At 44.0% G+C, this 57,671-nt stretch carries 51 protein-coding genes and 3 tRNA genes (2 of these 54 running past the window's edge); 32 read left to right on the top strand and 22 right to left on the bottom strand.

Features of this window, described 5'->3' with window-relative positions; genetic code table 11:
• Positions 1–457 carry the end of a DinB family protein gene (locus tag G5B00_RS18000; RefSeq protein WP_205966329.1) on the top strand. Its footprint begins 602 nt before the window's first position, so only the last 457 of its 1,059 coding nucleotides appear in the window; the start codon falls outside the window, past its left edge; it ends in the stop codon at positions 455–457.
• Between the two features lie 20 nt (positions 458–477).
• On the opposite strand, the gene pyrF is transcribed toward G5B00_RS18000, so the two are convergent.
• From pyrF to G5B00_RS06535, 3 genes are read right to left on the bottom strand one after another with little or no spacing between them, the layout of a single operon-like run.
• Positions 478–1,311, bottom strand: coding sequence for an orotidine-5'-phosphate decarboxylase (pyrF, locus tag G5B00_RS06545; protein ID WP_163872463.1), 834 nt, complete (start codon positions 1,309–1,311; stop codon positions 478–480).
• An 8-nt stretch (positions 1,312–1,319) separates the two neighbouring features.
• The gene (locus G5B00_RS06540; RefSeq protein ID WP_163872462.1) at positions 1,320–1,889 is read right to left on the bottom strand and encodes a TlpA family protein disulfide reductase; all 570 of its coding nucleotides are present in this window, start codon (positions 1,887–1,889) and stop codon (positions 1,320–1,322) included.
• A 4-nt stretch (positions 1,890–1,893) separates the two neighbouring features.
• Positions 1,894–2,637 (bottom strand): RluA family pseudouridine synthase, encoded by a 744-nt coding sequence (locus G5B00_RS06535; protein WP_163872461.1) that lies wholly within the window; start codon positions 2,635–2,637, stop codon positions 1,894–1,896.
• Positions 2,638–2,811: 174 nt separating this feature from the next.
• Here G5B00_RS06535 and panB point away from each other — a divergent pair, with 174 nt between their 5' ends.
• The 6 genes from panB to G5B00_RS06505 all read left to right on the top strand — a co-directional run bounded on the left by panB (position 2,812) and on the right by G5B00_RS06505 (position 8,136).
• A complete protein-coding gene (gene panB / locus G5B00_RS06530) occupies positions 2,812–3,627 on the top strand; it encodes a 3-methyl-2-oxobutanoate hydroxymethyltransferase (protein ID WP_163872460.1) in 816 nt (271 codons plus the stop codon).
• Positions 3,628–3,636: 9 nt separating this feature from the next.
• Positions 3,637–4,236, top strand: a complete 600-nt coding sequence (locus G5B00_RS06525) for a hypothetical protein (protein ID WP_163872459.1) — start codon at positions 3,637–3,639, stop codon at positions 4,234–4,236.
• 152 nt (positions 4,237–4,388) lie between these two features.
• Positions 4,389–5,420 (top strand): L,D-transpeptidase, encoded by a 1,032-nt coding sequence (locus G5B00_RS06520; protein ID WP_163872458.1) that lies wholly within the window; start codon positions 4,389–4,391, stop codon positions 5,418–5,420.
• Positions 5,421–5,608: 188 nt separating this feature from the next.
• Entirely contained in the window at positions 5,609–6,385 is a 777-nt protein-coding gene (locus tag G5B00_RS06515) for a murein L,D-transpeptidase catalytic domain family protein (RefSeq protein ID WP_240894410.1), read from the top strand.
• Positions 6,386–6,556: 171 nt separating this feature from the next.
• Positions 6,557–7,036: an Lrp/AsnC family transcriptional regulator gene (locus G5B00_RS06510; protein ID WP_163872457.1), complete on the top strand. Its 480-nt coding sequence runs from the start codon at positions 6,557–6,559 to the stop codon at positions 7,034–7,036.
• A 2-nt stretch (positions 7,037–7,038) separates the two neighbouring features.
• On the top strand, positions 7,039–8,136 hold the full coding sequence (locus tag G5B00_RS06505; RefSeq protein ID WP_163872456.1) for an EamA family transporter: 1,098 nt from the start codon (positions 7,039–7,041) through the stop codon (positions 8,134–8,136).
• A 23-nt stretch (positions 8,137–8,159) separates the two neighbouring features.
• Here the strand turns inward: G5B00_RS06505 and G5B00_RS06500 are convergent, their stop codons facing one another.
• The 4 genes from G5B00_RS06500 to fbaA form a co-directional block, all read right to left on the bottom strand.
• On the bottom strand, positions 8,160–9,095 hold the full coding sequence (locus G5B00_RS06500) for a hypothetical protein (RefSeq protein ID WP_163872455.1): 936 nt from the start codon (positions 9,093–9,095) through the stop codon (positions 8,160–8,162).
• A gap of 81 nt (positions 9,096–9,176) precedes the next feature.
• Positions 9,177–10,331 carry a GDP-mannose 4,6-dehydratase gene (gmd, locus tag G5B00_RS06495; RefSeq protein WP_163872454.1) on the bottom strand — a complete coding sequence of 385 codons (1,155 nt, stop codon included), beginning with the start codon at positions 10,329–10,331 and terminating at the stop codon, positions 9,177–9,179.
• A gap of 132 nt (positions 10,332–10,463) precedes the next feature.
• On the bottom strand, positions 10,464–10,964 hold the full coding sequence (gene tpx / locus G5B00_RS06490; RefSeq protein ID WP_163872453.1) for a thiol peroxidase: 501 nt from the start codon (positions 10,962–10,964) through the stop codon (positions 10,464–10,466).
• 128 nt (positions 10,965–11,092) lie between these two features.
• Complete coding sequence (gene fbaA, locus G5B00_RS06485; RefSeq protein WP_163872452.1) at positions 11,093–12,172, bottom strand: class II fructose-bisphosphate aldolase; 1,080 nt, start codon at positions 12,170–12,172, stop codon at positions 11,093–11,095.
• Between the two features lie 204 nt (positions 12,173–12,376).
• Here fbaA and G5B00_RS06480 point away from each other — a divergent pair, with 204 nt between their 5' ends.
• The 4 genes from G5B00_RS06480 (at position 12,377) to G5B00_RS06465 (ending at position 15,834) form a co-directional block, all read left to right on the top strand.
• Positions 12,377–12,727 carry an ArsC family reductase gene (locus G5B00_RS06480; RefSeq protein WP_163872451.1) on the top strand — a complete coding sequence of 117 codons (351 nt, stop codon included), beginning with the start codon at positions 12,377–12,379 and terminating at the stop codon, positions 12,725–12,727.
• Positions 12,727–14,685: a M1 family metallopeptidase gene (locus G5B00_RS06475; RefSeq protein WP_163872450.1), complete on the top strand. Its 1,959-nt coding sequence runs from the start codon at positions 12,727–12,729 to the stop codon at positions 14,683–14,685. Before G5B00_RS06480 ends, G5B00_RS06475 begins: the two co-directional genes overlap by 1 nt.
• A gap of 1 nt (position 14,686) precedes the next feature.
• Positions 14,687–15,376 carry a hypothetical protein gene (locus tag G5B00_RS06470; RefSeq protein WP_163872449.1) on the top strand — a complete coding sequence of 230 codons (690 nt, stop codon included), beginning with the start codon at positions 14,687–14,689 and terminating at the stop codon, positions 15,374–15,376.
• A gap of 68 nt (positions 15,377–15,444) precedes the next feature.
• The gene (locus G5B00_RS06465) at positions 15,445–15,834 is read left to right on the top strand and encodes a hypothetical protein (RefSeq protein WP_163872448.1); all 390 of its coding nucleotides are present in this window, start codon (positions 15,445–15,447) and stop codon (positions 15,832–15,834) included.
• A 78-nt stretch (positions 15,835–15,912) separates the two neighbouring features.
• Here G5B00_RS06465 and G5B00_RS06460 read toward each other — a convergent pair whose 3' ends face one another.
• On the bottom strand, positions 15,913–17,142 hold the full coding sequence (locus tag G5B00_RS06460) for a M14 family metallopeptidase (protein WP_163872447.1): 1,230 nt from the start codon (positions 17,140–17,142) through the stop codon (positions 15,913–15,915).
• A gap of 397 nt (positions 17,143–17,539) precedes the next feature.
• Here G5B00_RS06460 and G5B00_RS06455 point away from each other — a divergent pair, with 397 nt between their 5' ends.
• From G5B00_RS06455 to G5B00_RS06415, 9 genes are all read left to right on the top strand, one after another.
• Positions 17,540–19,276 carry a GMC oxidoreductase gene (locus tag G5B00_RS06455; RefSeq protein WP_205966328.1) on the top strand — a complete coding sequence of 579 codons (1,737 nt, stop codon included), beginning with the start codon at positions 17,540–17,542 and terminating at the stop codon, positions 19,274–19,276.
• Positions 19,277–19,291: 15 nt separating this feature from the next.
• On the top strand, positions 19,292–19,930 hold the full coding sequence (locus G5B00_RS06450; RefSeq protein ID WP_163872446.1) for a gluconate 2-dehydrogenase subunit 3 family protein: 639 nt from the start codon (positions 19,292–19,294) through the stop codon (positions 19,928–19,930).
• A gap of 223 nt (positions 19,931–20,153) precedes the next feature.
• The gene (locus G5B00_RS06445; RefSeq protein ID WP_240894409.1) at positions 20,154–20,759 is read left to right on the top strand and encodes an RNA polymerase sigma factor; all 606 of its coding nucleotides are present in this window, start codon (positions 20,154–20,156) and stop codon (positions 20,757–20,759) included.
• A gap of 77 nt (positions 20,760–20,836) precedes the next feature.
• Positions 20,837–21,997, top strand: a complete 1,161-nt coding sequence (locus G5B00_RS06440) for a FecR family protein (protein ID WP_163872445.1) — start codon at positions 20,837–20,839, stop codon at positions 21,995–21,997.
• Between the two features lie 117 nt (positions 21,998–22,114).
• A complete protein-coding gene (locus G5B00_RS06435; protein WP_163872444.1) occupies positions 22,115–25,513 on the top strand; it encodes a SusC/RagA family TonB-linked outer membrane protein in 3,399 nt (1,132 codons plus the stop codon).
• A 7-nt stretch (positions 25,514–25,520) separates the two neighbouring features.
• Positions 25,521–27,095 carry a RagB/SusD family nutrient uptake outer membrane protein gene (locus G5B00_RS06430; protein WP_163872443.1) on the top strand — a complete coding sequence of 525 codons (1,575 nt, stop codon included), beginning with the start codon at positions 25,521–25,523 and terminating at the stop codon, positions 27,093–27,095.
• 22 nt (positions 27,096–27,117) lie between these two features.
• Positions 27,118–28,128, top strand: a complete 1,011-nt coding sequence (locus tag G5B00_RS06425) for a glycoside hydrolase family 18 (protein WP_163872442.1) — start codon at positions 27,118–27,120, stop codon at positions 28,126–28,128.
• A 5-nt stretch (positions 28,129–28,133) separates the two neighbouring features.
• On the top strand, positions 28,134–29,285 hold the full coding sequence (locus G5B00_RS06420) for a DUF1735 and LamG domain-containing protein (protein WP_163872441.1): 1,152 nt from the start codon (positions 28,134–28,136) through the stop codon (positions 29,283–29,285).
• Positions 29,286–29,318: 33 nt separating this feature from the next.
• The gene (locus G5B00_RS06415; RefSeq protein WP_205966327.1) at positions 29,319–30,746 is read left to right on the top strand and encodes a BT_3987 domain-containing protein; all 1,428 of its coding nucleotides are present in this window, start codon (positions 29,319–29,321) and stop codon (positions 30,744–30,746) included.
• Between the two features lie 118 nt (positions 30,747–30,864).
• Here the strand turns inward: G5B00_RS06415 and G5B00_RS18385 are convergent, their stop codons facing one another.
• A complete protein-coding gene (locus G5B00_RS18385) occupies positions 30,865–31,089 on the bottom strand; it encodes a PIN domain-containing protein (protein WP_163872440.1) in 225 nt (74 codons plus the stop codon).
• Between the two features lie 139 nt (positions 31,090–31,228).
• Positions 31,229–31,459: a hypothetical protein gene (locus G5B00_RS06405; protein ID WP_163872439.1), complete on the bottom strand. Its 231-nt coding sequence runs from the start codon at positions 31,457–31,459 to the stop codon at positions 31,229–31,231.
• 258 nt (positions 31,460–31,717) lie between these two features.
• On the opposite strand from G5B00_RS06405, the gene G5B00_RS06400 reads away from it, so the two are divergent.
• The 4 genes from G5B00_RS06400 to G5B00_RS06385 are packed head-to-tail and all read left to right on the top strand — an operon-like array spanning position 31,718 to position 36,892.
• Positions 31,718–33,244, top strand: coding sequence for an ankyrin repeat domain-containing protein (locus G5B00_RS06400; RefSeq protein WP_163872438.1), 1,527 nt, complete (start codon positions 31,718–31,720; stop codon positions 33,242–33,244).
• A 4-nt stretch (positions 33,245–33,248) separates the two neighbouring features.
• Positions 33,249–33,725 (top strand): DUF2271 domain-containing protein, encoded by a 477-nt coding sequence (locus G5B00_RS06395; protein WP_163872437.1) that lies wholly within the window; start codon positions 33,249–33,251, stop codon positions 33,723–33,725.
• Complete coding sequence (locus G5B00_RS06390; protein ID WP_163872436.1) at positions 33,722–35,902, top strand: PepSY domain-containing protein; 2,181 nt, start codon at positions 33,722–33,724, stop codon at positions 35,900–35,902. Before G5B00_RS06395 ends, G5B00_RS06390 begins: the two co-directional genes overlap by 4 nt.
• A 48-nt stretch (positions 35,903–35,950) precedes the next feature.
• Positions 35,951–36,892, top strand: a complete 942-nt coding sequence (locus G5B00_RS06385) for an FAD:protein FMN transferase (RefSeq protein WP_163872435.1) — start codon at positions 35,951–35,953, stop codon at positions 36,890–36,892.
• A gap of 21 nt (positions 36,893–36,913) precedes the next feature.
• Here G5B00_RS06385 and G5B00_RS06380 read toward each other — a convergent pair whose 3' ends face one another.
• From G5B00_RS06380 to ribD, 8 genes are all read right to left on the bottom strand, one after another.
• Entirely contained in the window at positions 36,914–37,402 is a 489-nt protein-coding gene (locus tag G5B00_RS06380) for a hypothetical protein (protein ID WP_163872434.1), read from the bottom strand.
• 31 nt (positions 37,403–37,433) lie between these two features.
• Complete coding sequence (locus tag G5B00_RS06375) at positions 37,434–38,390, bottom strand: D-2-hydroxyacid dehydrogenase (protein WP_163872433.1); 957 nt, start codon at positions 38,388–38,390, stop codon at positions 37,434–37,436.
• Between the two features lie 151 nt (positions 38,391–38,541).
• Positions 38,542–41,583: an efflux RND transporter permease subunit gene (locus tag G5B00_RS06370; RefSeq protein WP_163872432.1), complete on the bottom strand. Its 3,042-nt coding sequence runs from the start codon at positions 41,581–41,583 to the stop codon at positions 38,542–38,544.
• Between the two features lie 110 nt (positions 41,584–41,693).
• Positions 41,694–42,752, bottom strand: a complete 1,059-nt coding sequence (locus G5B00_RS06365) for an efflux RND transporter periplasmic adaptor subunit (RefSeq protein WP_163872431.1) — start codon at positions 42,750–42,752, stop codon at positions 41,694–41,696.
• 382 nt (positions 42,753–43,134) lie between these two features.
• Complete coding sequence (locus tag G5B00_RS06360) at positions 43,135–44,490, bottom strand: TolC family protein (RefSeq protein ID WP_163872430.1); 1,356 nt, start codon at positions 44,488–44,490, stop codon at positions 43,135–43,137.
• A gap of 31 nt (positions 44,491–44,521) precedes the next feature.
• On the bottom strand, positions 44,522–45,160 hold the full coding sequence (locus G5B00_RS06355) for a TetR/AcrR family transcriptional regulator (RefSeq protein ID WP_163872429.1): 639 nt from the start codon (positions 45,158–45,160) through the stop codon (positions 44,522–44,524).
• A gap of 66 nt (positions 45,161–45,226) precedes the next feature.
• Positions 45,227–46,738, bottom strand: a complete 1,512-nt coding sequence (locus G5B00_RS06350; protein WP_163872428.1) for a carbon-nitrogen hydrolase family protein — start codon at positions 46,736–46,738, stop codon at positions 45,227–45,229.
• A gap of 33 nt (positions 46,739–46,771) precedes the next feature.
• Entirely contained in the window at positions 46,772–47,830 is a 1,059-nt protein-coding gene (ribD, locus tag G5B00_RS06345; protein WP_163872427.1) for a bifunctional diaminohydroxyphosphoribosylaminopyrimidine deaminase/5-amino-6-(5-phosphoribosylamino)uracil reductase RibD, read from the bottom strand.
• 57 nt (positions 47,831–47,887) lie between these two features.
• Here ribD and prmC point away from each other — a divergent pair, with 57 nt between their 5' ends.
• The 3 genes from prmC to G5B00_RS06330 all read left to right on the top strand — a co-directional run bounded on the left by prmC (position 47,888) and on the right by G5B00_RS06330 (position 50,523).
• The gene (gene prmC / locus G5B00_RS06340) at positions 47,888–48,751 is read left to right on the top strand and encodes a peptide chain release factor N(5)-glutamine methyltransferase (protein ID WP_163872426.1); all 864 of its coding nucleotides are present in this window, start codon (positions 47,888–47,890) and stop codon (positions 48,749–48,751) included.
• Between the two features lie 137 nt (positions 48,752–48,888).
• Positions 48,889–48,961, top strand: a tRNA-Lys gene (locus tag G5B00_RS06335).
• Between the two features lie 275 nt (positions 48,962–49,236).
• On the top strand, positions 49,237–50,523 hold the full coding sequence (locus tag G5B00_RS06330; RefSeq protein WP_163872425.1) for a DUF2851 family protein: 1,287 nt from the start codon (positions 49,237–49,239) through the stop codon (positions 50,521–50,523).
• Positions 50,524–50,563: 40 nt separating this feature from the next.
• Here G5B00_RS06330 and G5B00_RS06325 read toward each other — a convergent pair whose 3' ends face one another.
• Entirely contained in the window at positions 50,564–51,214 is a 651-nt protein-coding gene (locus G5B00_RS06325) for an ankyrin repeat domain-containing protein (RefSeq protein ID WP_163872424.1), read from the bottom strand.
• A gap of 538 nt (positions 51,215–51,752) precedes the next feature.
• Between G5B00_RS06325 and G5B00_RS06320 the strand changes: the two genes are divergently transcribed.
• A complete protein-coding gene (locus G5B00_RS06320) occupies positions 51,753–52,151 on the top strand; it encodes a VOC family protein (RefSeq protein WP_163872423.1) in 399 nt (132 codons plus the stop codon).
• A gap of 153 nt (positions 52,152–52,304) precedes the next feature.
• Here the strand turns inward: G5B00_RS06320 and G5B00_RS06315 are convergent.
• Positions 52,305–52,389, bottom strand: a tRNA-Ser gene (locus tag G5B00_RS06315).
• A gap of 325 nt (positions 52,390–52,714) precedes the next feature.
• Here G5B00_RS06315 and G5B00_RS06310 point away from each other — a divergent pair.
• From G5B00_RS06310 to G5B00_RS06295, 4 genes are all read left to right on the top strand, one after another.
• Positions 52,715–52,788, top strand: a tRNA-Arg gene (locus G5B00_RS06310).
• Between the two features lie 339 nt (positions 52,789–53,127).
• Positions 53,128–53,667, top strand: coding sequence for an RNA polymerase sigma-70 factor (locus tag G5B00_RS06305; protein ID WP_163872422.1), 540 nt, complete (start codon positions 53,128–53,130; stop codon positions 53,665–53,667).
• Between the two features lie 51 nt (positions 53,668–53,718).
• Positions 53,719–54,684 carry a FecR family protein gene (locus G5B00_RS06300; protein ID WP_163872421.1) on the top strand — a complete coding sequence of 322 codons (966 nt, stop codon included), beginning with the start codon at positions 53,719–53,721 and terminating at the stop codon, positions 54,682–54,684.
• A 34-nt stretch (positions 54,685–54,718) separates the two neighbouring features.
• Entirely contained in the window at positions 54,719–56,422 is a 1,704-nt protein-coding gene (locus tag G5B00_RS06295) for a carboxypeptidase-like regulatory domain-containing protein (protein ID WP_163872420.1), read from the top strand.
• An 11-nt stretch (positions 56,423–56,433) separates the two neighbouring features.
• On the opposite strand, the gene G5B00_RS06290 is transcribed toward G5B00_RS06295, so the two are convergent.
• Together G5B00_RS06290 and G5B00_RS06285 are read right to left on the bottom strand one after the other, a co-directional pair.
• Positions 56,434–57,354, bottom strand: a complete 921-nt coding sequence (locus G5B00_RS06290; protein ID WP_163872419.1) for a hypothetical protein — start codon at positions 57,352–57,354, stop codon at positions 56,434–56,436.
• 17 nt (positions 57,355–57,371) lie between these two features.
• Positions 57,372–57,671, bottom strand: the 3' end of a protein-coding gene (locus tag G5B00_RS06285; RefSeq protein WP_163872418.1) for a hypothetical protein. The gene runs 357 nt beyond the window's last position; 300 of the gene's 657 nt are visible here — the last part of the coding sequence; its start codon lies beyond the right edge, outside the window — the gene reads right to left on this strand; it ends in the stop codon at positions 57,372–57,374.

The raw sequence follows: 57,671 nt of genomic DNA, 5'->3' as shown, positions 1-57,671 counted from the left end.
TGGTCAGTTGCATTTCAGACCCTCTGATACTGCCTGGTCTATCAGTCAGTGCCTGGAACATATCATTCTTACCGAGGCTATGATTTTCGGAATGTTAAAAGAAAATATGAATAAACCTGTCAACCCGGAACGGAGAGCAGAAATTAAGCTTTCCGACAAAGATATCATAGCCATGGTGACGGACCGAAGCGAAAAATATAAAGCGCCGGAAATGTTGATCGGAAAAGGAAAGTATGACGATGCCAAACAAGCATTGCAGGATCTAGAAGCGCAGCGTACTGAAATTTTGTCTTTTATCAACAATACACCTTTGGAAGAGTTGCGAAATCGTGTTAGCGATTCGCCTGCAGGAGCTACGGACGCCTATCAATCACTTTTGTTTATTGCAGGCCATACGGCAAGGCATACCTTACAAATTGAAGAGATAAAAAACGCTCAAAACTTCCCTGCACAATAATATGTATGTGCAGGGAAAATTTAAATAATCCCTGCCTTCAGTAATTCTGCTTCCATTTCTTGCTGTAGTTTAAGCGCTTCTTCTCTCGCCTTTTCTGCAAAATCCTTGCCCTGCGAAGCATAGATGATGCCCCGTGTACTGTTGACCAAGAGGCCGCAATCCTTGTTCATACCGTACTGGCATACCTCCTGCAAAGAACCGCCCTGTGCGCCTACTCCCGGTACCAAAAGGAAGTGGTCGGGAGCATGTTCACGTATTTTAAGGAAAGCTTCGCCACGTGTGGCTCCGACGACATACATTAGATTTTCCGGTTTGCTCCAGGTATTAACCTTATCGATGACTTCTTCAAACAGTTGTTTATCTGCCTTATTGGCGAAGTTTTGAAAATCCTTGCTTCCTTCGTTGGAAGTCAACGCCAATACAATAGCCCATTTTCCCTCGAAATCCAAAAATGGCGTGACCGAATCCCGTCCCATATAAGGAGCTATCGTAATCGAGTCAAAGCTCATGCCCGACAAAGTCTGGTCAAAGAATGCCTGTGCATACATCTTGGACGTATTGCCGATATCGCCTCTCTTGGCATCAGCTATGCTGAAACATGATTTGGGCAAGGCCTGCCATGTTTTTTGCAGAGATTTCCAGCCACTGACGCCATAGCTCTCGTAAAATGCTATATTGGGTTTATAGGCCACGCATAGATCTTCGGTCGCGTCGATAATGGCTTTGTTGAACGTAAATATAGGATCCTCTTCGGCGAGTAGATGCTCCGGAATCTTGGTGATATCGGTATCCAATCCCACACACAAAAAGGATTTCTTCTCTTTTATCTGCTGTATCAGCTCTTGTCTAGTCATTATTGCTCTTACTGATTGATAAGGTTTTGTATAAAGTCTTCTACAGATTTTGTTGAGAAATCATACATGCCTTCTTGTTTGGCAGCCAATTTTCCCGTCTTGTCCAAAATCACCGTTGTAGGGATAGCTCCACCCAACCAATCCTGTGGGATATCACCTTCGGGATAATAGATGGGGAGCGATAGATTCTGGTCAGCCAGAAACTTCTTTGTACCTTCTACATCATGCTCTATTTCGACGATCAGAAAAACAATGTTTTCATTGGTTTTAAACTTGTCGTACAATGCTTGTATAGAGGGCATCTCCTTGCGGCAAGGTGGGCACCAGGTCGCCCAAAAATTGATGAAAACTACTTTTCCTTTTAATTCTGCCGTATTGACGGGGTTTCCTGCTTCATCTTTGAACCGGGCTGATACCGTAATTTCTTCGTTATCGGTATTTTTAATATCTTCTTTTATAGTGTCTTGTGCTATACCATCGACAGCATCTCTTGATATTTTGTTTGTAGAGCTGTTTGTACAAGCAGCCAGAAAATATCCTATGGCACACAGAGCGATTAGTTTTTGTATGGTTTTCATTTTTTTACGTGTCAAATTTTTCCAATTGTTTCAGTAAGGTAGCAAAATCTTTTGGATATTCGGCTTCGAAAGCATAATGTTTGCCATCGATGGCAAATTCTACAGACCTGGAGTGGAGCGCAAAGCGCTTCATGATCGGCATCTCCTCCTCGCCTTTGGACATGGTAAATCCACGTTTTTTGATTTGGGACAGATAGACAGGCTTGCCTCTGTACATCGTGTCTCCTACTATTGCCGCGCGCTGCGTAGCCAGATGTATACGTATCTGGTGCATACGACCCGTAATAGGTTTGCATTCGACCAATGTATAATGCTTGAAATAACGCATACTGTTGAAGATCGTCTCTGCGGGTTTTCCGTTTGCACGATCTATACTGACATTCTTGTTTCCCTGGTTCAATATAGGAAGGTCCACTTTTAGGTTTTCGAATACATGTGTACCCTCTATGATGGCGTGATAAATCTTGTTTACCCTCCTTTTTTCAAACTCTATCGAAACCAACCGGTATGTTTCGGGATTTTTGGCAATGAGCAGGACACCAGAGGTATCCTTGTCCAAGCGGTGACATACCTGTGCATCGGCATGATATTTCTTGGCCAGTCGTAAGATATTGATCTCCCCTCCTTCCCTTTGGTCTAGTGAAGCAACGAAGGGAGGCTTGTTTATGACGATTAAATTGTCATCTTCGTGGATAATCAGTTCGTTGAATTTTGGAAACTTGAATGCACGGACTTCGTTTTGAATCATAGTGCAAAAATAGCAAAACCCAAATGAAATCCATACAACAATAGTAGCGCATATTCTTAGTAGGTTTACTTATGTAGGGGCAAATGATAATTTGTCCGTTATTTGGGCGAAAGATTTTTCGCCCCTACAACATTGATAAGATTTATTCCTATTTTTGCAGTAAAACAAAAAACTATGTCGGTAAATAAAATTATCAAGCGCGTCACCACCTCCACCATCAAGGATATGAAACTTCGTGGTGAAAAGATAAGCATGTTGACCGGGTACGATTTTTCCACTGCAAGAGCCCTTGACGAAGGAGGTATCGATGTCATATTGGTAGGTGACTCTGCAGCCAATGTTTTTGCAGGATATGAAACCACTTTACCGATGTCCCTGGACCACATGATCTACCATGCTTCGGCTGTCAGTCGTGCCACAAAAAGAGCCATGGTACTCGTCGATCTGCCTTTCGGAACCTATCAGGGATCGACCGAAAAAGCCTATGAAGCTGCTGTCAGAATGATGAAGGAATCGGGAGCACATGCCCTTAAAATGGAAGGTGGTATAGAAATCATCGACAATATCAAAAAAATAGTTCGCGCCGGGATTCCGGTCTGCGGACATTTAGGATTGACCCCACAGTCCATCTACCAATTTGGAGATTTTGGCGTGCGGGCTAAGGAAGAAGCCGAGGCGAGCAAGCTAAAATCGGATGCTCTCGCGTTGCAGGATGCAGGATGCTTTGCCATTGTATTGGAAAAAATACCGGCAAAACTGGCTACAGAAGTCAGTCAAAGCCTGCATATTCCAACTATTGGTATAGGTGCCGGTAATGGTTGCGATGGACAGGTATTGGTCGTCAATGATATGCTGGGCTTGACAAAAGACTTCAAACCAAAATTTCTGCGACAGTACCTGCATCTGTTTGACGATATCGCCAAAGCTACAGCACAGTATGTAGCTGATGTCAAAGCACTGGACTATCCCAACGAAAACGAACAATATTAGTATTACAGCGTGTTCAAGGTTATTTTCATAGCTGCCCTATTAGGTATACTGATCTTTTTCATTGTCAGAAGGCTCGGCTTTGTCAGCAGTCGTCCGACCACATATTTACATGCCTCCGATTGGCTGGAAGTCAGGATAGATACCAGGACATTGAAAAGAGCGGTACGGCAGACCTTATTTTCTGTAGGCATTGGCTTTGTCCTACTGATCCTCATCCTGTTGGTGACGGCAAAATTCAAGATAGCTTTACTCTTATTGCCCATCAGTCTGTATCTGATTGGACAATATTTCATCCTATTCAACCACATCAAGGCTAACAGACGACAGCAGATTTTTTTCAATCCCAAATCGAATGAAGTTGAAATACAGTCATCAAAAGGACAAAAAGAATTTTCATTCAATTTGAATAGAGACGTTAGCAATCTGAGAGAAATCAGGGCTGTGCAAAAAAACAATGGACTGTTGCTGGGATACTATGAGATGAAAACCATGCAGGGCAAACTGTTCATCTCGTATTTACTTGAAGAAAATGAACAAAATAAGCTTTTTTTTGATCGATTGCAGTTGTTTCCAAGAGAAATGGAAACCAAGTTATTTCCTATCATATAATATTTTGATATATTTCCTCTATAAAATAGGCTTTCAAAGGTAGAGGAGAATTACATAAATCCATTTTATATGCGGTCTCAACTATATTGCATATAAAAATGAATTTATGTAAGTTTGGTCAGATTAGAACAAACGACTATTAATTTGTCTTTATGAGATACACCCTCCCCCTACTCTTTTCTGCAATCGTATTGACTATGGTGTCTTGTCAAAGGACACAGCCCCAAAATGTTGATGCAGAAGATAAAGCAAAACAAGATTCCATAGAACGAGTGCGGAAAGCCGAAGAAGAGGAACGGAAGCGTCCCCGTACGGCGGACGATATTGTTCTGGCCAAAGACTTGTTATTTGAAAAATACACATTAGAGGACAAATACGAATACAAAGATACTTTTAGGGTTTTTCAATGGGACAAGATAAAAGAACGGTTGGCCTACATCGAAAATTTCCAACGAGAACACAACGATTATGGCATTATCGTCAATTACAAAAATAAAAATGGAGAAGCTCCCACGGTAGCCAATTTCAAAAGAAATGCCTACAAAAGAGTGTCCGATACCTTAGGCACGGAACGCTATCAATCTGCTCCCCTTTATAAAGAGGGAGAGACAAAACTCCCTACGATCTATGCAAGGGATGGCTCTCTGGTCAAGTATCTTTCGGCCGACACCTTGGCTATGGTCAAGATAAAGGGACTGACAAATTTTGAAGGTGAGTGGGATATCCCCAAGCGCTATGTGAAACCCATCGGCGATACTGCTACCTTCAGACATGTCGTCGTCGTCGATGTGACCAATCAGAATATATGTGCCTTGGAACATGCCGACAATGGCTGGATCGTACGCAGTATGAACCCGGCGACTACGGGTAGACATGCACCACCCTATGCCATGGAGACGCCCACAGGTATCTTTGTGCTACAAGAGCAGAAAACCAAAATGTTCTATTATAGGGATGGTACGACCAGTATCGAAGGATTTGCACCTTGGGCCAGTAGATTTACCAATGGCGCATATATCCACGGTGTACCTGTCAATAATCCCAAAGGACAGATCGTAGAGTACAGTTGGAGCCTGGGGACGACCCCTCGTTCGCACATGTGCGTGCGCAATGCTTCTTCCCACGCCAAGTTTGTGTACGATTGGATCAAGCCGGGATTGTCGTTGGTGATTGTCATTGATTGATCCGGTAGAGACGTAAGATCTAGAATGTTTATGAAAAGTAGACATCTCGATAGTCGGGAGGCCAGCATAAGGTAGAGACATAAGATCTTACGTCTACGAAAACATATATAAACCAATAATTAACATTATTTAACACTTTTGTAAGCCCTTGATAGCGACCTTTGTATGTGGAAAAGAAAAGTGTGCTTATGAAAAATTTTTTTATTGTGATGGTTTTAATGTGTGCCGCAGGATTTTACACCATCTTTAGCCAACCTATCCAAAATCCAATTCCTTCAGAAAAATTAACGTTAAAAGTAGATTCTATAGTCAATGACAGTTCAGTCATTGAAAAACTGTACCATCGTATCGCTTTGGAAGGCAAGTTGAAATATGAGGTCTTCGAAATGGCGATGCAGGGGTTTGAGAATTTATCGTTGCGGAATAAAGATATTATTACCATTATTGATTTTACGCTTCCCTCGACTGAAAAGAGAATGTGTGTCATTGATCTCAAAAACCAAAAGCTGTTGTACCACACGATCGTATCGCATGGGCGCAATAGCGGAGAGAAATATGCGACTTCTTTTTCCAATAGACATGGCTCTTTCCAGAGTTCGTTGGGCTTTTATGTAACTGAAAAGACCTATTTTGGTGGAAATGGCTATTCTTTAGTCATCAATGGTATGGAGAAAGGCATCAACGACCAGGCAAAGGCACGTGCCGTAGTCATACATGGGGCCGACTATTGCAGCCAACGTATCATTAACGCTACGGGACGCTTGGGAAGAAGTTATGGTTGCCCAGCTCTACCCCGTGAAGTGACAAAACCTATCATCAATACCATCAAGAACGGTACGGGATTGTTTATCTATGCGGACAATCCCGAATATATGGCCACATCCAAAATTCTGAAAAGCAACGAGACCATGCTAGCACAACGGGAACTTCCAGATATTCCGGAGGGTGGCGCGATCCTCAATTAAAATCAAGAACAATATTAACGTTTTAGTGTTTTTATAATTAGAGAGACTTCCGGGGTTTTCGAAAACCCCGGAAGTCTTTTTTCTATATAATGTCATTGTTTTTTGAATTAAATTCTAAAATTTAACAAAATATTTGAATAATATTCTAAATATTGTTATAATTGCAGAATTATGAAAAAAGTAGACATTAATTTAGATCACATAGATTACCAGATTTTGCGTATCATGCAGGACAATGCCCGTACCAACAATGCGGATATTGCCCGCGAATTGGGTATGGCACCTTCGGCTATCCTCGAACGTGTAAAAAAATTGGAACAAAAAGAAGTTATCCTGGCGTATCAAGCCAAGATAAACCCACAGGCGCTGGAGCAGACACTCCTCTCATTTATCTTTATCAAGACCTCCGATATCATCGGAGAGCAGCGGATTGCTTATTTATTGGCTGATATTCCTGAGGTGCAGGAAGTGCACGACATTGCCGGCGACGATGGTTACCTTATCAAGGTAAGGACCAGCGATGCCGCAGGGTTGGTAGATCTTATGCGCAATACCTTGGGAAAAATAGAAGGTATCCTATCTACACGGACTACGATTGTATTGGAAACCGTCAAAGAAAGTCAAAAGTTAGTCATCCCGTCGAAAGAGTAAAAATGTCATCAAATAAATCCACATTAGTCAGTATCTTATTGGCCTACCTCGTCGTATATATCGTGTGGGGGTCGACCTTTTTTTTTATAGAAAAAGCGTTGCGCTCGTTTCCACCCTTTGTATTGGGCTCGATTAGGTTTGTCATCGCGGGGACACTGCTGATGGGGTATTGTGCCCTCAAAGGCTACCATTTGTTCAGCCGTAGGGATATCCGTCAAGCTATTTTTATAGGTTTTCTCCTGCTGTTTGTGGATATGGCTTCAATTATATGGGCGGAGCAATATATCTCCAGCGGAATAGTGTCTATACTATCTGCCGCAACGGCCATTTGGTTTATCTTGTTTGATAAACCCAAATGGAAAGAAAATTTTTCCAGTGCCCCTATTGTTTTGGGACTTCTACTCGGCTTTTCGGGTGTTGTACTGCTGTTTGCTGAACAGGTCTTCGGTCATGAGCATAACAATGGCAATAGGCAAAGCCTCATCGCTATGGGAGTCATGATATTGGGAACAATAGGTTGGACGGTCGGATCACTCTTTTCCAAGTATATGCAGGAAAAGAATAAGGTCACTGTGAAGAAACAAGAAAAATCCCTCAATGTCATCGTCAAAACAGCTTGGCAAATGGTCACTGCCGGTGTGGCTTTTACGGTTACAGCGACGTTGAATGGTGAGTACCGCGATTTTGACTTTGGTCGGGTGTATACAGCAGACTGGTTCGCAATGGCCTATTTGATCGTGATGGGTTCTATTTTGGCATTTAGCTGTTATATATGGCTATTGCAGGTGCGTCCTGCTACCGAGGTCAGTACCTATGCCTATATCAATCCTATTGTCGCCTTGGTATTGGTTCATTATTTTACCGATCACCAGGTGACCACGCTTCAAATCACAGGGCTGTTCGTGGTGCTGTTGTCCGTTTTGCTGATGAATTGGAATCTGTATAAAGACAATAGAACTTTTCGAATCATACGTGCTAGGAAGAAACTAAAACGACTGAAGCACATGGCTCCAAAAAGCAGTATCCCACGTATTATAGAAGTCGCCGATTTCCAGGACGGGGAAGAAAAAAAAGAACGGAAAAAAGCGCTACAGGATTGACGTGAGAGCAAACAAACCAAGGCTTATTTTAGCACGATGCTCGCCCTGCCCATAATGGCATTGTCAGCATAGAGGAGAACGGTATATGCTCCCTTTTTGAATCCACGGTTGCTGTTGTTCCACACAAATACATATTCTTCTCCATTATTTGTGAAGTCGATTTGTTCTTTGAAAGTATACTGAAGTTGGTCGTTATTGACCAAGAAGATATTTTCGCTATTGGCGATGAGATTTCCATTGGGATCTACGACACGTACGTACACCTCTTTGTTTCCTTTTTCAGCCAAAGGATTGTCTGCCACCGAAAAATGGATATGTAGCTCATCCACACGTTTGGCTTTCATTTCGATTTCTTTACTACCCCTACGTTTGAGCTCGACACCGTTGATCAACATGTTGGACACCTTAATGGAAGAAGCCATGCCTACTTTTTCCTTCAACAACTTATTGTGCTGTTCCAGGGATTGGACTTTGTCTGTTTGTTGATGTACGGTCTGGCTCAAGACCTGGTTTTCTTTCTGCAAAATCTCGTTTTGAAGATTCAATTCTTCAATCTTGCTCTTCAAAGCAGCGACATCCTCTTTTAATGTTCTGACCTGTGTGCGCAGAGAAGACAGTCTATCTTCGGATAGATTGATGTCTTCCAGGTTTAAACGCAGGTTATCGATGCCTTGTCTGGCCCGTTGTTCTCCCTGCACGACTTCATCCGAATTGATCAGACTTCCCTCACGTTGGATATTGTCCAATTCAGCTTCTATCCTATCGATTTCGATTTGCAGATTTTCTTTTTGAAGTGCTATAGTATACAGTTTCTCGCCGGAAGATTTGAATTTGACGTAAAAATAAACATTCGTCATGAGTAAAGTGACGATAGCAATAACAAAGAAATACATCTTAGCACTGTCCTTTTTCTTTACTTGTATATCGCTTTTGTTTTCCTTACTAGTCTGTACTTCCATTTCCTAAAAACTAAATTGTTCCAATAGTACTCTTAATTTTGTAACATTGCTATAACAAAAACTATTCCAAAGCAAGGGCTGCTATTCAAAATAATTCAAAATATCAAATCCCCCAGCTTTTAAATACTGTTCTTTACGCATGAGCTTTAGGTCAGAGGCGACCATCTCGGCGATAAGTTGCTGTAAATTGTATTTAGGTCTCCAACCCAATTTTTGTTGCGCCTTGCTTGGATCTCCGATCAGTAGGTCCACCTCGGTCGGTCGGTAATAGGCCGGGTCTACCTTGACCACGGTCTGTCCCAATTTGACATTGTTGGGGTCGATACCATGCAGACGTAGTTTTTCGTCCTCTCTGTCGATGATGACGCCTTTCTCCTTCTCTCCCTTGCCGCTGAATTCTACTTCGATGCCGAGTTCGGCAAAGCTCAGGCGTACAAAATCACGAACGGTAGTGGTCACCCCTGTGGCAATCACGAAATCCTCTGCTTTTTCCTGTTGAAGGATCAACCACATGGCCTCTACATAATCTTTGGCGTGTCCCCAGTCACGTTGGGCAGACAAGTTACCTAAAAATACTTTGCTTTGCAAGCCCAGAGCGATCTTGGCTACGGCGCGGGTGATTTTTCGGGTTACGAAGGTCTCCCCCCTTATGGGACTTTCGTGGTTGAAAAGGATGCCATTGCAGGCATACATGTTGTATGCTTCGCGATAATTGACTGTTATCCAATAGCCGTATAGTTTGGCTACAGCATATGGGCTTCTCGGATAGAAAGGAGTATTCTCACTTTGTGGGACTTCCTGTACCAATCCGTATAGCTCGGAGGTAGATGCCTGGTAGACCCTTGTCTTTTGCCCCATGTCCAATAGCCTCACGGCTTCCAATATACGCAAAGCTCCCAAAGCATCGGCATTGGCTGTGTATTCGGGGGTATCAAAACTGACCTTTACATGGGATTGGGCCGCCAGATTATAGATCTCGTCTGGCTGTGTTTCCTGGATAATACGGATGAGGTTGGTTGAATCGGTCAAATCGCCAAAGTGTAAGATAAAATTGCGGTTATCCAAATGTGGATCTTGATACAGGTGGTCTATCCGGTCTGTATTAAAGAGTGAACTCCGGCGTTTGAGGCCATGTACTTTGTACCCTTTTTTTAATAAAAATTCAGCTAGATACGCACCATCCTGCCCGGTAATTCCTGTGATGAGAGCTACTTTTTGACCTGTTGATTCATTCATGGTACAATAATATCCAAAAAATCGGATATTTTGGATATTATTTAAGGTGAAAGAGATAATTTTGGATACGGATGTAGAGACGTCGCAACATGTCTCGGCAGGACGAGAGATGCGACGTCTCTATCAAAGTGTTTATCCGGCCGCTGCGATAGCCTCGTCATAATTAGGTTCTTCGGTGACCTCAGCTACCTGCTCGGTGTAGACCACCTTTCCAGCCTCGTCTATGACGACTACGGCACGGCTTAGCAAGCCTTCCAACGGGCCATCGACAAATTTGACACCGTAAGCATCCGAAAAGCTAGCATCTTTGTATTCGGAGAGCGTGACGACATTTTCCAATCCTTCGGCGGCGCAGAACCTTCCCTGTGCGAATGGAAGGTCTCTGGAAATACAAAGTACGACTGTATTTTCCAATTGAGAAGCCTTTTGGTTGAATGCACGTACAGACGCTGCGCATGTCCCCGTATCTACGCTGGGAAATATATTCAACACCACTTTCTTTCCACTGAAATCGGAAAGGGATTTTTGGGATAGATCTCCCGCTGTCAAAGAAAATCCTGGTGCTTCTGAACCTACTTGCGGTAGGCTACCTTTTGTATGTACTGCTGTTCCTTTAAATGTTACTTGACTCATAGTATTTTGTATTTGATTAAACTCTGTAAGTTAACAAATAAAAACGGTTTATGTTGGATTCTATTTAAATTTTATACGAAAAGCCTTTCGGATTTTTCCCGAAAGGCTTTTCGTATATAAAAACTCTCTTACAGTTTGCTATTGATATCAATAGCATTCAGCTCTTGGAAAGCTTGTTTCAACCGTGCGACGAAGGCTTCTTCTCCTTTGCGCAACCATACGCGAGGATCGTAATATTTCTTATTTGGAGAATCCGCTCCTTCCGGATTGCCGATCTGTGCTTGCAGGTAATCGCGATGTTGGGCCTCGTAGCCACGTACACCATCCCAGAAAGCCCATTGCATATCCGTATCGATGTTCATCTTGATAGCACCGTACGAAATAGCTTCGGTGATTTCTTCCGGTGAAGAACCGGATCCACCGTGGAATACAAAATTAACAGGTTTTTCAACTGTGAGATTAAATTTTTCACGAATATACTGTTGCGAATTGTGCAAGATGACAGGCTGCAATTTGACATTACCCGGTTTATATACGCCGTGCACATTCCCAAAGGCTGCGGCTACCGTAAATTTGTCGGAAACTTTAGACAACTCTTCATAGGCATAAGCCACCTCTTCGGGCTGTGTGTACAGTTTTGAACTATCCACATCCGAATTGTCCACGCCATCTTCTTCTCCTCCGGTCACACCGAGTTCGATCTCCACAGTCATGCCGAGAGGTTTCATGCGAGCAAGATATTTGGCCGAAATCTCGATATTCTCTTCGATAGGTTCTTCGGAAAGATCCAACATGTGTGAAGAAAATAATGGTTTGCCGTGTTGTGCGAAGAATTTCTCTCCGGCATCCAAAAGGCCATCGATCCAAGGCAATAACTTTTTGGCCGCATGGTCCGTGTGCAGAATCACAGCCACTCCATAATGCTCGGCCAGCAAATGTACATGTTGGGCTGCTGATACCGCTCCCAATATACAGGCTTTCAGACCATCGTTGTTCAATGATTTTCCGGCATAAAACTGGGCTCCCCCATTGGACAATTGAATGATAACCGGTGAGTTTACCGCTTTGGCAGTTTCCATGACGGCATTGATGGAATTGGTTCCGATAACGTTTACCGCAGGTAAAGCAAACTTATGCTTTTTAGCAATCTCAAACAGTTCCTGTACCTGGTCTCCCGTTAATACACCTTTAAAATCTTTTAGGCTCATGTGTAATATTTTGTTTAAATCTTTTTGACGATATAAAGGTAATAAAATTTTAAACGCAAAAAAAGTAATAGTGTAAAGATTACACTAAGTAAAAAAAGAATACGTGTCTATCCTATTCATGACGTTAACTCGAAAAATCAAACTCATTTTGACTATTATCGATTATATTGATAACTTTATGCTGTTATATTTGTTTGATTAGATATGTTACACATTTACGGAATAAAAAACTGCAATACAGTGAAGAAAGCCCTGGATTGGCTGGAAGAAAACAAACTGGCGTACACTTTTCATGATTTCAAGAAAGAACCTGCTACCCTGGCAAAATTGAAAGAATGGGGCAAAAGTGTAGGTTGGGAAGCCTTGGTCAACAAGAAAGGAACGACTTGGCGGAAGCTTTCGCCTGAACAGCAGGCCAAGGTAGTGGATGCTTCATCTGCCTACACCGTTTTGTTGGACAACAACAGTATGATCAAACGCCCCGTGATCGAACTTGACAATGAAATCATCCTGGGATTTGACGAATCGAACTATACATCACAATTGTTAAAATAATGATCCGTACTCTTTTATATTTAAAATCCTGTATCTTTCTTTTTGTTGCCCTGTGGGCGACTGCGGCATTTGCCCAGCAAAGCAGTAGCTACAACTATAGCGAGGCCTTTGGCCCTGGCTTTTATACGAGCAATGGCACAGCCTATCGCTCGGCTAGTGGGAGACCCGGACCTCAGTATTGGCAGAATGCGGCCAGCTATACGATCAAGGCACGCTTGGACGACAAGCAAGATCGCATCTATGGATCTGTACAGATCGATTATACAAACAATAGTCCCGAAGATCTGGCGTATATTTGGTTGCAGCTGGATCAAAATCTCTTCACTCCTCAATCCATTGGGCAAGCGACTATACCGTTGGAAGAGAGTCGTTATGGAGATTCGGAAAATGTCTTTCAAGGAGGTTACAAATTGTCCAATCTGAAAGTCAACCAATCCTCCGACATCAAATCGCAAATATCCGATACACGCATGCGTATCGATATACCCTCTCCTATCCAAGCAAAAGGCGGAAAAGCCACTTTGTCCATGGACTTTGAATTTTCCATCCCAACGTATGGAGCCGATAGAACAGGCATATTGCATACGCAAAATGGAAAGATATATTCTATTGCACAGTGGTATCCTCGGCTAGCGGTGTTTGACGATATACTGGGTTGGAATACTACACCTTATACCGGCCCGGGCGAATTTTATCTTGAATACGGAGATTACCAGGTCGAAATTACCGCTCCTGCCTCGCATATCGTGGTCCTGGGCGGCGAACTCCTTAATCCGCAAGAGGTATGGACAGCGCAGCAACTGGAGCGCTACAAGCAGGCACAACAGTCCAACCAGACCGTCATGATCCGTAGTGAAGCAGAAGTCTTACAAAAAGCCTCGCGGCCTGCCAAAGAGCAGCTGACCTGGAAATACAGCCTCAAAAATGCCCGTGACATAGCTTGGGCCTCCTCTCCTGCTTTTATTGTCGATGGCGCCAAGATCAACCTGCCTTCCGGCAAGTCTGCGCTAGCCCTATCAGCTTACCCCAAAGAGAGCAACGGTGGAAACGCGTGGGAACGTTCGACCGAATACACCAAGGCATCTATCGAACATTATTCCAAAAAATGGTATGAGTACCCCTATCCCGTAGCGGTCAATGTGGCTTCCAATGTCGGAGGAATGGAATACCCGGCTATATCTTTCTGCGGCCACAAAGCCAAAGCCGCCAACCTATGGGGCGTGACCGATCATGAATTCGGGCACAACTGGTTTCCGATGATCGTAGGTAGTAACGAACGCCTGCACGGGTGGATGGACGAAGGGTTCAATACGTTCATCAACGATATTTCCACCGAGGTATTTAATAAAGGCGAATACCATTTGAAATACGGGAAGAAGAACAGCCGTACACAAATGTTGTTTCACCCTGCCCTCGAACCTGTCATGAATAGCCCACAGACCATGCGCGAACGCAATATCGGCCTATTGGTATATTACAAACCTGCCTATGCCCTGCATTTGCTGAGGGATGAGATCATAGGCCGGGAGAGATTTGATGCCGCTTTTAAAAAATATATCGAGTATTGGGCCTTCAAGCATCCTGCGCCCCAGGATTTTTTTAGGACTATTGAAAATGAAACAGGTGAAAATCTGAGTTGGTTTTGGCGGGGCATGTTCCAGCACAACTGGCAGATGGACCAGGCCATATCTGAAGTGCGCTATGTGCAGATGGATCCCAGCAAAGGTGCACACATTACCGTGCAAAACCTTGGAAAGCTGCCTATGCCTATAGTGGTAGAAGCTACCACCGAATCGGGTAAGCGCATCTCGGTAAAGCTTCCTGTAGAAGTATGGGAACGCAATACCTCCTGGACCTTTAAGCTGGATTCCCAGGAAAAATTGACACAAGTGAAATTAGATCCTCGGGATGTGTATCCCGACATCAATCCGGAAAACAATGTTTGGAAAGCAAAATAAGATGAAAAGACGTTATTTATATAGTTATATCCTGTTCTTGTTGGGGGTATGTGGTGGTTCGATTGTCAACGCACAGGACTTTCGGGGAATCGTGTATGAGCTGGAAAGCAGTAGTCCTCTCTGGAACGTGACCGTCAAGAATCTGCGTACACAGGAAGAAGCCAATACAAATAGAGAAGGTCAGTTCAATATCAAGGCCGAGCTCAACGATTATCTGACATTTACCCTGCCGGGCTATCTGACCGATACCATATTTATCTATGAAGAAGGCGTACGCCGTGTATATATGCTTCGGGACGAAGAGAGTATTGCTCTGGACGAAATATTGGTGAAGAGAATGACCGATAGCAGATTGGCCATAGAGATTGCCAAGGCGCAGAATGAAGGAAAGTCCGTAGAGGCCAGTCAGCAGCGAGGTGGTCTGCGGATATCCCCCTCCAGGGTGTTTGGCCGAAAAGCAAAGCAGGCCCGTTCAAAACTGGCCTTATTGCTCGAAGAACAAAATAATAGAAAAGTAGACCGGATATTTACCCCTCGTCTTATCGCCTCTATCGTGACACTCAACGAAGAAGAGCTTGCCCTGTTTAGGGAACGGTTTAGACCCGAACTGAAATTTGCCGAAACAGCCTCGCCCGAAGATATGCGGCTCTACATCCTAGACTCTTATAAAAAGTTTAAAGAGGAAAAATAGGGTATTTTAAATTAGCTCTTGTTTTTTACAAGTTTTCTATGTAGATTTAAACACCTACTTATGAAATCATGAAACAGCTTATCCTTGTGGACAGTGTGAACATCGGAGATTTTTTATTCCAGGGATACATATTGGAGGAGGACTGTAAAAAGTACGTCGCTTATGGTATTTTTGTAGATACCATCAAGAATCCCTTGGTCTGCTTCAGACGAAATGGCGAAAACACCATAGGTCTGTCTATTGACGAAGCCTTGGTAGAGTATATAAGTAAAAAGAGTGCGGCGTCCATAGATCAGCGAGAACAGTACTTTAATGCTTTCTTGACTTTTGTCGTAGAAAGCGAAAAAAAAGCAGCTTATATGGCTTTTAAAGGCCGGAAAATGGAATACTTATCCAACAGTAAATACCTCGTCCAAATGCGTAATGTGTACCTCGGGCACACCGATAGTGTACAGTAAAATCTAGGATAAAATATAAGAGCCTGTTTAAAATTTTATCATACAATTTTAAACAGGCTCTCAAAATTAGTCAGGTACTCAATCTTTAAGCAAGAGCTCCATTAATTTTTCGGCAGCCACTACACTTTTCTTCTTTAGAAGCTCTCTCGAAGTTTTATCACCGATCTCATAGGTTACAGCCTCCGTCTTGAACGCTCTATGAAACCATGCTTTAGATGTGACTTGCTTGACCCGGTAGTTGGACTCCTCTTTTATGGTATCTTCCGGTATCCCATGTTGAAAAGCAGCAATCCAATCTTTCATCAAACCAGCCTTATGATTGGACTCATCCTCACCATTCGTGTATAGCACATCAAAAAAAGTAGAATGGAAGTCTATTGCAAAATGAATCTGGGCGTCTTGTGTATGTACTTTATTGGTGAGATATTCTTTAAAAGCCCTTGTTTCGGGCTGTTTAAATTCTACCCAATCCCTGTTCATATCTACTCCTGCCATATTGTGCCGCCAATGTCCTTCTTCCCTTCCATCGGGATTGAGCATGGGAACGATTACTATTTCGTATTCTTTTCTGAACTGCTTGGCTTGTTCGGTCGGAGACAGCAATACCTCCACAAAATGCCGCAAGGCCAAGTGACCGGTACTTTCTGGTGGATGTTGGCCTCCGATGATCACAATCATTTTCTTTCCATCACTTCCTTTTGTATTGACCGCAAAGATCGGTCTGTTGAGCAGGCTATATCCCACGAGATCCTTCTCTGCATCAGCCGATTCCGTCAAATGGTCAAGCCAGCTGTTGGTTTCGGCGACGGTCATTATTTCCTGCCCTGCAACTGTAAGCGTATCCGTAGATATACTCACCTTAAAAGTAGCGTTCTTTTTCTTCTCGTCCAATGACACCATATTGACCGTATCCCAATGCTGACCGTCATGGCTCAGCTTAGGCATATACCTGTGCCTTGTCGTAGGGTAAAAAAGTTGTATATAGATATCACGTACTTCCTGGGACCAAACTTTAAACGCATACCAGGGACTTCGATTGATCGGCGTGTTTTCGGGTTCGACGGTGACGACAAAGGTACTGTCATTCAACTGTGACACCCCGTTGTATCTTGCCGATGAAAATTTATTGCTGAAACCGATTTTTCCGTTGTCAAAACTATACTCTCTTCTCTCTTGGAATGTTACACGAATGAGGCTCGAATCGACAGGAACAGATTGGGTTTGCACCGCTGACTGGGAGTAAGATAAAGATGTACACACCGTCATCAAAAAGATACTACCCAGCATTATTCTTCTATAAATGCGCATGAATAACTGTTTTAGTTTTTTAAATCGGATACAAGTTTAATAAAATTTAACCTTATTATTCATAAAAAACTCTATTCTAGATTCGCAACGTCTACGTTGTATATGTCTATGGGGCTCAATGAAACGTAGATAGGTTAAAAAGAAATGGTGTTTTGAAAAAATATCATATTGAATGTCAAAAACTTATTAATTAAAACATACAAAAAACTATTTTCGATTACCACTTTTCCTCATGCCATTGTCTTTATAGCGAATACCAATATAACAAGGGAAATAACCAATGGTAAACGAGGAATTTCGGCTTTTCTTGTTACTTTGGTATGGGCTAAACAATATTAAGACATAAATCAATATTATTCACTATTTTACAGCTAATTATAAAAATAAATCCGAAAATATGGGGATATATCAGATAAAAGAGAATCCGGAAGTTTATGATGCTATTGTAGTAGGATCTGGTGCGGGAGGTGGTATGGCGGGTTATATCCTAGCTCATGCAGGATTAAACGTATTGATGTTGGAAGCAGGTCCGTTTTTTGATCCTGCGAAAGACGCCTTGCAGATGCGATGGCCTTGGGAGTCCCCTCGTAGAGGAGCTTCAACAACCCGTCCCTTTGGGGATTTTGATGCGGCCTATGGTGGTTGGGAAATTGAGGGTGAACCTTATACCACTGTACAGGGAACAGAATTTGAATGGTTTCGTGCCCGTATGCTCGGCGGTAGAACTAACCACTGGGGCCGTATCTCCTTGCGCATGGGACCGGATGATTTCAAACCTACGGACGGTGTGACGGATGCGTGGCCGATTACTTATGAAGAAGTCAAACCGTTCTACGACCGAGTAGACCGCATGATCGGTATCTACGGCACGGTCGAGGGTATTCGCAACGAACCGGACGGTATCTTTATGAAACCACCAAAACCTCGTTTGGCCGAACTGTATATCGCCAAGGGAGCAGAAAAAGCGGGTGTACCCGTCATCGCCGGTCGGGGATCTGTATTGACAGAGGCCTCTCCGGAAATCAAAGGACGAGGAACGTGCTTTTACTGTGGGCAATGTGGAAGGTCATGTAAGGTCTATGGTGATTTTTCGTCTTCTTCCTGCCTCGTCATGCCTGCCATGAAAACAGGTAATCTAAAAGTGATCGACAATGCGATGGTGCGTGAGGTGCTGACCAACGACGAAGGATTGGCCGTGGGTGTGTCGTACGTAGATACCAAGAGCTTGCAGGAATATGCAGTCAAAGGAAAGACCGTCATTCTCGGAGCGAGCGCTTGCGAAAGTGCCCGTATTATGCTGAATTCCCAATCTGCGGCACATCCCGGGGGACTGGGCAATAGCAGCGGTCTGGTCGGAAGATACCTGCACGATTCTACCGGATCGGATGCTTGGGGTTTCCTACCTCAATTGTTGGATCGTAAGCGTTTTAACGAGGATGGCGTAGGCCCCGTTCATATCTATTCCCCTTGGTGGAAAGACAACAAAAACTTGGCTTTTCCGAGAGGTTACCATATTGAGTACGGTGGAGGCATGCATATGCCTGGCTATGGATTCTTGAATTGGGTTCCGGAGTCTATTGGAGCTGTACCGGGCAGGAATGGGGAGAAAAGAGATTCGGGAGGATACGGCGCATTGCTCAAACAAGACTATCGCCGTTTCTATGGAGCGTCCATAGGGATGTCTGGTCGGGGAACAGCTATGGCCCGCAAAGACAATTACTGCGAGATCGATCCGACACGTGTGGACAAGTTTGGTATCCCTGTGTTGCGTTTCCACTACAAGTGGTCAAACGAAGAGATACTACAAGCAAAGCACATGCAGGATACTTTCCAATCGATCTTGCACGAGATGGGTGCTGTCGTGTTGTCAGGTGTGCAAGGGCCGGAAACACTCTATGGATTGGCTGCACCCGGTAAGATCATCCATGAGGGCGGCACGACCCGTATGGGCAATGATCCCAAAACATCCGTATTGAATAAATGGGGACAGGCCCACGACTGTAAAAATCTTTATGTAGTGGATGCAGGACCGTTTGTACAACAGGGAGACAAAAACCTGACTTGGACGATATTGGCACTGTCTATGCGTACGGCAGAATATATTTTGGAAGAGAAGAAAAAATTAAACGGTTAATCGAAAACAAGGTTTATGAACAGAAGAGAGTCTCTTAAAGCTTTAGGCTTAATCGCCGCAGGAACAGGTGTCTTGGCGACAGCTTGTCAACAAGAAAAGGGAAAAGAAACAACCGCCGTTGGCGAGGTATCCGAAAAATTGCCCGGTATACAGGATTTTGAGCATGAGCGCAATCAGAAGCTGTATGCCGAAAAATTCTTTACGGACCATGAAATGGCAACGATTACCGTATTAGCTGATATCATTATACCGAAAGATGAGGTCTCTGGCAGTGCATCGGAAGCAGGTGTACCGGACTTTATTGAATTTATCGTCAAGGATCTTCCCGAAAATAAGTTGCCGATGCGGGGTGGATTAAAATGGATGGATGTACAGTGCCAAAAACGTTATGGAGATGTTTTTATAAAGTGTGATGATAAACAACAGTTGGAACTTATCGACGAAATCGCCTATCCCGATAAGGTAAAGCCGCAAATGAAACAGGGTGCAGCCTTTTTTTCATTGATGCGTAATTTGACATCGTCTGGCTTTTTTACAAGTGAGATAGGCGTAAAGGATATCGGTTATGCAGGAAACAGGCCCGGTGTCTGGAATGGCGTACCTGCAGATATCATGAGGGAACATGGGTTTGACCCCGAAAAATTCTTTGGATAAATATTAAAAATGAATAAGCTGTCTCGGTATTTGCTTCTAGCAAATACCGAGACAGCTTATTCTATATATTTTCCCCTATAAAAAGAGCCTTCAAAGGCAGAGGAGAATTACATAAATCCATTTCATATACGGTCGCAATTATATTGCATATAAAAATGAATTTATGTAAGTTTGGAAAATAAACTTTATACTGTACATTTGCTTTGTACGACCAACTATATTCTTGAAAATAACAGAACATCCTAACGAGCAATTGTTGTTGACCGCAATTGGTGATGGTGATCAAAAAAGTTTCGAAATCCTTTTTACTCACTACTATACCCCTTTTGGGCATTATATCCATCGTCTATTGGAGGATCGATCGCTCACAGAAGATGTTTTGCAGGAAACCTTTCTAAAAATATGGATTCATCGGGAAAAACTCCCTGCCATCACCTCCTTTAAAGATTACCTGTTTATACTGATCCGAAACCGGGTCTACAATCTCTTGAAGCAAAGGGCCAAAGATTATATATTGTTTGCACCGCTGGACGAAACTAATGTCCACGCATTGGTCGAACCGCAGGAAAAGGAGGATAAAGTAGAACTGGAAGCGTATTATGCCTTGATCGAAGCAGAAGTCGAAAAACTACCTGTTCAGCAACAAAAGATATTTAAATTGGCTAAAATCGAAAAGCTGAAATATGAACAGATCGCCCAACAGTTGAATCTATCCGTAGAAACCGTGAGAAAGCACCTTTATCTGGCCAACAAGACGTTGAGAGACCATTTGAGAGGTAGAGAAGGTGAGTTTATCCTACTGATTGCCACAGCTTTACTGACAAAATAACAAAAAAAATTTTTTTTCATTACCACTTTTCTTTGTGCGGTTGTCTTTACCTTAAACACCAATAAAGGGAAGAACCAATGATAGACAAGGAATTTCAAGACTTACTATTCAAATATTTTTATAAAACGGCTTCGGCATCTGAGCGAAAAGCACTATTCGACCTACTGTCCCAAGAGAAATACAGAGAGCAGGCACAGGCTATCATGGAAAACCTGTACAATCAGGAATGGGAAGCGATGGAAGATGTTGATTTTAACCGCCAAGAGGTGTTAAACAATATTCTCCTATCCTATCCGGAAAAGAAAATCATTCATTGGAGACGATGGTCTATGTATGCCGCCAGTGTATTATTCGTACTCGGTCTTTATTTCTTCTTCCAAAAGGACCAGACAAAGGAAGTCATGACAGAACTCGTCCAACAGAACGACATTCCTGCCGGAGGCAATAAAGCCGTTTTGACCTTGGGAGATGGAAAACGGGTTATCCTAGACGGCCTAAACGAGGGTGCCGTTCTCCAAGAGGGACCGATCAAGATTACCAAATCGAGTGATGGCCAACTGACGTACAGTATCAGTCCCGACGAGCAACTAACAACATCTTATAATAGTGTGGAGACACCGACCGGAGGCTTCTATCAGATTCATTTACCGGATGGTACCCATGTATGGCTGAACTCTCGGTCTTCTTTGCGGTTTCCCACAGCCTTTACAGAACGTGAACGTCGGGTAGAACTTACAGGAGAAGGCTACTTTGAAGTGGCAAAAAATCCTTCTAAACCATTTATCGTCATGGCGGGCGATACACGTGTTCAAGTACTTGGCACGCACTTCAACATCAATTCGTATGCTATCGGAGAGTCCGTCAGTACGACTGTTTTAGAAGGAAAAGTCGCCGTGGGAAATGGACAAATGCAACGACAGGTGATCCCCGGCCAACAATTGACCGTATTCAAAAACAAACCTTCTATCCTATCGCAGGATGTTGATCTTTCACAGGTTGTCGCATGGAAAGACGGATATTTCTGCAAGAAATCCATTCGATTGGAAGATCTGATGAACGAAGTCGAACGCTGGTATGGTGTGGATGTCCAATATCAAGAACCGATAGCAGCAGAGTTTGTCGTCAAGCTCCGCAAGGACATCAGCCTAAAAGAACTGTTGACCATATTGGAGTTGACAGGCGAAGTGAAATTCAACTTAACGAACAAAACCCTAAAAGTCATGAAAACGAGAACATAACCCTTAAAAAAAAATGCAAAACCGATTTGTACATACAGTCATGGATCGGCTCTTATGAACCTATTGATCGTTTAAAAATCGAACGTTAACAAGATTTTAAACCTAATTATACAATCTATGAATTTTTTCAAAAAAGAAAAAAACAGATATCTTTTGTCCAGAAAAATCAATATCAAGATATTCTTTCACACGAAGTTGACCCTCTTGCTATTGACCGCTTTCTTGACCTTGGGGTATGGAAAAAGTTACCCCCAACAGATAAATCTAAAACTGGAGAATACCCGTTTGGATCAAGCATTCGAACTATTGGAGAAGCAGATCGACTATTCGATAGTCTATGAAAAAAGCTCATTGAGACAGTCAAAAACGTTAAATATTTCTATAGAAAACAAGTCTTTGGAAGAAACACTCAACATATTGTTGGAGAATCAAGGTTTAGATTACAAAATCCATCAAAAATATATCGTGATCAGCCGCAAAGCGAATCAACAAAACCGAACACAAGCGGTAGCGATCGAAAAAATAACCGTGCAGAGTAATTTGACAGGTACCGTAAGGGACTCCATAGGTCGCCCGATCACAGGAGCCTCGGTACTCAACACGACGAACAAAAAGGGAACATCGACAGATAATTCCGGAGAATTTGTCTTGGAAGGAAAAACCGGTGATGTGCTGGAAATCTCCTCGGTGGGATTTCAAGCTCAACGGTATGCCGTGCGGATGTCAAGTGCCATCCACATCGTCTTGTATCCCCAACAGGAGGAACTAGATGCGGTGGTAGTGACCGCTTTGGGCATCAGACGTTCGGAAAGATCCTTAAGCTATAATGTACAGCAGGTGTCGGGAGATGATCTGAACCAAGTGAAAGATGCCAACCTGATCAATTCTTTGAACGGCAAAGTTGCCGGAGTAAACATCAACAGTAGTTCTGGCGGTATTGGTGGTGCATCTAAAGTGGTACTTAGGGGTACAAAGTCTATCGCTAAGGACAATAACGTATTATATGTCATCGATGGTATCCCGATGTTCAATAAGAAGAGTGCGGAAGGCACAGAGTTTGGCTCGACCGGAACGTCTGAAGGCATAGCCGATTTGAACCCCGAAGATGTTGAATCAGTGTCGGTATTGACCGGAGCAGCAGCTGCGGCACTTTATGGATCAGATGCGGCCAATGGAGCTATTGTCATCACGACAAAAAAAGGAGCTATTGGCAAGACTACTTTAAGCCTCACCCAAAATACACAATACCATACCCCCCTCGTCCTTCCCCGCTTTCAGAACAGCTACGGAACGGGCAGTGAGCTTGCTACGGGGGTCAATGACAAAAGCTGGGGAACGAAACTGAACGAGGCCAACCATATGGGGTATGATCCTGCGAAAGATTATTTCAAAACAGGTATCACGATGACGGAAGGCCTGTCATTTTCGACCGGAAACGATAAAAATCAGACGTATGCTTCGGTTGGCGCGGTTAATTCCTTGGGAGTGATCCCGAACAACGAGTACGATCGGTATAATTTCACGTTCAGGAACTCTTCCAAATTCTTGGACGAAAAATTGAGTTTTGATGCCGGAGTCAACTATATCATCCAAAACGATCAGAACATGACCAATCAGGGTATTTATTCCAACCCATTGACTACGGCTTATCTTTTTCCTCGTGGAGACGATTGGAATGCGATCAAGATGTATGAAAGATATGATGTACAACGCAAAATCTATACCCAGTACTGGCCACAAGGACTGAATGAAGTCGTCGGGCAAAATCCATATTGGATCAATTACCGTAATCTGCGCAATATGGAAAAAGACCGTTATATGGTCAATGCCAGCTTGGACTACAAGGTCGTAGACTGGTTGAGCTTTACGGCTAGAGGACGATTGGATAACGTCCACGGGAGGTTTACCGAAAAATTATACGCCTCTACCAATACCACGATTACCGATGGTTCGCCCAATGGTTTATTCGGGATACAAGAATTGCAGAATAAACGTATCTACGGAGATATCACGGCCAATATCAACAAGACATTCAATACCGTGACCTTACAAAGTAATTTGGGAGCTATCTTACAAAGAGATTTGGAAAGAGGTTTCCCTATTCGTGGACCTTTGCTAGATAATGCTATTCCAAATAAGTTTGATATCACCCAGATCGATGACCGTAAGAAAGAGCCTTTGATCGACAGAACACAAGAAACGCAGTCGGTATTTGGTAGTTTGGAATTAGGGTACAAAAATATTTATTTCCTGACAGCCACAGGCCGTAATGATTGGCCTTCGCAGCTTGCCGGAGCCAAATCCAGCCAAAAATCGTTCTTCTACCCTTCCCTAGGTGCATCAGCTGTGCTATCGGATGCCTTAACACTTCCTTCGGGCATCCAATATTTGAAAGTGCGCTCATCTTATGCCTCTGTAGGTAGCCCGTTTCCGGCATTTTTGGCGATCCCAACATATGAGTGGGATGTGGCTACACAACAATACCGGGATCGTACGCACTATCCGATCAGCAATCTGAAACCAGAGCGTACTAACTCATGGGAAGCCGGTCTGACGACCCGGTTCTTGGACGGCTGGAGCTTGGATCTATCCCTATACCATGCGACGACATTGAACCAAACATTTGACCCGCAATTATCGGTTTCCTCGGGTTACAGTACCCTCTATGTGCAGACGGGTAAGGTCCTTAACAAGGGTGTCGAATTGGCACTGGGGTACGAGAAGAAATGGGATGATTTTACATGGTCTACGAATTACACATTCAGCACCAACAAAAACAAGATATTGGAATTGGTCAGAGACTTTCAGCATCCGGAAACAGGTGCCGTGATCAACAAAGACCGTTTGGATGTCGGAGGGCTTTCACAAGCTCGGTTTATCTTGAAAGAAGGCGGTACGTTGGGTGACCTATATTCATTGTCTGATCTGCAACGTGATGACAAGGGCAAGATTTATGTAGATCCCAACGGACAGGTTGCTGTCAATAATAACGTCGGCGATATTCTCATCGGAAGCGTGCTGCCTAAGTCGAATATGGCTTGGAGAAATAGCCTCAACTACAGAAATATAAACTTCGATTTCATGTTTGCCGCAAGAGTGGGCGGTGTGGTGTACTCTGCCACACAAGCCTTTTTGGATTACTATGGTGTATCAGAGGTTTCTGCCGAAGCGAGAGATTTTGGAGGAGTATTGATCAATGGATCCGATCGCATACATGCTGAATCCTATTATAATATAGTGGGTAACAGAAGCGGTATTCCTCAGTATTATGCATACAGTGCAACTAATGTTCGCTTGCAGGAAGTCGTTTTGGGCTACACGTTCCCGAAAAATACACTATGGAACAAGGCAGATTTGTCTTTGTCTCTGGTCGGAAGAAACCTACTGATGATTTACAATAGAGCACCTTTCGATCCCGAAACAACAGCCAGTACAGGAAATTACTATCAGGGTATAGATTATTTCATGTCACCGAGCACAAGGAATATAGGTTTTAATGTTCGACTTAAATTTTAAGCTTATTATGAAACTACGTAAAATAGGAATGTTGGCAATGGCGTTATCAATGGCCTATGTACAACAATCGTGTACCAAAAATTTTGACGATTACAATACCGATTCCAGTGGTGCTACGCTAGAGGAAGTATCCCGGGATGCTTATGTATTGTCGGCTGCATTGACAGGTCTGCAAGCTTGGGTTATTCCATTGGATGTCAATACCAATCAATTTGTCGAATGTTTATTGGGTGGATCTTTTGGCGGGTACTTGGCCGATTCGAACAACGGATTCAATGGCAAGAACTTTGCTACCTACAACCCTGAGAACGGATGGGCCCGTGTTCCTTTCAATGACGTGATCCCCAATGTCTTCATTCGTCACGCCAACGTGCATAGTGTGTCGGAAGATCCTGTGGCTTTGGCCGTAGCTGATATCATTAGGGCTATGGCTATTTCCCGTGTCACGGACATTTACGGTCCTATCCCCTATTCGAAGATAGGTCTGGATGGTGCTTTGGCCGCACCATACGATTCGCAGGAAGAAGTGTACGATTTATTGTTCGAACAATTGAACCATGCCATCGCCACGTTGACCGAAAGACAAAATCAGGATTTTTCGGCCAAAGCTGATATGGTCTATGGTGGCAATGCCCTGCAATGGCTCAAATTGGCCAACTCCCTCAAATTGAGGCTGGCTATACGTATATCGAATGTGAGTGAAGCCAAAGCCAGGGAAATGGCGGAACAGGTTGCCTCGCATCCGGTTGGACCTATTGTATCCAATACGGATAATGCCTTTGTCAATCCGATCAACAGAAATCCATTTCGTGTCATCATGTACGAATATAACAATGGAGACTCCAGAATATCGGCGGACATCACTTCCTATATGAACGGATACGCCGATCCACGCAGAGCACAGTATTTTGAGCAGTCTACTTTTACAGGTAGTACCTCCAACGGGTACCATGGATTGCGTTCGGGCATACAGATCCCAAGCGGGGACAACATCAAGCGGTATGCGAACATGAAAGTGGCCGAAAACGATAGGATACTGTGGATGAATGCCGCCGAAGTAGCTTTTCTCAAAGCCGAGGGAGCCGTAAGAGGTTGGAATATGGGTGGCGGTACGGCAGAGAGCCTCTATAACGAGGGCATCAGATTGTCCTTTGAACAATGGGGTGCTTCAGGAGCCGATACGTATCTCAACAACAGTACGAGCCAGCCTCAAAATTATACGGATCCATTGAATCAAACAGCCTTTAACTATTCCGGGACACCAAGGACAATCACGATCAAATGGGTGGAGTCGGCCACTACGGAGCTCAAACTGGAGCGTATCATTACCCAAAAATGGATCGCCAACTTCCCATTAGGTATAGAAGCTTGGGCAGAATACCGTAGAACAGGATATCCAAGACTGATGCCGGTCGTGACGAACAATAGCGGAGGTCTGGTCAATTCGGCGACTATGGCTCGTCGTCTGGCCTATCCGCAGGAAGAATATACCGAAAATGCAGCAAATGTCAGTCAGGCTGTCAGCAATCTGCTGAAAGCACCGGACAACATGGGAACGAATGTATGGTGGGCTAAACAATAAACCTTGAACGATGAAACAAAATATGATAAACATAAAACAAGTCATCCTGCTGGGAACCATCTTCTCCACGATGGTCGCTTGTCAGGATTGGAACGAAGTGTATCCATTGCGGATAAAACAGCAGGACATGGAGAACCAGAACCCGGAGCTTTATGCTGCATATCTACAAGATTTGAGAGCGTACAAAGCTTCCGACCATAGCCTGACCTTTGGTTGGTTTGACAATAGCGTCAAAAATGTGATTAGCCAAGGACAACATATCCTTGCGGTACCCGACAGCTTGGACTATCTGGTCTTGACAAGCCCGGACAATCTGGTGGAGAGGGAAACCGAAGAGATCAACAATATCCAACGTACTAAAGGAACCAAGGTCTTATACGAAATCGATGTGGAAGCTATTCGGGCAGCGTTCGAGAAAAAAGATGAAACAGATCCCCCGACGACCTTTCATCAATTTTTGGAGGATTCATTGCATACGGCTATTGCCTTTTCAAAAGCATATCCGTACGATGGCGTAATCTTTTCTTTTCTGGGTAAAAACAGACTCCATCTGACTCCCGCAGAGATAACAGAGATTGATGAGAGAGAGGTATTATTGTTTGATGCCGTCAAAGAATGGAAGGATGCCAATCCGGCTCAGGAGTTCATTTTCAAAGGTCTGCCACAATTTGTCGGTGATACCGAATGGTTAGGACAAGCTAAGTATATCATTGTACCCACGGATAAATCACTAAGCAAAAGTAATCTGACTTTTCAATTTATAGAAGCCATAGGAGCAGATATCCCTAAGGATAGGTTTATCGCATTGGCCAATCTAACATCATACAAGCTTGACGAAGCTTCTTTGGGGTATTTTGCCGATGGTTCTTCCTCCAGTATCGGTACAGCCGAATGGGTCAACGGTAACCACAGTGGGTTTACAGTCAAAGGAATAGGATTGCTGAATCTGCAATACGACTACTACAACATTTTGAAATCGTATCAGGCAAGTCGGCAAGTGATCAGTATTTTAAATCCACCTTTAAAAAAATAACAGTCATGAAAACGCATGTATATAAAAAATTAGGCATTCTGCTCAGCGCGATCCTTCTACTGTCCGGTTGTAAGGATGAAGGAACATTTGACAACAATGTGTATTTGGTCACCCCCACATTGGAAATCATTCTCAACAAGCCTTCCGTGACGACAGATGAGCGAACCTTGCAGATCGGTATTGCCAAACCAGAGGCAGAAGACATCAGAGCTGATTTTTCCATAGACCCCTCTTTAGTGGCTCGCTATAACAAGGCACATAGTGAGCAGGCTATTTTGCTGTCGGAGGAATATTACAGTTTGACGGAGAATAGTACGGTGATCGCAGCCGGAAGTGTGATATCCAATCCGGTAACGGTTCACTTTGATAAGATCAATACCTTGGATATGGAAACGGTCTATGTCCTGCCTGTGAGAGTAGCCAATACCAACCTTAGTGTATTGGAAAGCGAAAGTATCACCTATTATGTGGTGAGAGGAGGTGCATTGATCAATGTCGTAGCGGATCTGGAAGATAACTATCTCTATACCACGGCATGGAAAAATGCCACACCACTCAACGGGTTGACCCAATTTACCTTGGAAGCACTGATCCGTGCCAGAAATTTTGATAGGATGATCAGTACGATCATGGGTATTGAGGGCAACTTCCTGATCCGGTTGGGAGATGCTAATTTTCCACCCAACCAGATACAGGTCGCTACCTCTGCCGGAAATATGCCGACAGCGGATGCTTCGACCAAGGGCTTGGATGCCAACCAATGGGTGCATATAGCCGTCACGTTTCAAGGCACTGCACCCAGAAGTATAAAGGTATATGTCAATGGCAATCTGCAGTCAGAAGCCAGTACCACCTTGACTAGTAGGAATCTGGGTACGGCAGGTTTAAATGGGTTCCAGATCGGCAGATCTTATGCAGATGATCGGTTTCTGGCCGGAGAATTTGCCGAATGCAGGATCTGGAATGTTGAGCGTACGCCAGAGGAAATTGCTGCAAATCCGTACAATGTGCCTGTGGACAGTCCGGGACTGGTTGCCTATTGGAAATGTGATGATGGCGCGGGAAATATTGTTAAGGACCACACCGCAAATGAAAACCATTTGATTTCAAAATCTGCTATCCGGTGGACTCCGGTGTCATTGCCCGAGAAGAAATAACAAATAGGAACACTATATATAGATTATATGACTATGAAAAGTATTTTTAACAAGACAGGCTTATCGTCATGCATGGCGATAGCCGCTATGTGTCTGACGCTGTTCAATGCGTGTAAAGAAGAAGTCGTGGATGTGGGCCAACTTGATGAATCGTCCTACCATATCTCTTCGGAATCCATAGGATTGCTAGTCGGTGAAGATGGAAAGTCCAACAGTTCCTTGCTTGAATTCAAAGAGCAGAAGACTTATACCCTTACCGTGCAGCTGACAAAGCCGGCCACACAGGATATCACAAACACTTTGGCCATCAATGAAGAGGTTTTGATCAAGTACAACGAAGCAAACGGCACCTCGTACAGGTTGTTCCCGAAAGAATTGGTGACACTCCCCAACAGTGGAAGCTTCGAAATAAAATCCGATTCCAAGGTGTCTTCGGAGATTTCCGTACAAGTGGAAACTTCTGCTGATTTGGACGGAACAGAAACGTATGTCGTACCATTGAGTTCTAATCTATCCGGCGCACAAGGTTCGGTAAATTTTTTACTGTTCGTCAGGGACAATTCGAAGCTGCCTACCCCGGACAAATCCACGGGGATCAAGATTGTCAGTTGTATAGAAGTCAACGATACCAATCCACTAAATAACCTTTCACTCACGCTTCAAAATAGCGGCAAACCTTTGGTTGATATGGTCATCTTGTTCTCTTCAAATATCAATTACAACGCACAAACTGGAAAAGTTATCGTAACGCACAACCCCAATATCACACATATCTTGGAAAACAAAGAGAAATACTTGAAACCATTGAAGGATAAGGGAATGAAAGTCATCTTGAGTATATTGGGTAACCATGATAGATCCGGTGTGGCTAACCTTGGCCCGGCAGCAGCAAAGCAATTTGCACAGGAACTCAAGGCTACCTGTGAGGCATACGATCTGGATGGTGTATTCTTTGACGATGAATACTCGTCCTACCAGACTCCGGTACCTCCGGGATTTGTAACACCTTCGAGACAGGCTGCGGCACGCTTGTGCTATGAAACCAAGCAAGCCATACCTGATAAGTTGGTAATAGTCTACGTGTATAGCCGTACAGACAATTTTGGTGGAACCAATGCGATCCCAGAGGCTCAGGCAGGTGAATATGTGGACTATGCCCTTCATGATTATTTAGGTTCGGCCGAATTAGATGCAAGATATCCCGGTTTGCCTAAGTCGAGATGGGGAATGCGGTCAGGTGAATATGCGCAGGGTCGTTATCCATCGGCAACACAACTGAGATCCATTCGTACCGGTGGCTACGGAGCACATATGATATTTGCATTCGATCCGAACAGATCGAATTGGAGTACGGGAACGACCAGTGCCCGACAATTGCCTGCACTCCAGAATATTGCAGTGGAACTATTCCAAGATGTATTGGTGTTCGATGAGACACATAAATATGCCAAAGATTGGTAGAACGGAAAGGATTTATTATTTAGTTTGTTTTATTATCGGGGCAGATCTCTATGGGGTCTGTCCTTTTTTATCTTACCTAAACACTTTTAATAGATTTCGCATATTAGCTTTTTGACCCTCATCGAACGGGGTTAATGGTCCTCAATATTTTTATGTGTTCAAAGTCTTTGAGATTCCTTGTGTACACTGTTAAATCATATATCAAGGCAGTAGCTGCTATGATACTATCTCCTAAGTTTAGATTGTATTGCTGTCTGATCTCAATAGCTTTATCAAATATCTCTCGGTTTGGAATTATAGTTGAGGTGTAGGTGAAGATGTCTGAAAAATATTTTCGTTCCACATCCTTTAATTTGTGATAGCCCAATACTTCTCTCGTGAAATCTCAGAAATATTGGCTTGCTCATGAACAAGTAGGTTCCGCAGATAACGATATTCATCGGAGAAAGAATAGATAATAATATTGCTGTCTATTAACATGGTTATGAAAAGGGCAGTGTCCTATTTTCCCTCTGTGAGCGTTCCCATTGGACTCCATCACCAAAGGCTGATGGTTCATCTGTTTTGAAATTGAGGATACGGGTTTTAATAGCTTCCCGTTCGTTTTGATCAATAGCTTTATCCTTTTTCTCAATGATGATGTTGAGTTTCTTAGCTAATGCCAAAATCTTGGCTATTTTCTGCTCATTGTTGGATTTCAAAATCAGTTCCATAACTATTATATAGTATTGATTCACTCAAAGATACACAATATTTTTCGGTCTGCGGGTACCAAAGTTAATATCAGCGTAAAATCGAAAAAACAAATGCTTTTTTCTCAGATTTTTTATTAATATAATCTTACAAATGCTTTAAACTGATGTTTGCAGCATTTATTAAAGTCTTGCAACTTTTCTTTTCTTAAACCAAAGATTTTTTATAGTTTTGCGATTAATTTAGACTTAATTCAAATAACTTGATTTGGTACCCGTATGAAAAAACTCTTTTTAGCGATCTTGGCATCATCCGCATGCTATGTACAAGCCCAGCAAAGCAATAACACGTTGATGAATCCTGACTTTTGGAAAACCAAACCTACCATAGAACAGGTAAAAGCCGAAATAGCCAAAGGGAATAGTCCTTCTGAGGCAAATGCTGCCTCCTGGGATCCAACAGCAAGAGCCATCCTTAGTGATGCTCCTCTGGAAACCATCAAATTCATGGTCGAACAAGAAGGTAATGGCGTACATAAAAAGACGCACCACAGTGCTTCTTATCTACACTGGGCAGCCGGACGAGGAAATGCAGACCTGGTCGCTTACTTGATCGAAAAAGGTTCGGATGTACACCTGTCGGACAGCCATGGATCAGCGGTAATCACAAATGCTGCTGCCAACGGTGTGAAGAATACGGCCATTTATGAAGCATTGTTTGCAGCCGGTGTGAACCCCAAACAAAAATACGATGACGGTGCTACATTGCTCTTATTAGCAATAGCCAGAGACGACGATTTTACGATATCAGACTATTTCGTGTCCAAAGGCCTGTCGTACAATGATACCGATGAATATGGAAGCACAGCTGTTGACTATGCAGCAAGGTTTGGTAATACTGTGCTCATCGAAAAATTAATGGGTAAAGGCATAAAGCCAACGAATAGAGCACTTTTCTTTGCTACACAAGGTTCCAGAATGCACCAGAATGGTATCGAAACATACCAATATCTGGTCGAAAAATTAAAATTGGATCCCAAAGCGATCAACCCGAAAGATGGCGCTACCATCCTGCACACACTGGTACGTCGACCTAATACGGAGATCATCAACTATTTCCTGGCTAAAGGAGTTGATGTCAACACAAAGGATCATGAAGGCAATACCGTATTGATCAATGCAGCTGCAGGCAGGGACGCTGCCTTGATCGAAACATTGGTCGGAAAAACCAACGATATCAATGCCGTAAATAGTAAAGGCGAATCGGCTTTGACCAAAGCAATTGCCAGCGGTTCAGCCGAAGTAGCTTCTCTCCTGTTGAAAAAAGGTGCAGATAGCAAGCTGCTGGACAAAGATGGGTATAATCTCGCCTATTATTGGTTTAACTCTTTCAGAGAAAGAGGTCCGCAAGGTGGCGGCGGCAGGCCCGGTGGTCCACAAGGCGGAGGTCAGCCTAACGATGATTTTGAAACAAAATTGGAACTCCTCAAAAACAGTGGTGTAGATGTCGCTACTCCGCAAGGAAACGGAAGCACTCTTCTCCACTTGGCTGTTTCTAAGGAAAGCCTAAGCCAAATCAAAAAAGCAGCACAGCTTGGTGTCAATGTCAATGCACAGGACAAAGAAGGTCTGACTGCACTGCACAAGGCGGCTTTGATCGCGAAAGACGATAAGATTCTGAAAGAACTGCTTGCCTTGGGCGCAAAAAAAGACCTGAAGACAGAGTTTGACGAAACAGCTTATGACTTGGCAAAAGAAAATGATTTCTTGAAAGCCAACAATGTATCCATTGATTTCTTAAAATAAAAAGATGAAGAAAACCCTGTTTTTTACCTTATTTATAACATTATTGTCGCTAAGCTCGTTTGCACAATCGAGCAAATACAAATGTATGATCCAAATGATCGGTTATAAGGGTGAGGCTGCCTATGTGATTATATCCCTGATCAATCCACAAGGAGCATATGAAAAGACCCTTGCTGTCCTAGGGCCGGACAAGCAATGGTACAATACACTCAAAGAATGGTATAAGTTTGAGACGAAAGCAAAATCCAAGCTGAGCACCATCACCGGAGCATCGGTCAATGGTGGAGACCGTGCCGTGCGTACCATCGAGATCGAAGATTCCAAATTGAACAAAGGCTACAAATTGCGCTTTGAGTCTGCCGTGGAAGAACAAAAATACCACGTAAAGGACGTAGAGCTATCCGTCACGCCACAAGGGCTGACCGAACGTGTGGAAGGAACGGGATACATCCGTTTTGTCAAACTAAGTAAAGTGCAATGACCCTATCCATCTGGAGGTATGCCCATTTGGCTTTGGCCATTATCTCCGCTGTGTTTTTGTTGATCCTTTCCGTGACGGGAGTCATCCTGGCCATCGGCGCTATAGATGAAAAAACACAAGGATACAAGATCCATGATTTCCACACCATAAACCTCGCACAGACCATTCCGGTGCTGTGGGAGGTTTATCCCGAAATAATCGAGCTTTCGGTAGACCACAACGGGTTTGTGTCTGTCGATGCCACAGACCGGGAAGGTAATGCTGTCAAAGCCTACATTAATCCCCTCACCGGAGAAGCATTGGGTGAGGTCAGGCCTCAAAGTGACTTTATCCAATGGAACATAGCTCTGCACCGCTCATTGTTCCTCAAAGAGACAGGACGGATCATCATCGGTCTAGTTTCTTTTCTACTCTTTCTGATCACGATTACCGGAGTCATTCTTATCGCCAAGCGACAGCAGGGACTACGGAATTTCTTTGCCCGGATCAATAAAGATTTCTTTTCACAATACTTCCATGTCGTCACAGGACGTATTTTTCTGATCCCTGTTTTGATCTTGGCCCTTACAGGCACGTATCTTTTTATGGTACGTATCGATATGGTAGGCGCTGAAAATCAAACAGTCGATCACGTACAGCACGAGAAAGCAGCAAAGAAAGATCTGGCCGATTTTTCTATTTTCCAGAGCACCCCACTGGCCGACGTGGAAAAGATCAGTTTTCCATTTATGCCCGATGATCCCGAAGAGTTTTATATCCTGAAACTGAAAGACCGGGAACTTTCCGTCAATCAGATTACCGGCGAGATAGTCGAAGAAAACCGCTATCCCTATAGCTTGATGCTAGAAAAGCTCAGTCTCGATCTGCATACAGGACGGACCAGTGTTATCTGGGCAATTATTTTGGGACTTGCTTCCTTGAATATCCTGTTCTTTATGTATACGGGTTTTGCCATTACTTTCCGTAGAAAAGGAACCAGGATCAAGAATAAATTCAATCCATCGAATGCAGAATATATCCTACTGATAGGAACCGAAAATGGCAGTACATTGTCCTATGCCAACAAAATCCATCAACAGCTATTGGCATATGGATATAAATCCTTTTTGACCGAGATGAACCGCTTTGCTCCTTTTCCCAAAGCCAAGCATTTGTTGGTCTTCAGCTCAACCTATGGTTTAGGTACTGCACCGGCCAATGCCACCCATTTTGATAAGTTAGTGGCCAGGTTTCCACAGGATCAGCAGATAGGCTATTCGGTCATTGGTTTTGGTTCCAAAGCTTATCCGGATTTTTGTGCGTATGCCCGGTACGTCGACGAGCTGTTGGCCAGGCAACCTTGGGCCACGAAGTATCTCGATCTGCATACGGTCAACGACCGTTCTGTAGAAGAATTCATCACCTGGATAAAAGCCTGGAGCCAAAAAGCATCCTGTGAATTGGCGGTTACGCCTGCCCTTTACGCTACCAAAATAACGGGACTGCGGAAATTTGATATCTTGGAAAAAACCGAAGTCACCGAAGACAATTCCACCTTTAAGATCGTACTGCGGCCTCGGAGGCGACAGGCTTTCCGATCGGGCGATCTATTGGCCATCTACCCGGCAGACGATGGTCGGGAGCGGCTCTATTCCATAGGCAAGAAAGAGGATAGTATCCAGCTCATGGTGAAGCTGTATCCTAACGGATTGGGATCGGAATTCCTGTATCGCTTATCCGAAAATGGGCGTATATCTGCTCGGATTGTGGCCAATAAAGGGTTCCATTTTCCGAAGAAAGCTCCGAAAGTAGCCATGATTGCTAATGGAACGGGCATAGCGCCTTTCCTTGGGATGATTTCGGAAAATAAGAAACGTATTCCTATTCATTTGTATGCTGGTTTCCGGTACAACAATGTTCTTTCGAAAGAATACTGTCGTTTTGCCGAAGGGGAAATAGCGGCCGGACGGTTGGCCGATTTCCAAATAGCCTTTTCACGGGAAGAACATGCACGATACGTGATGGATCTGATCCGGAAAGATGCCTCCTTCTTTGCCGATCTGTTGGCAGGCAAAGGTGTTATCATGATCTGTGGTTCGTTGGCCATGCAACGGGATGTAGAGGAGGTGCTGGCAGAGATCTGCGCAAGTCATGGATTGAGCGATTGGCGTGGACAGATTCTTTCGGATTGTTATTAAGCTGGCCTTGATCTTTTTTTTCTTACTTTCATCACAACATTTGCTACTATGAAGATCCTTTTGACGATATCTTTTCTTCTCATAAGCCTTTCCTCTGGGCTTTGCCAGCAAGTATTCAAGAAGCAAACGGTGCTGATGGGATCGGTTTTTGAACTGGTGGTGATAGCGCATGATTCTGCTCAAGCTGAAGGGTATTTTCAGCCAGCCATAACCGAAATAGAACGGATCGAAAACCTGATCTCCGAATGGAGGCCACATACCCAGATCTCGCAGGTCAACCAATATGCCGGCATCCGACCCGTAAAGGTGGATCGGGAGGTTTTCGAACTGACCCGCCGTGCTATCCGATACAGTCGGCTCAGCAATGGTGCTTTTGATATCAGCATCGCTGCCTTGGACCATGTCTGGGTGTTTGATGGCAGTATGGATACGCTCCCCTCTCCTACAGCTATCGAAAAATCAATCCAGGATGTGGGCTACCAACATATTTTACTGGACAGTCTTCACTCGACGATCTTTCTGGAAAAGAAAGGCATGAAAATAGGATTTGGCTCCATAGGAAAGGGCTATGCCGCAGACAGAGGCCGTGAACTTCTGCAATCGCTAGGTATTCAAGGCGGCATTGTCAATGCTTCGGGTGATCTTTCGGCCTGGGGCACCCAACCCGACAAACAACCCTGGAAAGTAGGTGTCAGCAACCCGTTCAAAGCACATAAAATCCAAAAAGTTCTCCGCATAAAGAATGGTGCTGTGGCCACATCCGGCAACAACGAGAAGTTTGCCGAGATCGATGGCAAGCGTTACTCCCATATCATCAACCCCAAGACAGGCTGGCCCTCCGCCGGTCTGGCCAGCGTGACCGTGTGGGGGCCTTCGGCAGAATTCGCCAACTTCCTCAGTACCTCCATTATGGTCTTGGGCCGGAAAGAAGGTAAAAAACTGCTCGAAAGATTCCCAGGGTATAAGGCTGTGATGGTGCGGGATAGGTAAAAAAGGAAGGTATTTAAATCGTTATTTTGAATGCTTCAAAGACAGCGCTTCCAATTGTTGGTTAAAGTCATATTGTAGATCTTCGTGTAGCGCATCGATCTTTTGACGCACCGAGGCCAGCTGTCTGTCCAGCAGGTTCTGTAGCGTTTTATCTTTGCCGATGGGTGGTGATAGTGTTTTGAGCCGTGCACAAAAATCCAACAGCAGCTCGACTTCCGTTTCTTTTTTTTGTGAATAGCGGATGTATTTCTTTACGTCCTTTAATATTTTCCGAATGCTTTTTCGCATCCAGTAGTAATTTTTGGTATTGATCATTGCCAACTGTGCCATCACTTCCCGTTTGACGCTCTCTACGTAGGCATTTTCGTCATCCGCTTCAAAGAGCAAATAGGTGAGCAATTCCTTGTTTTCTTTTTTAAACTTTGCCAGGCGCAGACAGAGCGCTAGCAACTCATCGGAAGAGCGGTAGCTGAGTTCTTTTTTGAGTTGGGAGATGGTAGAGCTTTTCATTGTTCTGTTGGTGTGGTCTGCCCTTGCGGTATCAAGTATTCACTTTATTGATCGGCTCGCCACGTAGATACGCCTTGAGGTTTTCACTGATCAAGTGCATGAGGCGTTCGCGCGTCTCTTGGAGCGACCAGGCAACATGTGGGGTGATCACACAGTTTTTAGCGTTCAATAAGGGATTGTCCGACGAAGGAGGCTCTGAACTGAGCACGTCCAGGCCTGCACCTGCGATGACTTGGTTGTCCAATGCTGAGGCCAGGTCTGCCTCATTGATCAAGGCACCCCGGGCGGTATTGAGCAGATAGGCTGTCGCTTTCATCTTTTCCAGATTTTCTTTGTTGACGATGTGTTCGGTTTCGGCACTGAGCGGGACATGCAGGCTCAGTACATCACTTTGCCTGAACACCTCATCCAACGAGACCATCTGGATATCCGGGTCATTAGTCTTGTTGGGGTTTTTGCGGTAAGCGATCACCCGCATCCCGAAAGCACGGGCGATGTCGGCCACCTTCTGCCCAATGTCGCCTAGCCCGATCAGTCCCATCGTTTTATCTACGACCTCCAGCAGAGGCGTTTCCCGGAAGGTAAAATCCTTGCTGGCGGCCCATTTGCCTGCGTGGACTAGATCACTGTGCGTCTCGACACGGTTCAGGAGGGCAAATAACAGAGCAAACGTGTGCTGCGCCACAGCATTTGTACTATAACCTTTCACATTGGTCACGGTGATCCCATGATCCGTCGCTGCCGGCAGATCGATGATGTTAAAACCGGTAGCCATCACACCGATATATTCCAGATCGGGCAATTGCTCCATCATTTTCCGGGTGATCTCAACCTTATTGGTCAGTACGATGGGTGCACCTTTAGCCCGTCCGACGACCTCTCCGGCCGCAGTGCGCTCGTAAACAGTGACCTCGCCTAACGATTGTATGGGGCTCCAATCCAAGTCCCCCGGATTTAAGGTATAACCGTCCAAAATGACAATCTTCATAGTTTTTATTTTTAAAGTTACGGAAGTGAAGGAGGTGATGAAAGTTATGATGGTCATTACCCCTGTCACTTTATTTAAATAGATGCACAGTGACTTGTAAAGATACTCGTTATCTGTGAGAGATACAATATACGGCTTGCCGAAGGGGTCCCTACACCTCCGGTGGTATCAACTTATACACCACAGGTGTCACGACACGAGACAACAAGGTAGAGCTGATCAACCCGCCGATCATGACGATTGCCAAGGGGGAAATCAATGGATTGGAAGACCATGCAATAGGCAAAAGTCCACCGATCGCTGTCATGGATGTCAGGATAATCGGCAGGAAGCGTATCTCTCCGGCCTTTTCGATGGCTTCGTTCAGTGCGACTCCTTCCCTGCGCAATTGATTGGTAAAGTCCACCAGCAGGATGGTGTTTTTCACTTCTATCCCTGCCAAGGCTACAATACCGATGGTCGCCACAAAGGACAGGGTATTGCCCGTAACCAAAAGAGCCAAGACCGCTCCCACAATACCGAGCGGAATGACAGACAGGACAATCAACGTGCTCTTGAAGGTTTTGAATTCCAATACCAATACGGCGATGAACATAAATATGGTGACAATGACGATGGTGCCGAAGCCACCAAAAGCAGCTTCACGGCTTTCGACCTCGCCGCCCATCTCGTACGAATATCCCAATGGAAAATCAAATGCATCCATCTGCTTGATGACGGCATTGATCACCTCATCGTTGCTATACCCTTTCTTTACAAAAGAATTGACAGAGACTGTCCGCTCCTTGTTCTTGTGGTAAATACTGGATGGCGAAGACTCCAGTTCCAACGTGGCCAATTGATTTAAGGGAATGGCCGTTCCCTCCACGTTATTGACAAAGACACCTTCCAGTGTGTGGATGGAAGCATACTCTTCACGGGGGACGGTAACCAATATTTCATAGTCATTGTTGTCCGAATCGGGATCCGAGTACGTCCCGGCTACATAGCCGGCCAATGCTACCCTAACCGTCTGATCGATCGTAGTGGCAGGGACACCAAACGCCATGGCCTTCTCCCTATTGATACGGATGCGCAGATCCGATTTGTTGTTCTTGATGGGATTGTTGACATATTCTGTGCCTTCGGTCGTTTTCAGCATATCTTCTATACGCAAGGCCAACTGTTGCAACGTATCCAGATTGTCCCCAAAAATCCGCACTTCTACCGGCGAAATCACCGGAACGCCCTGCTCAAAATCACGAACCTCGACCTTTGCACCCAGATAGGGAGACCATTGCTTTCGGAGCCGTTCGATCAGGGCAATTTTATCCTTGGATTTCACATCGTCGTGCAGCTGTACAAAGATATCGGCGTAGGATATATTTTCACCGGCCTGCTGCATATTGTAATAAATACTGGGATTGCCCTTACCCACATTGCTCGTAAAATATTTTACCTCCCCAATTTCTTTCAAGTCTCCTTCTATATGTCGGGTGATGCTGTCCGTCGTCGCTAGATTGCCCTGCAGCGAAGTACGGATCTGAATCATAAACTGTGGTTTTTCGGATGGGGGAAACAGGCTGAAACCGATAACCGGAATAAGCCCCAAGGATCCGAGGAATACAGCAAGGGCAATCAATGTCGTCTTGCCCGGATGCCGGAGTGCTGTATCCAGCAACTTGCCATAGGTATTGTGGATCCATTTCTGTAGGGTACGGAGGATAATATTTCCCCCTTCATCTGCATGGGGCTTCAATATCTTGCTGGACAGAAACGGTACGATCAGCAGAGCGACAAACATGGATCCGATGACCGAGGCGATCACGGCTGTAGGCATGCTCCGTATGAAATCGCCCGCCATCTCAGGCATAAACATCAAAGGCATGAATGCGATGACCAAGGTGACGGTACAGCCTACAACGGCCAATGCAATCTGTTCGGTTCCTTTAATGGCCGATTCGAGACGGGAATATCCTTCGCGCATCCAACGCTCGATATTCTCCACGACCACAATACTGTCATCCACGACCAGCCCCAAGGCTACCACAAATCCGACGATGCTCAACTGGTTCAATGAATAGCCCACAATATTCATCGTGATCAATCCCAACCCCAAGGATAATGGAATAGCAATCATCACGACAAGGGAAGCTCTCGTACCCAAAGGCAATAGGGTGATCAATACCAAGCTGATCGCGATCAGAAAATCGATGCCCAAGCCGGTCAATCGTTTATTGACGTTGTTGCCCTGGTCAAAGGAAAGGATCAGGTCTACATTGTCCGGCAAGTGGCTTTTGAAGTTTGCTAATACGGTTTTGTACTGTTCTTGGGTATGCGAGATATTTTCGCCTTCCTTTTGGGCGGCATTGATCAAGACACATTGATAGCCATTGAGCCGTGTGATATGGGTATTCGTGCCAAATGAAGGATAGATATCTGCAATGTCCCGTAGCAATATATTACGGCCTTGTGCACTGGAAACAATCGTGTTTTGGATCTGCTCTATGCTTTGGTAACTGCCACTGGTCGTGACGCTAAAGGATCGTGTGCCGGCATCGATGCTTCCTCCCGGTATATTCAGAGTTTCGCTCTGCACGGCCTGTATGACTTGGTTCATAGGAATACGAAGTTCGGCCATTTTTGCTTGGTGCAGATCGATGCGTACCTGTTGATTGGGCAGTCCAGAAATCTCTACATTCTTCAGTGCTTTTATTTTTTCGAGTTCAGATCTGAGGTCGTCCGAGAGCCGTTTCATCGTAGCTCGTGAGGCATTTTCAGAAACCAAGGCTACCTGGATGACACTGACATTGGTAGGATCTACCTTGAGCACTTCCATGCTGTATATATTCTCCGGCAGCTCCGGGCGTGCAGCATTCAGTTCACGGACCAATTCCTGGTATTTTTCGTTATAGTCCGTCTTGAACTCGTATTCGACGAAGATGAAGGCAAGCCCGTTGTTGATCGTGGTCTTGATGTCTTTGATATTGTCCAAACCATAGAACCTTGATTCCAAAGGTTTGACGATCAGGTTTTCCATATCCTTTGGACTGGTGCCGGGATAGACAACCACCACAGGAAAGCTCGAAGCCCTCATGTCGGGATCCTCGGCCCTTGGCATGGTCAGTATGGTGCTGATGGCTACTACCATGACCATGATCGCCATAATCAAGGTAAACTGGTAGTTTTTAATGGGATATTTGATCAAACTCATGATAAAAATTAAAGACAATAAAAAAACGCGTCATTGCGAGGAGCGGAACGACGCGGCAATCTGCGTTTTTCGTCTAATGAGATTGCTTCGTGCCTCGCAATGACTAAAAATTACTTTTTTATACGAATGACAGAACCGTCGACAAGATATGGGCTACCCGACACAATAATGGATTCAATTCCTTCCAACCCCTTGACGACCGTTACGGCATCATTGTGGATATCGCCCAATATGACTTTCTGTCTTACGGCCGTCTTCCCGTCTTTGGTGACAAAAACATACGCCTCTTTTCCGTGGGCATCGACAAGCGATTCGTAAGGGATCTGCCAGCTGTGCTGCTCCTCTCCTTTACCACTGGTCATAATCTTGGATTTGCCAAATACTCCTGAAGCTAATTTGCCGTCTGGCTGACCTTGCAATTCCAGATAGACGGTAAAAGTACCCGACTGCGGATCCAATCCTTCGGATTTTTTGGATACAACCGCTTTGATTTCCTGATTGGGCAATGCATCTGTATACACCATTGCCTCATCTCCCTTTTGGATTACCGCCCATTGGGCATCGCCCACCCCTACCTTCAATGTCCACGTGCCTTTTGCTGCACCATTCACCTGCAGCACGGGTGTTCCCGGACCGACAACTTGCCCTTCGTTAGCCAGTTTGGCCAGGACATAACCGGTCACCGGAGAGACAATATGCAGGTGCTGCTGGTTGTAGGTTACGGCATGGACATCCTGTTCGGCCAACTCCAAAGCCGATTTTGCATTTTGCATCTGTTCCAATGTGGCTACGCTATCGAGGTAGAGCTTTCTGGCACGTTCGTAATCCCGACGGGCCTTTTCCAAGGCGATATTGGCCTGCCCTGCCATAGCATCGACCTCGACCGCCTGTACCGACGCAAGGCGTTGTCCCTTACGGATCGCATCACCTTCTTTGACATATATCTTCGAGATCACACCGCCATTCTTGAATCCCAATAAAGTCTCATCATCGGTTGTAAAAATACCTGTGGCTTCCACCACCGAAAGTGCTCCGAGCTGCTGCAAGGGCATCAGCTTGACCGGTATGGTATCCTCGACCTGTATTGCAGAGGTACGTTCACCGCTACCGCTACAAGACGAAATCAGAGCCAGTGCTAGTATACAGTACGATATATAGTGTGCTTTCATATAAATTGAGATTTAGTATATCTTTTTGGCAATTATATATTTCTTTAACCAAACTTTGTCGTCATTTCGATGAGGAGGTACGACGAAGAGAAATCTATGGCCAAGTAGAAAATTAGTCCTATTCATCCATAGATTTCTCCTCATTCTTCGTCGAAATGACGGGTTGGTTGCTAAAGTATATAATTACCATATTTTTTAACCACATAGGGGCATAGTTTTGGATTTATATCCTTGATTGACCACTAGATAAGGATGCCAAGGCATAATGATAGTAACAGATAGAGCTATGTTAGGGAATTTATATTCTCTATGCCTGCTTTTTGGCACATTGAAAAGTCCTATATACCCATGTGGTTTCATTTTTGATACAATTTGAATTTAATCAATCTAAAGGATAGGTTGCTGTTTCGCGTTCGAGTTTGGCCAATGCGGCCAGCCATTTGTACCGTGCAATATTCTCTGCCAAGCGCGCAGATGTAAATTGGGCGCGGGCATCTATGGTTTCTATATAGGTATTGACACCCTCGTTGAATCCGCGTTGGATAAGGCGTTGATACGTATCGGCAGCTTCTACCTGCTGTTTGGCCGACCGGTAATTTTTTTTGGTGGTGACAACTTCATTGCGTGCGACACGGGCAGCCAATTCCAGCTGTTGTTTCACCTGGGTCAATTGATTTTGCGTCTCGGCAACAGCGATCTGACTTTCCTTGATCTTCAGACGGTTCCGGTTGCCCTCAAAAATCGGAAATGTCAACTGTGCACCGATCATCAGATATTGGGATTCTTTGTCGAAACGCATATTCTCGGCTTGGGATCCGGCATCGACAAAAGCATTTAGTTTTGGAAAAAAGACCTGCCGATTCATCTTGACCACGGTCTCCTGTACATCAATCTGCTTGGCAAGGATATCCAACTCTTCCCGCTCGTCTACCGACAGACCCAAGGAAGACTCTAGGGACTGGTCGATATGGGGATTGCTCCCGAAGTCGATAGGATCAAGGGCCTCTCGATTGAGCAAGGTATTGAAATAGTATTGGGCATTGAGTCGCTGTTGCTCTGCTTCATTCAGTTGGGCTTCCACCTGTGCGATCTCGGCATCTGCCCGCACGACATAGGCATGGAGACCCTTGCCGGCGTCGAGCAGCTTTTGGTTGACGCGTTTGCCTTCCTTAGCCAATTGAAGGGAGTTCTGAAAGACTCCCACAGCATCGCAGGCACTCAAATAATTGTAATAAGCCTGCTTGATGTCCTTAACCAATTCCCGTTTATAGATCTCCAGGTCTGTCTCTTGCATACCGACCAACTTTTGATTGATGTCCTTATTATGCTTAATGTCTGTATTGATAAGCGGCATGGTCGCCCTAAACCGGGCGTCGTAATAATTACGAGGCAAGAAGTTTATCTTTTCATTGTCGATCTGCGGAAAAAGCTGGCTCTGTGTCAATTGATTGAGGGTGTTGTACACAGGATTCAACATATCCCCTACGGGCAACAATATAGCACGTCCCCCATTGGCCGTAGTATAGGTCATATCAAAGGTCAGGTTGGGCAAGTACATACTGCGTGCGATATCCAAGGCATTCATGGCCTTCTGCAGGGAAAGGTTCTTTTGCGCAATGACAAGATTGTCTTCCATACCCTGTCTGATGTATTGATCCAACCTGCTGTCCTGTGCTTGGACATGTACGATACCACAGGCAAAGCAGATATATAGGATATTTATTAATACTGTTCTCATTCTTAACAGTGTTTATATTTTGACAAAAAAATTACCTTAACTTTTCCAATAGGACCACATAAACCTGGAATGTGCTTTCCAGCAATACATCGAGATCCACAGTAGTATCAGACATCTCTCCTAGCTTTTGAAAGTGTCCTGTAATAAATAAGGAAGCTAGGCCATGCACACTGCTCCATGCCTGCAAGGATAGCAGCCCGGCATCCATGTCCTGGAAATACCCAATCTGTTGGCATTCGCGTACGGTATGCTGCAACAGATCAAAAACCCGTTCGCCTTCTTCCCACTCGCTCTCGATACAGTTGTTGTCCAGAAACTCCATCGGTTCTTTTTTCATAAAGAGAACTTCATAAAAATCAGGTTCTTCGATGGCGAAAGCCAAATAGGACTTCCCGAGTGCCTTGAGGCGTTCAAAAGGATCTCCGACATGTACTAATGGTTCCATGCGCTGATGCAGGATACGGAAACCCTCCTGGTGCAGCGCATATACAATATCACTTTTGTCCTTGTAATAGAGGTAGATCGTCGTTGGGCTAAACTCGATCTCTTTCGCGATCTTACGGATCGAGGTGGATTCTATCCCTTCTTGTACAAACAGCTTTTTGGCTGCTTCAAGAATTCGACCACGGAAGTCTTCCTTGTAACGTTGTTTTCTTTCCTTTATTCCCATAACAGCGCAAAGTTAATTAACACTGTTAAGCAAAACAAGAGAAATATAAAATTTTAATAAAAAAGACTACTTCAACAAATTCACTTCATAGAGATCCTTGCGTCTGTCCTTCATGATCTTGACAGTACCATACTCATGCAGGTCACGTAAGGCATAGAGATCCACATCGGCTATGAGTACTGTCTCGGTATTGGGTGTTGCCTCGGCACGGATACCATTGTTGGGAAAGGCAAAGTCCGACGGCGTAAACACCGCCGACTGTGCGTATTGGATATCCATATTGTTGACCCTTGGCAGGTTGCCCACAGATCCTGCAATCGCCACATAGCACTCATTCTCGATAGCCCGGGCCTGTGCACAGGTCCGCACACGGGTGTAGCCATTCTGTGTATCGGTCATAAACGGAACGAAAAGAATCTGCATACCTTGATCCGCTAGGATACGGCTCAATTCCGGAAACTCCACATCATAACAGATCAACAAGCCTACCTTGCCACAGTCGGTATCAAAGACCTTGACCTCGTTGCCGCCGACCATACCATAGTATTTGAATTCATTGGGCGTGATGTGTATCTTCCGATACGAATCCGATTGGCCATTTCGGTGACAAAGATAGGTCACGTTATAGAGTTTGCCCCGCTCTACTACAGGCATGGATCCGGCAATGATATTAACATTGTAAGACACCGCAAACTCCTGTATCCTACCGACGATTTCCTTGGTCAGTTCGGCCAATTTTTCCATTGCGGCACGTTCGGGCATGTCGTTGTACGGACTCATCAAAGGCGTGTTGAAAAATTCGGGAAATAGGATAAAGTCTGCCCCATAATCACTGACGGCATCTACAAAAAATTCAATCTGATCGTAAAAATCATCAATGTCCTTGAAGAGCCGCATTTGCCATTGCACCAAACCCAGACGTATGGTCTGTTTGGTAGGTGAATTGGATTTGGCATCCGGTTCGTAATAGATATTGTTCCATTCCAATAGTGTGGCATATTGCATGGATTCCGCATCATCCGGAAGGTAATGTTTCAGTATTTTTTTGACATGAAAATCATTGGACAGCTGAAAGGTCAACGTCGGATCATAAATCTCCTTCCGTTTCACACGTTCGATATACACACGTGGGCTGATGCTATCGGCATAGTTGTAGTAGTTGGGGATGCGTCCTCCGGCAACGATGCTTCGTAGGTTCATCTGCTCACATAGTTCTTTTCGGGCATCGTAGAGGCGCCTTCCCAAGCGTAATGAACGGTACTCGGGATGTACAAAGACCTCAATACCGTACAAGATATCACCATCATCGTCGTGCTTGGTAAACCGGCCACCATCGATGATCTCGTAATACTTCTCGTATATATTTGTATTCTTAGAATTGATGATCAAGGAAAGGGCACAGGCGACGACCTTACCATCTACCTCCACACAGATCTGTCCTTCGGGAAACAAGGCGATCAGATCATCAATATTGGCCCTTGACCATACCCCACCTGCACTGCCTTCATAGGCTTCTATCATAGATTCCTTCAGTCCGTCATAGTCTTTCCTGGTCAGATTTCTTACTTGAATGTCCATATATCTGAATTTCTTATCTTTTATGTTTATACGCTATCCTTCTCTTTCATACACCTTCAAACTATCCGAAGACACCTTTTGGCTGTAAACCAACCTTTCGTTTCGCAGAACGGGGGATTTCACTCCTTCTCCCCAAGACAAAGTCCCGCCAAAGACACGCGCTTCATCCCAGAGGCCGGCATCAACAAACATCTGTAAGGTCTTCACTCCACCTTCAATGATCACCGACTGTACATCCATCAGATAGAGCTGATACAAGATGTTTTGCGGTAGGTACAGGTCAAAATTCTCCAAAGCAATGTATTTGATATGCTCCTGCCAATCCGTCCTTTGGGCGTTGAAGACAATAGTCTCTGCCTCCGTATTGAAGATAGCCGAAGCAGGAGGAACGGAAAGATTCTTGTCGATCAATATACGTTTAGGATTTCGTCCTTTCCATTCCCGAACCGTCAGGTTGGGATTGTCTATCAATGCTGTATTTGCACCTACAAGGATCGCGTCTTCCTCGGATCGCCATTTGTGAACCAATTGTTTGCTGGCTGCATTGGTAATCCATTTTTGGGAATTGTCCAAAGGTGCAAAATAGCCATCAGCCGTCTCTGCCCATTTCAATATAACATAGGGTCGATGTTGATCCACACGGGTAAAGAACCTTCGGTTGATTCCTTTTGCCTTCTGCTCCAATAAACCGATATGCACCGATGCGCCTGAGTCTTTCAGCTTTCTAATGCCTTCCCCGTTCACTTTGGCAAATGGATCTTGGCAGGCAATGTATATATTCTTGATCCCTGCATCGACCAACATATCGGCACAAGGCGGTGTCTTGCCATGGTGTGCACAAGGTTCCAGACTGACATAGATCGTGCTCTCCTGTAACAAAACTCTTGCCCTCTCCTCTCCAAATCTCAATAGCACATCCCGTACGGCGTTGACTTCGGCATGAGGGCCACCATAGGGTGAGGTATATCCCTCTCCGATGATGCTGTCCCCAACGACAATCACGGCACCTACCATGGGATTGGGGGAGACACTTCCCGCTCCCAATACGGCCAGTTCCAAGCAACGCTGCATGTATTTCTCATGGATATCCATAGGACAAACTTAACAATAAATACCCAAACGACAGAGATATTGTCGTAAGTTTGTAGCATGAAAACCTTGTCCGAAATAGAACAGAGCTATCAGCAGAAATTGTCCATTCTCTACCCCAGTGAGGAGATCCGGCAGCTATTTCTCATTGCGGTGGAAAAAGTAATTTCCACAACTATTTCTCCGTATCCGATCCTTAAGGACAAAAGTGTAGAAGATCAAATAGCAGAGGAAATGCTGGACATTGCCGGACAGTTGGCTACAGGAAAACCTATCCAGCATATCCTCGGAGAAGCTCCATTTTATGGTTTGACATTTCACGTCTCGGAGGACACATTGATTCCCCGGCCCGAAACGGAAGAACTCGTACATCTGATCCTCGACAGACACAAAACGCAGTCTGGTCTACGCGTGATAGACATCGGTACCGGAAGCGGGTGTATAGCTGTCACGCTATCACATCACATGCAACAACCTGCTATATGGGCCATGGACATTTCGGACAATGCCTTGCAAATCGCAAAGACCAATGCCGAAAGATATCGGGAACCGGTGCAATTTTTAGAGGGAGATATACTGGAATGGGATGTTATTTTTGATAAAGAACAACAATTTGACATAGTGGTCAGTAATCCACCCTATATCACCCTTGGCGAAAAAACACACATGCACAAGAACGTATTGGATTTTGAACCGGATACAGCATTATTTGTACCGGAGGAAGCTCCCTTGTTGTTTTACGACCATATTGCGGACTTTGCTTTGGCCCATTTGGACAAGAATGGATATCTGTATGTTGAAATCAATCAATATCTCAGTCAGGAAACAGCATCTTTGTTGGAGAAAAAAGGTTTTTGTGAGGTAAAGATACATCCGGATATCAACGGCGTGGATAGAATGATCAGTGCATATCTGGAGAAATAGTTATCTTTTTCAAACTGAAAGACAAAGACTTATTCGTCTTGTACAAAAAAATATGGTCAAGTATTTGGCATAAAACACAGATTTTTCTACCTTTGCAGCACTTCAGCCAACGAAGGATAGTCCTAACAAAGGGTTATGATTCGGTAGCTCAGCTGGTAGAGCAATACACTTTTAATGTATGGGTCCTGGGTTCGAATCCCAGCCGAATCACAAACGCAACCGAATGCCCGACAATAGTCGGGTTTTCTGTTTTAGAGAGGTGTCCAAGCTCGCTTGAGGTACCTCTCTAAAACAGAAAAACAGTGAGCGTTAGCAAACGGTATTCGGTTGCTTTGTACCCTCCCCTAACGGGATGGCTGCGGCCATGCGCGCGGGTGATAGTGGGACGCAGCCAACTATATCGTTCCGGGCATAGTGCGGGGATAGCGGGGCTGAGCCAAAAATAAAAATTTTGTAATTTATAGTTTAATGTTTATTTTTAAACTATGTTATTTCCAGAAGAACTGCTACACTTCATCTGGCAATTTCGGTTGTTTGACCAATTCAACCTGAGGACAGTATCAGGAGAGACTATAGAACTATTGGCTGTGGGTCAGCACAACTTGGATGCAGGGCCGGATTTTGAGTTCGCACAGTTGCGGATCGGGGAAACGCTGTGGTCGGGACACGTAGAAATACACATCTATGCAAAAGAATGGAACCAACATAAACACCATCTCGATGAGCGTTACAATAGCACAGTATTGCACGTCGTTTGGGAATACGATGCGGCGGCCATGCGTCACGATGGCACCCCACTTCCTACGCTGCAATTAAAGAATTATGTGAATCCGGCTATGGTGGACAAATACCTGGAACTGATGGGCAACCTCAACTGGATCCCTTGTGAGAAGCAAATAGGCAGGTTTACAAACGATATTGTCGCTTCGGTATGGTCCGAAAGAATGAGTGTCGAACGTCTGGAGCATAAGTGCCAATATGTAGAATCGTTGCTCGACAGAAGTAAGAATGATTGGGAAAAAACACTGATGATGCTTATGGGGAGGGCTTTCGGCATGAAAGTCAATGCCACTTCGTTCGAAGCATTAATGGAAAAATTGGACAGCTCCCTCCTATTCAAATACCGTTCGGAACCTTTCAAATTGGAAGCTGTACTGTTTGGTATGTCAGGACTATTACCGACAAAAGAGGCAGACGATTACAGCACAAAGCTGGCCGCTGAGTTCGAGTATCTACAAACCTTACACGGCCTTCGGGAGCTATCGAAGCTGGAGTGGAAATTCCATCGTATGCGTCCCTACAATTTTCCGACATTCCGATTGGCACAGCTCGCTGCCCTATGTGCACACGAAATGTATTGGTTCGATAAGATCTGCATGACCGAAAATCTGGATGATATCATGGTATTGCTCAAAAATATACGCACCCATGCCTATTGGCTGAATCATTTTAGGTTTGGCTCGACAACAGTTCCCCACGGCAATTCCTTCAGCGACAGTTTTATTACGCACCTCATCCTAAACTGTTTTGTACCGGTGTTATTTGCTTATGGCAAACATGTAGGCAGCCAAGCCTATACTTCCAAGGCTTTGCGATGGCTACAACATTTGCCCCAGGAAAGCAACGCTATTACAAAAAAGTTTGAAATATTGGGATGGAGAAATGACAGCGCTGCAACGTCACAGGGGATTCTCCATCTAAAAAAAGAATATTGCGACAAAAGGAGATGTCTATCCTGCTCCATAGGCCTTCATTTGCTAAGGGGGCAATAATAAATTAAACGCAAAAACCTCTTCGCTCCTACCCTTTAGCCTATACCTTCAATATCTCGGCAATATCGTGGAAACCTTTTTCGGCCGCAAGATCGGAAGCATTGGCACCCAATTCGGTGGTTATGGATACATCAGCGCCTTGTTCGAGCAGTAATATAATCAACTCGATATTTCCATGCTGGGCAGCTAGATGTAAGGGCGTGATACGTCCATTTTGACTCACATTGACCTCCGCTCCCGCTTCGATAAGCATTTTACTGATATTTGAGTTATTATTGTTCAAGGCTGCATGCAACGGGTAGGAATTGTAACCGTTTTGAGAACTGATGTTGGGGTCTGCGTGGTGCATGAGTAGCAGACGAACAACATCTTCCTTGTTGAAATGCGCCGCTATTCCCAATGGTGTAAAGCCATGCGCAGAGATCTCATTGACCACTTCCGGTTTGTTTTCGATCATCATCTGTACATGTTGCACCAGTCCTGTAGCGCAGGCTTCATGTATGGTAATGGTCTTGATGTATTTTAAAAGGACCTGTACAATCTGCGATTTGTGATAATAACACGCGAGCAGCAATGGAGAAATATCATGGCTGGTATTCTGTTGAACTAAATCCGGATCCTTACTCAGCAACAATTCCAAATCGTGTACGTTGCCCGTCTCAATATATTCCTCCAAAATCGTCAAGCTCATCGATTACAATATTAACTTATTCATTCGAAATAAATAAAAATTTGCTTAACCTCCATAAATTGTGAATAAGATAACAAATGTTAATTACTTTTGGTAGACAACCAAGATCTCAAATATTAATCATTTATTTAATGTTTGACGGTTAGGTTAAGGTTTTGTGGCAAAGTAGCTACAAAATTTATTATTAAGTATATTTTTGGGATAAAATCATGGATACTGTTTGTACATTTGTTGTGCCCTCCCCAAGGGCATGTTTTTCATAGGTAGATGTGGGGACGAATATATCTTTATTCGTCCCTTTTTTAATCACTCTGACCATTCTTACTACATTCGAACAGGCTAGAAAAATCGAAAACCCATAGTATTCTTGCCATAAGGCAAGTATATCCAAAAATTGTCTAAATACCTTTGTAATAATCTCAACCGTTAGGCAAAAGTTCTTTTTTTGACGACATTTGCTCTGGTTAGACATCTGCATTGGATTTAGTCAAAAAGATTGCAGAAATACTATAACATTAGGGAATAAAAAGAACAAAATATGGAAAAAAGTAATAGAGACAATCCTGGTGTAAAATTTGAAGCAGGAATAAACATTGCTATAAAAATCCCTAAAAGCAAATACGAAAAAACAGTTGCTTTTTACAGGGATATTTTGAAACTGGAAGTCACAGAAAAAAACATAGACAATCCAACCGTTTCCAGAACACACGAAGTGAAATTTGGCAACAATATTATTTGGTTAGACTGCGTGGACAACTATACCCATTCAGAAACTTGGTTACAGCTTACGGTTCCTAACGTGGAAGAGGCGACAAACTATCTACGATCGAACGATGTGGAAACTTGTGACGAACTTGAAGAATTACCCGAAAATATGCATTGGATAACTGATCCATCAGGAACAGTTTTCAACCTACAGGAGCGGGAAACAATGTGATTGGAATTGAAGACGCCAAACATTAACAAGAGAAGAAGGCACTGTAATTTTATACTCAAAATTTGGATTTTGTATACCATTGAGTGGCCTCCCCTACGGATCGAACCCTCAAAACGCAAAAAATCCCTCATCTTTTGATGAAGGATTTTTCTGCGGAGAGTGAGGGATTCGAACCCCCGAACCTGTTACAGTTAACGGTTTTCAAGACCGCCGCATTCGACCACTCTGCCAACTCTCCGCGACAAAAGTAGAAATTCTATGCTTATCTGCAAAATTTATTTACAAAATAATCCTTGTTAAATAAGCTGAAATGTGCATTTAATTAGTTTTTAGCCGGTTACGAATTGTCTTGTTGTGTATTAATTTTCTTTGTCGAGTATATTGGCCCTATGCGTTTCTGTTTTTAGCCGCATAACAGTTCTTTCTGCGTACATCGATCGCCAAAAATCACAACTAGGAATTAACCATTTGGCAAGCAATATGTTATTGCAGTTTGACTAAAAATTCTTCTTTTTATTTTGCAATTATGCCCCAAATAAGTACTTTTGCTACACAAAAAAGGAGCGCCAATAGCTCAGCTGGATAGAGCAACGGTTTTCTAAACCGTCGGTCTCAGGTTCGAATCCTGATTGGCGTACATAAAAAAAGCCATTTTTCATTCGAAAAATGGCTTTTTTTGGATACTCCCTTGCCATCTATTACTTTAAGGGGGTGATTGTGATGTGCGAAGCTAAACAACTCCTCACTCTCAGCCGCCCAAAATGAAGCCTCCCCACATAGTCCTGTAGTTTGGCATTGCTGCATATACCCTTTGTAATTGATGAAAAAATATAAATGTATGTTCCCTTTCTATTTTTGATAAGGATCATAAATAAAAAAAAATAAAAATTCTATGAGGGTCAATGCCCTATTGATTGTCTTCATAGATAGTTAGCACAGTCAGAGAATATATACTGACACAAACAAAAAGCATGATATGACTATGCTGTTAGACAAAGAGAAAAAATTTGAAGAAATCTTTAGGACTTATTTTAAGGAGCTGCATCGATATGCTTTTAAGATATTGGCCGATTCCGATATCGCGGAGGAGACTGTCCAGCAGGTTTTTTTGAAGTTGTGGGAAAGAGACTGGCAACAAGATGTGCATACCTCTGTCCGCTCCTATCTGTACCGAGCGGTGTACAACGAGAGTATAAATCTCATCAAGAGAGGACACCACAGGATGAAATATGAAATACATCAACGGCACAGTCGAGGTAATGAAACATATATGCCGCAAAGCGATAACGAATTGAGAGAGCAACTGTTTCTCGCCCTATCGCGATTGCCCGAAAAGAGTAGACTCGTCTTTGAGATGAGTAGATTTCAAGAGTTGAAATATCAGGAAATAGCGGAGGAATTGACCTTGTCGTTGAAAACAGTGGAAGGACATATGACCAAAGCATTGAAACATCTGAGGATGCATCTTTCGGATTATTTGAATGTATTGGCTTTAATCATGATGACACGGTTATGAAACTGTCGGACCAGAACAGACGCATGATCATAAAAAAAACAAATCTAGACGATGAAAAAAGAATTGATAGTAAAATATATCGTGGGAGAAGCGGATCGACAAGAGCGCCTTTTGGTCGAGCTGTGGATTGCTGAAAACAGCAATAATAAAAAGGAACTGGAAGATATGAAAAAAGTATGGGGTATCGGAGAAGAGCGCACACCGCTTCCGGAAATAAATATTGATAACGCCTGGTCAGATTTTGTCCGGATGCGCGAGGAGCAGAGCAGTAAGGTGAAACCCCTTGGCACTATAAAGCGAAATAAATCGAACTGGATAAGCATAGCTGCCTCCCTATTGGTATTCGGAGCGTTGACCCTTTGGATCCTTCAATATACATTCAACGTAGAAAAGATATTGAAAACAGATACGCAGGTACAGCATGTCGAATTGCCGGACGGTAGTACAGTGCATCTGAACACCCATGCAGAAATGGCTTACCGTAAAGAATGGCTCGGGAAAGACCGAAAGGTCCAATTGCGCAAAGGAGAGGTTTTCTTTGATGTAAAAAGGGACGAAAAACATCCTTTCGTGATCGAAAGCGGTAAAAGTAAAATTACCGTCCTTGGAACAAGTTTTCATATTCGACGTGAAGGAAACGATACAGAGGTTGTCGTAGCAAGTGGTTCGGTAAAAGTTGATTATGACGAGCAGGAATTTGTCTTAAAGCCCAACCAAATGATTGTCGTTTCAGATACCTTATCAAGGCAGAATATCCACGTGGACACGGTTCCGGATCAGCTCTACCGATATTATGTTCATCAGGAATTTGTCTTTGAAAACACGCCTTTACAAAGAGTTTTTGAAGTATTGGGAAAAGCGTATGGAAAACGCTTTGTGATCGAAGATCCCCAAACGAAAACCCTAAAATATACAGCGACGTTTGAACAGCAGAACCTCTCTGAAATAGTAGATGTCATTTTAAAGACATTCGACCTTAAAATAAGTAAAAAAGATAACGTCTATTATATTGACTAATACCATGTTTAGCTATTATAATTTCATCAGAAATATGAAGATCATCCTATACATTATCCGAAAATCAAAACTTTTTGCCATAAGTGCTTTGATGTCCCTAAATTATTTGTGCGTGTATGCCCAAAATAAGCTATCGAACAACATACGATTGCCAAACTACGAACAGACCAGCATCAGGGAAATCTTTGACAGGCTAAAGCAAGAGCAGGCGGTTCTATTTTCTTACAACAGCAGTCTGATTGATCTGGATAAAGAAGTCAGCGTGCCTCCTCACCAGGGACTGCTGATTGATTATCTGACAAAATTGCTCGGAGAAAAATATAGTTTTAAGGAAACCGATTCCCATATTATTATTACATATGCACCCCAGCGAATGGACGTGAGTACCGTTGATATGGACACGACCAAAAATAACCGGATGAGGATTTCGGGCTATGTCAAGGATATCCGAACAGCTAGGCCTGTTGATTTCGTGACCGTATATGATCGGACGACGTTTCAAGCTTCCACATTGACAAACAAAAAAGGGTATTTTGAATTGGATATCAAGAATCCGGAGCATACTTTCACACTCGCTTTGAGCAAAGAAAACTATAGGGATACCGTGCTTGTGCTGTTACTTCCCGTAGAGATTTCACATGTCGCCAAAGGTAGGAAAATAGGGTATTACTACTCTTCCGATTCCCTTAAAACCATTTCAAATTCTGCATTTGGCAGTTTTTTCACAAGCTCGAGACAGCGAATTCAGAACCTGAATCTGGGTGGATTTTTTGTGTACAGCCCTTTTCAGATATCGATGACGCCGGGATTGAGTACACACGGGCTTTTTAATTCGCAGGTAGTCAATAAATTTTCTTTGAATATCATCGGTGGATATACAGCGGGTGTGACCGGTACGGAATTCGCTGGAGTTTTCAATGTCAATCAATTCGACATGCGTGGATTCCAGCTTGCGGGGGTATCCAATGTGGTCGGTGGTGATGTCAAAGGGTTTCAAGCTGCCGGAGTCGGCAATATTGGCTTGAATAAATTGTCCGGGGTACAAATGGCCGGCGTCTGGAACAGTGTTGACACCATTCTTTCGGGTGTGCAATTATCAGGCGTGGTCAATGTAGCCAATAATGCGACGCAAGGTGTACAGTTTGCCGGAGTGATGAATATATCCAAGGACCAAGTTGGAAGCCAGGTTGCGGGAGTCCTCAGCATGGCCAAAAAGGTGAATGGTATCCAATTTGCAGTTGTCAATATCGCCGATAGCAGTGATTATCCTATTGGTGTATTCAACTGGGTGAAAAATGGTTCTCGTCGATTGACATTGGGGATAGATGAGAGCAGTTTCGTTTCCTTGAATTTTAAAAGCGGCGGACGCGTCATGTACAGTGTCTTAGGACTGGGAACCTATCTAAATAATACGAACGTCAAATATGGTATTGAAACAGGGCTCGGTGCACATCTTTTACAGAGAGAACGATTTACATTATCTACGGAGATCGTTCATCGCATCCAGTTTGACAAAAACTTTGAATATCATGATGCAAATCGGAGTTCAGTACGGATTGTTCCGGCTATCAATTTGGGGCGTCATCTTCAGGTATATGCTGCCCCCTCATTCACGTATGCTGAAGCAGTGGAACCTCAAGTAGGTACTAAAGGGGCGATATGGAAATTTTGGGGAGCAGACCCGACACGAAATACGTTGCATGGTGGAGGAACAATGGGCTTGACCTATATCTTTTAATAATAGATAAATCAATCCACAAAAGTAATCTTTTCAGGATCATCCGGGAGATACAGAATATTTTGCGTACCCGTATTTGCACGGTGCAGATCCGTCAGCAACACGATTCTCTTGAGCGTCACCACATGCTCTACACCTTTGTCATCGGTGAATTTGAGGATATATTTCATTTGCGGCTGTTCGTTGATATAGGTACCCGTCTGCTCGGCCCGCTGTACGATGGCTGTTGCTTTTTTACCATAGAGCAGTAGATCTTCATCATGCGCATGTTTTCCACCGAAAAATCGTCCGATCATTTTCGTCATGTTAAAGAAAAAAAGCCCCATGTAAGGCGTCATCACCCACGGGTGCCAAAATGAAATAAACCGCCAGCCGTTTCCTTCGCTAAATATACGGTAATGGACTATAAACGTACCGACCATATACAGGACTACAAAAGAGGTGGCAATAAGTCCGAATTTCCACGAAAATTTGGTCTGTATATCGGCCATAACGATACCCGGCGATTGTTGGGTTGTGCTCAGTCGCAAGTTGATGTTGTTTCCCACTTCAAAGCGTCTTTCATGAGGTCTGCTGTCTGTAAATTCAAACACGTTCTGAACAAGTGTATTCGATAAATTCTGAAACTCAACCACGATTTCCAACACTTGGCTGCCGTCTTTTTGTTTCTTTAACAGAATTTTATCCAGTATTTTACCTCTTGTCAGACGCCCTTCGTCAGCCAATGAAATGATGTTTCGCTGCAATTTCCTTGGACGTGCGATAGTCTGTGCATATGTCCACGAGATAAAGATAATCCATCCGATAAAACCTACACCCAAAGCAATGGTAGATACGATCGGTGATGACATGAAACTTCCCGAATAGCTGAAAAACAGAGGAAATATAAATACAAAAAATGCGATATAGCCAAACCAGAATTTTTGTCCCATAATCTAAATAGTTGTTTTTACTGTTTACTAAACTCGATTTCTTTTCCTTCCTTGTCGGCTTTAAAGTTATAATCTGCCCTGCTGCCTCTGATTCTTGCATTCCAGTTCCATTCCGGTACGTGAAAACTGAAATAGATGGTCGACGGCAGTTCTGCACCTTCTATCCCCTGTACTTTTTGGATCAACTGCCTATAAACATGATGGGCGGTGCCGAGTTGGATGTTATCCAGTAGAATAGGTTTCGATCTGTCGTGGACGCTTGTCTTTACAGGTTCTTCTTTTTGCCAAGTATCCGTGTCGGCCCTGTAATAATACCA

The sequence above is a fragment of the Parapedobacter sp. SGR-10 genome (genome assembly GCF_011030405.1).
GTDB lineage: Bacteria > Bacteroidota > Bacteroidia > Sphingobacteriales > Sphingobacteriaceae > Sphingobacterium.
The sequence above is the reverse complement of the archived record's forward strand: the minus strand, read 5'-3'. Positions and strand labels throughout refer to the sequence as shown.

Coding starts and splice junctions, on each gene's coding strand:
- pyrF (WP_163872463.1), bottom strand. CDS start 1,311: ATGACTAGACAAGAGCTGATACAGCAGATAAAAGAGAAGAAATCCTTT.
- G5B00_RS06540 (WP_163872462.1), bottom strand. CDS start 1,889: ATGAAAACCATACAAAAACTAATCGCTCTGTGTGCCATAGGATATTTT.
- G5B00_RS06535 (WP_163872461.1), bottom strand. CDS start 2,637: ATGATTCAAAACGAAGTCCGTGCATTCAAGTTTCCAAAATTCAACGAA.
- panB (WP_163872460.1), top strand. CDS start 2,812: ATGTCGGTAAATAAAATTATCAAGCGCGTCACCACCTCCACCATCAAG.
- G5B00_RS06520 (WP_163872458.1), top strand. CDS start 4,389: ATGAGATACACCCTCCCCCTACTCTTTTCTGCAATCGTATTGACTATG.
- G5B00_RS06515 (WP_240894410.1), top strand. CDS start 5,609: ATGAAAAATTTTTTTATTGTGATGGTTTTAATGTGTGCCGCAGGATTT.
- G5B00_RS06510 (WP_163872457.1), top strand. CDS start 6,557: ATGAAAAAAGTAGACATTAATTTAGATCACATAGATTACCAGATTTTG.
- G5B00_RS06505 (WP_163872456.1), top strand. CDS start 7,039: ATGTCATCAAATAAATCCACATTAGTCAGTATCTTATTGGCCTACCTC.
- G5B00_RS06500 (WP_163872455.1), bottom strand. CDS start 9,095: ATGGAAGTACAGACTAGTAAGGAAAACAAAAGCGATATACAAGTAAAG.
- gmd (WP_163872454.1), bottom strand. CDS start 10,331: ATGAATGAATCAACAGGTCAAAAAGTAGCTCTCATCACAGGAATTACC.
- tpx (WP_163872453.1), bottom strand. CDS start 10,964: ATGAGTCAAGTAACATTTAAAGGAACAGCAGTACATACAAAAGGTAGC.
- fbaA (WP_163872452.1), bottom strand. CDS start 12,172: ATGAGCCTAAAAGATTTTAAAGGTGTATTAACGGGAGACCAGGTACAG.
- G5B00_RS06480 (WP_163872451.1), top strand. CDS start 12,377: ATGTTACACATTTACGGAATAAAAAACTGCAATACAGTGAAGAAAGCC.
- G5B00_RS06475 (WP_163872450.1), top strand. CDS start 12,727: ATGATCCGTACTCTTTTATATTTAAAATCCTGTATCTTTCTTTTTGTT.
- G5B00_RS06470 (WP_163872449.1), top strand. CDS start 14,687: ATGAAAAGACGTTATTTATATAGTTATATCCTGTTCTTGTTGGGGGTA.
- G5B00_RS06465 (WP_163872448.1), top strand. CDS start 15,445: ATGAAACAGCTTATCCTTGTGGACAGTGTGAACATCGGAGATTTTTTA.
- G5B00_RS06460 (WP_163872447.1), bottom strand. CDS start 17,142: ATGCGCATTTATAGAAGAATAATGCTGGGTAGTATCTTTTTGATGACG.
- G5B00_RS06455 (WP_205966328.1), top strand. CDS start 17,540: ATGGGGATATATCAGATAAAAGAGAATCCGGAAGTTTATGATGCTATT.
- G5B00_RS06450 (WP_163872446.1), top strand. CDS start 19,292: ATGAACAGAAGAGAGTCTCTTAAAGCTTTAGGCTTAATCGCCGCAGGA.
- G5B00_RS06440 (WP_163872445.1), top strand. CDS start 20,837: ATGATAGACAAGGAATTTCAAGACTTACTATTCAAATATTTTTATAAA.
- G5B00_RS06435 (WP_163872444.1), top strand. CDS start 22,115: ATGAATTTTTTCAAAAAAGAAAAAAACAGATATCTTTTGTCCAGAAAA.
- G5B00_RS06430 (WP_163872443.1), top strand. CDS start 25,521: ATGAAACTACGTAAAATAGGAATGTTGGCAATGGCGTTATCAATGGCC.
- G5B00_RS06425 (WP_163872442.1), top strand. CDS start 27,118: ATGATAAACATAAAACAAGTCATCCTGCTGGGAACCATCTTCTCCACG.
- G5B00_RS06420 (WP_163872441.1), top strand. CDS start 28,134: ATGAAAACGCATGTATATAAAAAATTAGGCATTCTGCTCAGCGCGATC.
- G5B00_RS06415 (WP_205966327.1), top strand. CDS start 29,319: ATGAAAAGTATTTTTAACAAGACAGGCTTATCGTCATGCATGGCGATA.
- G5B00_RS06405 (WP_163872439.1), bottom strand. CDS start 31,459: ATGGAACTGATTTTGAAATCCAACAATGAGCAGAAAATAGCCAAGATT.
- G5B00_RS06400 (WP_163872438.1), top strand. CDS start 31,718: ATGAAAAAACTCTTTTTAGCGATCTTGGCATCATCCGCATGCTATGTA.
- G5B00_RS06395 (WP_163872437.1), top strand. CDS start 33,249: ATGAAGAAAACCCTGTTTTTTACCTTATTTATAACATTATTGTCGCTA.
- G5B00_RS06390 (WP_163872436.1), top strand. CDS start 33,722: ATGACCCTATCCATCTGGAGGTATGCCCATTTGGCTTTGGCCATTATC.
- G5B00_RS06385 (WP_163872435.1), top strand. CDS start 35,951: ATGAAGATCCTTTTGACGATATCTTTTCTTCTCATAAGCCTTTCCTCT.
- G5B00_RS06380 (WP_163872434.1), bottom strand. CDS start 37,402: ATGAAAAGCTCTACCATCTCCCAACTCAAAAAAGAACTCAGCTACCGC.
- G5B00_RS06375 (WP_163872433.1), bottom strand. CDS start 38,390: ATGAAGATTGTCATTTTGGACGGTTATACCTTAAATCCGGGGGACTTG.
- G5B00_RS06370 (WP_163872432.1), bottom strand. CDS start 41,583: ATGAGTTTGATCAAATATCCCATTAAAAACTACCAGTTTACCTTGATT.
- G5B00_RS06365 (WP_163872431.1), bottom strand. CDS start 42,752: ATGAAAGCACACTATATATCGTACTGTATACTAGCACTGGCTCTGATT.
- G5B00_RS06360 (WP_163872430.1), bottom strand. CDS start 44,490: ATGAGAACAGTATTAATAAATATCCTATATATCTGCTTTGCCTGTGGT.
- G5B00_RS06355 (WP_163872429.1), bottom strand. CDS start 45,160: ATGGGAATAAAGGAAAGAAAACAACGTTACAAGGAAGACTTCCGTGGT.
- G5B00_RS06350 (WP_163872428.1), bottom strand. CDS start 46,738: ATGGACATTCAAGTAAGAAATCTGACCAGGAAAGACTATGACGGACTG.
- ribD (WP_163872427.1), bottom strand. CDS start 47,830: ATGGATATCCATGAGAAATACATGCAGCGTTGCTTGGAACTGGCCGTA.
- prmC (WP_163872426.1), top strand. CDS start 47,888: ATGAAAACCTTGTCCGAAATAGAACAGAGCTATCAGCAGAAATTGTCC.
- G5B00_RS06330 (WP_163872425.1), top strand. CDS start 49,237: ATGTTATTTCCAGAAGAACTGCTACACTTCATCTGGCAATTTCGGTTG.
- G5B00_RS06325 (WP_163872424.1), bottom strand. CDS start 51,214: ATGAGCTTGACGATTTTGGAGGAATATATTGAGACGGGCAACGTACAC.
- G5B00_RS06320 (WP_163872423.1), top strand. CDS start 51,753: ATGGAAAAAAGTAATAGAGACAATCCTGGTGTAAAATTTGAAGCAGGA.
- G5B00_RS06305 (WP_163872422.1), top strand. CDS start 53,128: ATGACTATGCTGTTAGACAAAGAGAAAAAATTTGAAGAAATCTTTAGG.
- G5B00_RS06300 (WP_163872421.1), top strand. CDS start 53,719: ATGAAAAAAGAATTGATAGTAAAATATATCGTGGGAGAAGCGGATCGA.
- G5B00_RS06295 (WP_163872420.1), top strand. CDS start 54,719: ATGAAGATCATCCTATACATTATCCGAAAATCAAAACTTTTTGCCATA.
- G5B00_RS06290 (WP_163872419.1), bottom strand. CDS start 57,354: ATGGGACAAAAATTCTGGTTTGGCTATATCGCATTTTTTGTATTTATA.